This is a genomic window from Chitinophaga pinensis DSM 2588 (assembly GCF_000024005.1).
GTDB lineage: Bacteria > Bacteroidota > Bacteroidia > Chitinophagales > Chitinophagaceae > Chitinophaga > Chitinophaga pinensis.
In genome coordinates this window covers 7,207,849-7,265,519 of sequence record NC_013132.1, presented here as the reverse complement: position 1 = coordinate 7,265,519, position 57,671 = coordinate 7,207,849, and the positions used below count along the sequence as shown (strand labels likewise).

The following is a 57,671-nucleotide window of genomic DNA, read 5'->3' as shown; positions in this document are numbered from 1 at the left end:
CCCAACCAGGTAGTCACTATGTCCGGAGAAGAAAGCTGCCTCGATGGTTATATATTGTTGTTTCACGCCGACCTGATCCGGAATTACCCTTTAGGGAAGACGATCCAGCAGTATGGCTTCTTCACTTATGCAGTAAAGGAAGCCCTCTTCCTGTCTGATAAGGAAAAGAAAAAGATCGACGGCCTGTTTGCCAACATCGCCGACGAACTGGACAACAACACAGACGCCTTTAGCCAGGACGTACTGGTTTCTCAGATCGAACTACTGCTCAACTACAGCAATCGCTTTTACAACCGGCAGTTCCTGACGCGTAAAGCCATTCACCATGACCTGATCACCCAGATGAATACCTACCTGGAATCCCGCTTTGCGGATCAGTCAGGTGGTATACCTACCGTTCCGGAAGTAGCAGGCCATCTACAGGTGTCGCCCAGATACCTGACAGATATGCTCCGGTCATTAACCGGACAAAGCGCACAACAGCATATCCATGACCGGCTCATAGAAAGAGCGAAAATGATTTTAAGCACCACCCGGCTAACCATCGCCGAAGTCGCGTACCAACTGGGATTTGAACACCCCCAGTCTTTTAATAAGCTGTTTAAACGCCACACCAACCTGGCGCCAAATGTTTTCAGAAAATCCTTTAACTGACAACGGAAACACACTTTCCCCTCATTACTATATCGCAGATTTGACTGACTGGCTGCAACGCAATGGAAGGTTACTACACATAGTACCCTGCTGCGGAGCTATGCATTTACTACACTGAAATCATATTTAAAACACGATAAAACAGAACAAATGGAAAATAATGTAACCAAAAGCACTGGTACAATGAAGGCTGTCAGGATCCACGAATTCGGCGGACCAGCAGTATTACGCTATGAAGATGCACCGCTGCCGGTATTGAAGGCAGGAGAATTGCTCGTACGTGTGTACGCCGTAGGTATTAATCCGCCGGACTGGTACCTGCGCGAGGGATATAAATCGCTCCCGCCGGAATGGCGTCCATCGATGCCTATGCCTGTTATCCCAGGTACAGATATATCGGGTGTCGTTGAAGCCATTGCACCGGATGTAAAAGGCTTCTCCGTAGGAGATGAAGTATTTAGCATGGTCCGCTTTCCCAGCTTCGGAGACAGCGCCGCCTATGCGGAGTATGTCGCTGCGCCCGCACAGGATTTCGCACACAAACCGGCTGGCATAGATCACGTACAGGCAGCAGCTGCGCCGATGGCAGCCCTTACCGCATGGCAGTTCCTCATAGAACTGGGCCATGATGTACAGAACCCGCTTCAGCCGGAAACGCATCGTCCTGTACCGCTGGAGGGTAAAACCGTCCTCGTAAATGGCGCTGCTGGTGGTGTGGGGCACTTTGCCGTGCAACTCGCTAAATGGAAAGGCGCACACGTGATCGCAGTAGCCTCAGGTAAGCATGAAACATTCCTCCGTGCACTCGGTGCAGACGAATTCATCGACTATACACAACAGGCGCCGGAAGACGTTGCAAAGGATATCGATCTAGTTATTGATACACTGGGTGGTCCGACTACTGGTCGCTTCCTGCACACCCTCAAACGTGGCGGCGCATTGTTCCCGGTATTCTTAGGCTTCTCTGATGGAGAAGAGGCTGTGAAGAAAGGTATCACAGTCTCCATGACACAGGTACGCTCTAATGGTCCGCAACTGGAAACAATCGGACGTCTGCTGGATGACAAGACCATTCGCGTGGCTATCGATAGCACCTTCTCACTCGCCGATGCACAGAAAGCACATGAACGGGCAGCGCATGGTCACATCCAGGGCAAGATTGTTCTCACGGTTGATAAATAAATAGAAGAGACAGCACGTATGCGTGTTGTCTCTTTTTAACTGTAATCCCACAAAAATATAAACATGCACATACAGGAATTAGCTGATAGAATAGCGCTCAAAGAACTTGTTGATAAAGTCTCTATCCTGGCAGATAGGAAAGACGTACATGCACAGGTACAGCTGTTTACCGAAAATGGAATATCAGAAACCTTCGCCGGAGATACCGCCATTTTAAAACTGAAAGGCCGTAAAGCAATGGAAGAAGCGTTTGCCGATCTGTTGAAAGACTATGAAACCGTTTACCATTTTAATGGTCAGCAACAACTGACCATTGACGGAGATGAAGCTACCGGCATCTGTTATTGCCTCGTTACATTGATCGGTATAGAGAACGATAAAAGAATAAAGACCGATATCGGAGCTGTTTACCATGATCGTTTCATCCGCGAAAATAATAGCTGGCTGATTGCTCAACGGATAGGCTATTTCAACTGGCAGGACAAAAGTGAACTTCCCCTTCCGCATTCAGGAAAATGCTGATTTGAAATTCTTAATTATTTCTTTGAATTCCTTTACCTTGAAAGCCAATTTTCACGGACCTTTGCGATATAAAAGACATCCGATAAATTGAAAGCGGGACACGAAAGTTGTTAAACGGATTTAATGGTTACATCTTCGGATTATTACTTAAATAACTAGATCAGAAATATGAAAATTACAAAGGTCGGTTCGACTGCTTCGGTTAAAGGTCCGCAAGATTGGTTCACAGGAGATGTGAGGATAGATCCACTATTCGACGCCAATGAATCAAGAAGAGGCGCCGCTGCAAGTGTGACGTTTGAACCAGGGGCAAGAACCGCCTGGCATACGCATCCACTTGGTCAGACGTTAATTGTAACTGCTGGTTGTGGCTGGGCGCAACGGGAAGGCGGCCCGGTGGAAACAATACGTCCGGGCGACGTGGTTTGGTTTGAGCCAGACGAAAAACACTGGCATGGTGCTACCGCTACAACGGGAATGACACATATTGCCATCCAGGAGAACCTGAACGGGAAAGTGGTGGATTGGCTGGAAAAAGTAACAGAAGAAGCCTATAAAGGCTAATAAGGAATGAGGGCGTGTGCCTGTCGGCACCGCGCTTTCCGTTCCAAGTCCTCGTACCTGCGGGCTTTCCACTTCAATCGCTCACGCGGGCGGCAGTTGTATCTCCGGTCCGATATACTCCCACATCATGACCTGCTATATTGCTTCGGCTTCATACCCATATGCTCCTGGAAAACCCTTGAGAAGTGACTAAGATTCGTAAAGCCTAATTGATACCCCACATCCGAAACAGACAACTTTTCATCCTTCAATAAAATAGCCGCCTCCCGCATCCTGAATGCCTGGTAATACGAGAAAATGCTATCGCCGAATATCTGTTTAAATAAACGCTTCAGTTTCGTCGGACTCATTCCTGCACTAAGTGCCAGCTCCTTAATAACCGGCGGTGTATCCAGCTGCGCCAATAACTGTTCCTTCACTTTGTACATCATGGCTACATCACGGCCATTTAAAGCATACAACTGTTGTTCATCCCGTTTCTCTAACTCCATCAGTAGTCTGCAGATCAGTTCCTCTGCCTTTATCCGCAGGAAAAACAATTTAAAAGTATCCTCCACACCCGCAGCTAACATCTCGTCCACAATCTTCTGTAAAGAAGGTTGTACCATCTGCTCAAATAACAAGGGCTGTGTGTTCTGTAACAAACTTTGTAAAACAGGCGATTGCACCGAATTATCAAAAAGTCCCCTGAGATAATTAGGGTCTACTTCAATATTGATCGTCGCTTTATTACTATGAATAGGAACCGCTGTATCGGTATGCAGACTACTCGTCGTTATCAGCACAGAAGGCATTACCTGCTGCTTTTCTGCTGGCGATAACCCTATATCAGGAATAATGTGCTGAAATTTAAAAAGAAGCATGGGAACGGCATCCTTACCCTCATTGTCCACCACCACATTTTCATTCAGCTCATAATGAAAGACAAACATCCTGATATGCGCATTAAACACAAAACCACTACAATAACCACTGCCATATTCCGCAGGAATGTCCAGTCGGTTGTTTTTCACCTCCGTCCCTAATAAATGAGCCAGTTTCCTGAGAATAACCGGTTCAGATTGCTGTTGAATATCTCTCATTTGTGGTCCTTTACGACTATTTTTAGGTCTTTAGTAGCTATTTTATCTCTAAGGTACTTAACAATTTTGCATTGTAAACCAAACAAATGCAAAGCATGATACTGAAAGACAGAAAAGTGGCCATCATCGGTGCAGGTCCGGTTGGACTGACAATGGCCACACTACTACAGCAGCAGGGCGTCAATGTAACCGTCTATGAAAGGGATGAAGATCCCGCTGCAAGGATATGGGGTGGCACGCTGGATCTTCATGAAACCTCCGGACAACCAGCCCTGAGAAAGGCCGGATTGCTGGAGCAATATTTTGACATGGCCATACCCATGGGCAGAACCCTGGTAGATGAACAAGGCCAGGTATTATTATCAACAACTCCTCAGTATGACAGCCCTGAAATCAACAGGAACGATCTGCGAAAAATACTGCTGGAAAGCCTGATTGATAATATGGTCTTATGGGGCCACAAATTCACCGGACTAGAAGCCTCTAAGGGGCAATGGCATATACATTTCGAGCACAAAGAGAGCGCCGTAGCCGACCTGGTCATCGGAGCCAACGGAGGTATGTCCGCTGCAAGAAAATACCTGACAACTGCCGAAGCCTGCTATACCGGAACTTTTATCATACAAGGTGAAGTATACCAGCCGGAAACGACATGTCGGGAGTTCTACCGGTTGTGTAACAATAACATACTAATGAAAGCAGGAGAGGGGATCACATTCGTCGCAAACCCCAGGAATAACGGTGCATTGACCTATAACCTCTCGTTTAGAAGGCCGGAACAGTGGTTGCAGGAGAATGGATTGAATTTCCAGGATAAAGAAAGTATCAGCCATTTCCTTTCAGATAGCTGCGCACACTGGCAGGATATATACAAACAGCTATTCCGCGTAAGTACCTTCTTCAATGGACTACCCGTCAGAAAAGTTGCCCTGAACCATCCCTGGACAAACAATCGCCCGCTGCCATTAACATTAATCGGAGATGCCGCACATCTCATGCAACCTTTCGCCGGACAGGGCGTGAATACCGGACTAATGGACGCATTGATCTTATCCGATAATCTCACCAATGGCACGTTTGAGACGATAAAAGAGGCGATCAGCAATTACGAGCAACAAATGTTTGTCTATGCCGGAAAAGCCCAACAGGAGTCAGATGAAAATGAAATCGCCATGCACCAGCCCGGCTTTTCTTTTGCAAAGAGATTCGCCCGTTAAAGCAGGTGCACGTGTGCAGGGATATCAACCAGGTATGTCTGCGGACTTAAATAATCTTCATACGTTCTTCTTCCAGGTCAATCTGATATAATTGTTCGCGGATGATCTCTTCGTTGATCTGAGGGTCTTTATTCAGTTCCTGCAGGTATTTCCGCTGACTTTCCAGTAGTTCAATAAAAATTACTTTTGTCTGCGCATTCATCAGACTATCACTATTCGCCTTCGCCCGCTCCTCCCAGATGTGTAAAAGCTTTTCCATACCAGCATGACCATTCATCTCATTGTCATACTTGTTTTTTAAGAACTGATACACATGTTGCTTTAAACCCTGCTTCATCTGCAGACGGGTCTGATCATCCGATTCTTCTTTCTCAAGATCATCGAAAAGGCCCGAACGTTTTATAAGAAAGGGCAGCGTCAGTCCCTGGATCACAAGCGTAAGCAAAATAGCCACAAAGGTGATGAACAGAATGAGATTCCTCTGGGGAAACTGCTGACCATTATCCAGCATCACAGGAATAGACAGTGCAGCCGCCAGCGATACAACACCGCGCATCCCCGTCCAGCCCAGAAATAACGGCATCAGCAAGAGTCCGAATCTGCCGCGGATTTTAGGTCTTACTGCCGGCCGGAAGATGATCGTAGCCAGCATAGCGGCATACGAACTGATAATCCTGGCCGCGATCAGCACACCGGTCACCAGTACGCCATAACCAATAGCAGTGCGTAACGGCGTGCCATGCGCTCTTAAACCTTCCACAATTTCAGGAAGGTCCAGGCCTATGATAAGGAATACAATACCATTCAGAATGAACACCAGACTTTCCCATACACTATAACCGGAAATCCTGCTGGCGCTGTTCAGAAATACAAGTCTTTTGGTGGACATATACACGCCGCCACAAACGACCGCCAGTACACCGGAACAATGTAGCTGTTCTGCCAGCCAGTACATCAGATAAGGTTCGATAAGCAGTAAGGCAATATCTGAGGAGGCATCTGTCGGTAGACGCTTGTGCGCTTCTATAAAGAATCTTGCCAATAGCAGACCAACAGCCGCTCCACCGATCACCATCCATAAAAAGCTGGTGGCCGCCTCATGCCAGATAAACTGACCGGTACCGACCGTTATCATCGCAAAACGGAAAATGATCAATGAAGACGCATCATTCAACAGACTTTCACCCTCCAGAATAGCGGAAGTGGATTTAGGGATCTTTACAAACTTCGTAATAGCCGCCGTACTGATCGCATCCGGTGGAGAAACAATACCGCCCAATAAAAACCCGAGGGCAATGGTAAAGCCGGGCAAAAAATAATTGGCGAAAATTGCCACAGACAGCGCAGTAAAGAATACAACCAGGAAAGCAAAACTGCCAATGATACGCCACCACTTTTTCATTTCTTTAAAGGATACGCCCCAGGATGCTTCGAACAATAATGGCGGTAAGAAAATGAAGAAGATCAGGTCCGGATCAATTCTCAGTACAGGTAATCCAGGAATGAAACTGATAAGGAGTCCTGCAATGACCAGTAATATAGGATAAGCGATTTTTAGTTTGGTCGCCCACATTTCCAACAACACAACAGCGGCGATCATAGCAAGTAAAAAAGGCAGGACAGTATGCATGCAATTCAGTTTTAAGGCGTTGCCCGGGCAATATACTTAATATTTCCGGGCTTCGCCTACTTCGCAGGCTTGTCAGCGCTGGAAGAATTCCTTTTGAATTTTCAATGCTTCGTCCAGTGATTGCTGAATGTATGCAATGCCTGCAATAGCCTCCGGTGTGGATGCACGTTGTCCCACTTCTTCCGGTATCGTAAAATCAATTTCTTCTACACGCTCATTGATCCACCATAGATTACCAAAAGGATCTATAATCCTGCACACCTTTTCTCCGAACCAGAGTGTTGTAACGTCAGTAACAGATCTGGCGCCCAGTAGCAATGCCTGCTGGTAAGCCGTTGCTACATCTGCAACATACAAATTCAGATATGCCGGAGTAGGAGGCCAGTCCTTCCTTGCGTCAAACAGCATTACCAGTGCATCTCCGATTTTTACGACCACATGTATAATGATGCCGTCTTCATTCGTAATCCTGCTGTTAGGCACTTCTTCCGCCCCGAATGCCGCGCTTAGGAATCGGATCAGGTCTGCTGAAGAAGGAGAAATGATCCAGGGCGTTACGGATGTATACCCCTTAGGTACAACGCTGATCTGCTGTGATTTGTGATCGCTCATAATGCTTTGTTTTCTGATGATAAAGCAAAGCTATCAGTGCCTGGTGACAACCCTATGTCAGCAGCTGTCGCATTTATTTTATAATCCCGCCATTAGCGATTATTACTTCACCTGTACTGTTTTAAGCAGATCATGGGGGTAGCCCATACTAATTTCAGTAATCTTGTCTAAGCGGTCAATCTGCTCCGTACTCAATACTATCCCGAGCGCCGTCAGATTATCCTGCAGGTGTACTAATGTCCTGGCGCCGATCACCGGAAACCCTTTTTTCGTCAATGTCCACGCCAATGCCACCTGACCAGGCGTAGCATTCACCACTGCCGCAATCTCTTCCAATGCATCGATAACAGGTGTAACTGTTACCGCTTCCTGGTAGGCGTCATGAGTAGCAAGTGTAAGCCGTCCACCGGCGCCTTTTCTGTATTTGCCGGTTAGCAGTCCTCCTGCCAGCGGAGAATAAAACATCGTACCCATACCAAAGTAATCCGCCATCGGTGTCAGTTCCCGTTCAGCCGTCCGTTGCACTAAATTATACTCGATCTGTAATGCCGCTACGGGAATACTGCTGGCAATAGCCGCTGCTTTCCACGCCGGAAAATTAGCCAGACCGGTATACAGGATCTTCCCGGCTTTTACCAGGTCTTCCAGCCCCCTTACTATTTCCCCGATCGGCGTCAGACCATCATCATAATGCGGCATATAGATGTCAATATAATCCGTGTTCAGTCGCTTCAGACTGGCATCAACCGCCTGCCGCATCGCTTTACGATGGTTCCCTAAATTGACAGGCGTAGGTATCGCTTCACTGCTACGGGTATATTTTGTACAGATGATAAAATTATGGCGTTGACCATTAATAAATCTTCCGACATTTTCTTCCGCTTCTCCCAGCTGATATTGATCGGCTACGTCAATAAAATTTCCACCGGCATCTGCATAGGCTGCCAGGATCTTTGGTATATCATCTTCCGCCGCGCCATACCCCCTGCGACCGCCCAGGTTAGCTGCTCCCAATACAAGCCTGCTGGCCATTATACCTGTCTGTGTGCCAAATAATTCATGTTTCATGCACCAAAGTTCTTTTGCATACATTGTAAAGTCAAGTACGGCTAAATTCAGCCGTATGTAAAAAAGACAATAGGATGACCGATCTTTGTGATATGTATCAGAAGAAATTACCTGTAGAACTTGAATGCGGTCTTCATCTTTTCCTGGAAGTTATGAACGGAAAATGGAAGCTTAACCTGATCTGGTGTATCTATTCCGGCATTAAAAGACCCGGTGAATTGCAACGAAGGATACCAAAGGCATCCCGCCGTTTATTGGATACACAACTAAAGCAACTCACCGATCAGGGGATTATTACCAAAACAATCTTTGACCAGCGGCCCGCGAAAGTAGAGTATGCATTGACGGCATTGGGCGAATCACTGATCCCTGTGATTGAAGTGACTGCCCGGTGGGGGGAAGATAATCGTGAGGTATTGGAGCCACTGTTTCAATCTCCCGCTTCTTAGATAGTTATCTTCCGTCGATCCTACGTTTATGAACGAAGTATCAACGAACGATGACCTTCATATAAGCTTTATAAGACTATTATCACTCCTCCAAAATTATATAAACTCCCCCCATAATTATATAACCTGATCATCCAAAAATCCGCTACTTTTGTACCACAATGCAAAAAAGAATAGCAATATTATTCCTCACACTTATCTACGCCGTTTCCGCGTCCGGAATAGGCATCAATAAGTTTTATTGCTGTGGTAAACTGCAATCAGTGCACCTCAACCTTTTGCATGAAGAAAAACATTCCTGTTCTAAAGACAAAAACAAAAAAGGCTGTTGCGAAACAACCTACCACACCCTCAAGTTAAAGGAAACACACATTGCCAGTGAGCATACACATTTGGAAGCTACTTATTTTGTTGCTCTTCCGACAGTAATACCAGGCATTGAAATTAACTGTCAGTTACTGGAACAAAAGGGCTTTGCCAACGCCTCCAATGCACCGCCGCCTTTAAGCAATATATCGCTGTACATCCTGCATTGCACCTATCTTATCTGATAACTCCCTCCCCATACAGGTAACACTATATACCTGCAAATCTCCCACATCAATTTTTTACACCTGACACGGATATCTCCGTATCTTATATCAGCCCTTCATGACACTGTATAAATATATTATACTGGTTGTAATATTATTATCTGATATTACCACCTATGCACAAACAACCGGCACCAAAAACACCACTGCTACGTTTAATGTTGCCGGCGTCTGCGAACAATGTAAAGCCCGTATCGAAGATGCTGCCATCGGTAAAGGTGTTTTATCCGCCGAGTGGGATCTCGGCACGAAAGAAATCAAAGTCGTCTACGATAGTCTGAAAACCTCCCTGGAGAAAATACAAAAGCGAATCGTAGCTGCCGGCCATGACCTGCAGACAGCCCATGCACCGGATAACGTATACAATAAGTTACCAGCATGCTGCCATTACCGCGAATCTGAAGCGATGGTCCATGACTCAAAAATTGAAACAGCTTCAAAGGTGCAGTTAAAGGAGTTCAGCGTAACATCTAAACAAACAAGCACCTATATCTCCGCATTGAATACCGTACGTACAGAGACAATTACCAGTAAGGAACTCCTGAAAGCAGCCTGCTGTAACCTGAGTGAAAGTTTCGATACAAATCCCTCAGTAGACGTTTCTTACAACGACGCGGTGACCGGCTCAAAACAAATACAGCTGCTGGGATTAAGCGGAAACTATACCCAGCTGACAGTAGAAAACCTCCCCGGCCCAAGAGGGATTGCCACGCCGTTGGGATTGAATTCCATAGCAGGTCCATGGATAGAATCTATCCAGCTGGTAAAGGGAATGGGCTCGGTAGCAAACGGTTACGAAAGTATCGCCGGACAAATAAACGTCGAATTGAAAAAGCCGGAAAATAGCGAACAAATGCTCGCGAACGTATATGTAAACGACTTCGGTAAAACAGACCTCAATCTGAACCTGTCAAAGAAGATAAATGGCAAGTGGTCTACCGGATTACTGATCCATGATGACTTCCTGACGAACAAACAATTGGATAACAACAAAGACGGCTTCCGGGACTTACCAACCGGTAATCTCTTTAGTATCATCAACAGATGGAAATATGATAACGGAAAAGGATTCCTCGCGCAATTCGGTATCAAAACATTAAAGGACGATCGCACAGGTGGCCAGACGGCCTACAACCCATCCTCCGATAAATATACCACCAAGTACTACGGTATCGGTATTAATACACAACGATACGAAGCCTTTGGTAAAGTCGGTTATATTTTCCCTGCGCAGAAATATAAAAGTATCGGACTACAGCTATCGGCCATCAGTCATAAACAGGATTCCTATTTCGGATTAACCACCTACAATGCCACTCAACGGAATATCTATGGCAACCTGATCTATCAGTCTATCGTCAACAATACCATGCATACCTTTAGAACGGGCATCAGTTTCCTGTATGATAAGTATGATGAACAATTCAATGCCGCCTTCTACAAGAGAAACGAACTCGTCCCTGGTGCTTTTTTTGAATACACCTACATGCCATCAGAAAAGCTAAGCGTCGTTGCAGGTATACGCGCCGATCACAATAACCTGTTTGGCGTATTTATTACCCCAAGATTGAATGTTCGCTATGAACCAGTAAAAGGAACCAACATTCGCCTGGCAGCGGGTAGAGGACAAAGAACAGCAAATATCTTTGCTGAGAATGCCAGCGTATTTGTCAGTGCCAGGAGCGTGGAGATGTTATCAACAGAAAAGGGGAAAGCCTACGGATTTAACCCCGAAGTCGCATGGAATAAAGGCATCAGCGTGGACCAGCATTTCAATTTATTTAGGAGAGACGCCTCCGCAAGCATAGATTTCTACCGGAACGATTTTACCGACCAGGTAGTCGTTGACCTGGAAGATCCACGGACTGTTAAATTCTATAACTCAAAAGACAAGTCTTATGCTAATAGTCTGCAGGTAGGTCTGAAACTGGAACCACTGGATAAATTCAACGTCTCATTGGCATACCGTTATTTCGATGTGAAAACAACTTACGATGGTAAGCTTTTACAACGTCCGCTGATATCCAAACAAAGAGCGTTTGCCAATTTTGATTACGCATTCAGCGGCTGGAAGTTTGACTACACGTTTAACTATAACGGCAGTAAACGCCTCCCTTCTACGGCAGCCAATCCCGAAACAGACCGTCGGAATGCATACTCACCGGCATACATACTCATGAATGCACAGGTAACGAAGGCTATTGGCAAAAAACGTCCGATGGATTTCTATATCGGCGTGGAAAATATAGGAAATTATATCCAGCAGGATGCCATCATCGCCGCTAACGATCCCTTTGGCCGTTACTTTGACGCATCACTGGTATGGGCGCCGATAACAGGCAGAATGCTCTACGCTGGCTGGAGACTGAAAATTAAATAAGCTGCCATCAGCATAATCAACCTGCACAGGTACGCCTGTGCAGGTTTTTTATTGAACCAGTTCAGAAAGAACATTTATATTCGCTATCCTTAGACGTATCCATTACATCCTTTGTTAAAAGAATCAATACTCATGGCAAAAGTAACCCTGCAAGACCTGTCTACCCAATTGCTCAATGAATCGGACGGTAACAAATTCGCAAAACTTAAAAGTAAACTGATCAGTCAATACGGTGCGACAGATACGACACAGGTATTGGAGATACTCACCACTTATGCGCGGGAAGGAAAGCTGCTCCATTGGCGCAATTTCCTCATGACAGATATTATCGGTCTGATCCCGCAGGGCGACAGGCAATATGCCGCTTTCTTCGAATGGGCCATCACCATACCCAATCTTACTTATTGGGCAGTGGACGGTCTGCTGAAAACCAGCGGTCAGCAAGCCTACGATCAGCTAATCACCTTAGCCACTAATGACCAATTACCTGTAGATAACCGCGCAAAAGCTATTAAAAGCCTTGCCCTGCATAGCCAACAGCCATTCGACCGGCAACTACCCGCCGATCCCGGTTACTGGAAAATACCGGACCTGCGCCTGGAGGAATTATTAAACTGGCAAAAGAACGGTTATCAGACCGGTGCAGGATATACTCCTCCAGCTACACATGCCGCCTTAAAACAGCCTGTTACCGCTTTGGACAAGATAGCTGCCAGACTGGAAAAGAAGCTGCAGGAACGTCGTAATAGCCAGCAGGATCCTTCTAATCCGTCCGATTGGCTGATCATAGCCGCTGATAGCGATATCCAGGCAATTGACAGTAAATGGCAGCTGCCGGAAACCTATCGCACTTTTCTGCAAAACTTTTCGCCGCTAAGGGTGATGATCGATGAAGGGGACGCTTTTGCAGCTGGTCTGGATCTCTACGGCGCCGGAGAATTGATCGGCAGACAGGACGGCTATGCCTATAATAGTATGAAACAGGAAAAGATACTTGACTGGCCCGAAAACTACCTGGTGATCGCAGATGCCGGAGGGGATCCCTTCTGTATCGATCTGACCACAAAAGAAGGGGCTATATATACGAGTGCGCACGGAATGGGCACCTGGGAGTTTGAATTATACGCAGCATCCTTCCTGGAATTTCTCGACGAACTGGCACAAAACGCATAATCATCAGCCCTACAAATAGAAAACATCATTTACAGAGATATGTAGATAGTAAATAATCTGCCGGAAATAACTTGGAAGAATAGCAGGCTTATCTTATATTTAGATACTTATTGAAACTTCAGCGCCCCCCCATTATGGCCCCACCAACCATATGAAAAAGTTGAACCACCACCACCACCATTAATCACTGTGAACAGGGGCGTTGCTACCACGACTAATCTTTGAATAATAACTAATATCTTCTATGTTATGGCAGATCAGAAAAGTAGCTATCAACAGACAGCATTAGGCGACGTCGCCGCAAGACAGTTGGCCATCGCCACACGTACCGTTCCCCAGATGGTCACTATCAGCCCCCGTTGGCTGACCCGCCTCCTCAACTGGGTACCGGTGGAATCAGGGGTATATCGCTTAAATAAGGTGAAAGACGCAGGCGCCATCGAGGTAGATTGCTCGGCCAGAGATGAACGTACCCTGCCTCAGACTTTCGTGGATTACATCGAAAATCCAAGAGAATACAATCTGGCAGCCGTACAAACCATCGTGGATGTACATACCAGGGTATCCGATCTCTATAGCAAACCTTATAACCAGATCAGTGAACAGTTACGCCTGGCAATAGAAACCATCAAAGAACGGCAGGAGAGTGAATTGATCAATAACAAGGAATACGGTCTGTTACACAGCGTAGCTCCTTCTCAGCGTATCAAAACACGGACGGGCGCGCCTACCCCGGATGACCTGGACGAACTGATTGCCCTGGTATGGAAAGAACCAGGTTTTTTCTTATTACATCCGCAAGCCATCGCCGCTTTCGGTCGTGAATGTACCCGGAGAGGAGTACCACCACCCACTGTCAACCTTTTTGGCTCCCCGTTCATCACATGGCGTGGTATACCTTTAATTCCCTGCAATAAACTGCCGATTGAAAAAGGGAAATCAAAGATCATCCTCCTGCGTACCGGCGAAAGCCGTCAGGGAGTAGTAGGGCTCTTCCAGCCAGGTTTACAGGGCGAACAATCTCCCGGTCTGTCAGTACGCTTTATGGGCATCAATGACAAGGCCATCGCCTCTTATCTGGTATCATTATATTGTTCACTGGCAGTATTGGTAGATGATGCCATTGCCGTACTGGACGATGTTGAAATCGGCAATTACCATGAATACAAATATTAATAATACCGGTCTGCCGGATGAAGCAATTTTGGAACAACTGGCGAATGAACTCTTCCGTCAGACAGAAACAGGCAACAGCCTGCATGGCCTGCAAGCCGGAAGGCCGCAGGACGTAATACCGTATGTGCCTGACGACGGACAATCACCTGCCGGTATCTTCCATGGCAATAATATTGACTTCGAAGATCCGCAAACCAGTTTCCCGGATCAGAATCTCCAAAGCAATAGATCTTCTGTTCCCGGCGATAGCATCTTCGCGCCCTCCGTGCGACTAAAAGAATATCTGCCCTTTGAATTAGATGCCACTCATTTATTCAATATGCAGGCAATATTGTCGCATATTCCTGCGGAGCGTACGACCGCCTTCCAGCATCCATTCGCTCACACGCTCGAAGAAGCGCCAGCCTACTATTTCCTGGATAATAAACCGGGTGTTTTTTCAACCTGGGGCTTTGATGCTTACACCGTGAAAAAGGATTTTCCGATATTATCTGAGCAGGTCAATGGTAAACCACTGGTATGGCTGGATAATGCAGCTACCACCCAAAAACCGAAACCTGTTATCGATCGTATCAGCTATTTCTACCAGCACGAAAATTCCAATATTCACCGCGCTGCACACGATCTCGCCGCCAGAGCCACCGATGCCTATGAAGATGCCCGTAAAAAAGTACAGACCTTCATCAATGCAGGCTCTCCTAATGAAATTGTGTTTGTACGCGGTACTACGGAAGCCATTAACCTGGTGGCAAAAAGCTGGGGAGAACAATATCTCAATGCCGGTGATGAAATCGTACTGACGCATCTTGAACACCACGCCAACATTGTTCCCTGGCAACAACTAGCCGCAAAAAAGGGACTTAAACTACGTGTCGCCCCCGTAGATGACGACGGACAAGTATTGCTGGATGAATATGCAAAACTGCTGAACAGCAAAACCAAACTCGTCGCATTTACACAGGTATCCAATGCGCTCGGTACTATTACGCCTGCACATGCCGTCATAGAAATGGCACACAATGTTGGTGCAAAAGTACTGTTGGATGGCGCACAGTCCGTCTCTCATATGCGTACAGATGTACGTGCATTGAATGCAGACTGGTTTGTGTTTTCAGGACACAAGATGTTTGGTCCCACCGGTATAGGAGTATTGTATGGAAAAGAAGACCTGTTGAATCAGACAGAACCCTGGCAGGGTGGTGGTAACATGATTAAAAATGTGACCTTCGAACATACAGAATATCACGCCGCTCCTGGTCGCTTCGAAGCAGGAACCGGTAATATTGCAGATGCTGTAGGATTAGGCGCCGCTATCGATTATATCAACAAACTGGGTATCGATAACATCGCCTTATATGAACACTATCTGCTGGAATATGCCACCCGCTTAATGAAAACAGTACCTGGTCTTCGTCCCGTCGGTACGGCTAAGGAGAAAGCAAGCGTCTTGTCTTTCACACTCGAAGGCTATTCCAATGACCAGGTAGGACAGGCATTGAATAAAGAAGGTATTGCCGTCAGAACAGGACACCATTGTGCACAGCCTATATTACGCAGGTTCGGACTGGAAAGTACAGTAAGACCATCACTGGCTTTCTATAACACCTGCGCAGATGTGGATCTGCTCGTGAATACCTTATTACGTTTAAAAAATGCAAAAAGATAACTTTCCGAGATATTAGTTCGCAGCCATCTGGTGTCCGATAACCCTGCGACGCCAGATAGCTGCGATATTTTTAACCGCATATTTCTCGTCAGTATTGTTTGCCAGGAAATCATTACGGGCCGCTAAGGCATCTTCGTAGCGGGCGATTAATCCATGATCTTATTATCGCAAAAAAACAAATATACATGATCGAAAGCGATGTATTTACTGTCTGATAAAATTCCCAAATTCGTAAACCCCGCAGACAAGACTATACTAATTTAGCATCGCGCTTTTGACTACATGGCATGTGTATTCCCCAACCTGTTTGCTTACTAATCATAACAACACTCCATGTTGTGTGGTGACAGCTATTGCATTTCCATAAACCAGACATAATAATGAACCTTAACACTCCCAAAAGCATCCTGATTGCTTTTTCAATTCTCCTGAGCGGCTTTGCTTCGTTTGCACAAAATAGTGTCATACGTGGTGAAGTGAAGACCGCAGATGGTAAGCCAGCCGCCTTTGTAAACATTTTCCTTCAGCCCAGTGGTGCACACACAACTGTCGATCAGACGGGCCACTATGAGATTAATAATGTAAAACCAGGCAAACATATCGTGGTAGCCAGTTTTACCGGCCTGAAAATACAACAGCAGGAGGCAGATCTCCTGGCTGGTCAACCACTGATCATCAACTTCACCCTGCAGGAAGATAACCGCACCTTACAGGAAGTGAATGTCACTTCAGGCTATAATAAGTTCGCCAGAAAGGAAACGGAAAACGTAGCCCGTATGCCGCTCCTGAATCTGGAAAATCCACAGGTATACCATGTTGTACCAAAAGAACTCCTGCAGGATCAGGTGATCATCAGCTACAATGATGTACTGAAGAATGTAACCGGTGTCAGTCAGGCATTGGTAAATGGTTCTAACTCCTTTAACCTGCGTGGTTTCTTCACCACCAGCTACCTCCGCAATGGTCTCCAGGATAATAAGGCGAATAGCATTGAAGTCACTAATATCGAACGTATAGAAGTACTGAAAGGACCTTCTGCCACCTTGTTTGGTAGCTCCCTGGTATCCTTCGGTGGTTTACTGAACCGCGTCACTAAAAAACCTTTCGAAACTTTTAGTGGTGAAGTGACTTACACAACTGGCGGCTTTGGCCTGAACCGTGTGAGCGCTGACTTTAACACGCCGCTGAATAAGGAGAAAGGACTTCTCCTGCGTACCAACGTCGCTTATCATGACGAACGTAGTTACCAGGACGCCGGTTTTACCAAACGTTTCTTTTTCGCGCCCTCCTTACTATATAAAGTAAATGACCGCCTGACGGTATTACTCGACGCAGAGATCTACACACAGAAAGCCAATGATTTCAATCGCATGTTTCCGGAAGCCTCTTTTGCGAAGACCAATCCCCGCGACCTGAACTTTGACTGGCTTCGCTCATATAGCAGCAATGATCTGTATGAAACATCACCTTCCGTCAGCCTCTTTGGCGCTGTTAACTACCAGCTCTCTGATCACTGGAAATCGCAGACCAGCTTTTCCCGTACAAGTGCAGACGTAGAAGGCTACTGGAGCTGGAACAGCATAGTGGGAGACAGTTTAGTATCGCGTAATCCTGGCTATCAACAAACCAATTATGATTATACAGAAGTACAACAGAACTTCAATGGAGATTTCAGTATTGGTCGTCTGCGGAACAGAGTAGTGATCGGCCTTGACTATTTTACAAATACGACAACCAGTTCATCTGCCAGCATATATGGTTTTGATGAAGTCTATATCCATCAGGCAGATCCACGTTACAACGAACTGACAGTACCCGCGCTGCAACAGGCATTCTCTGCCATCCCTTATGCTAAAAGCCGGAGCAAACAAAGCGCATATAGCGCCTATTTCTCCGACGTACTGAATATCACAGATAACCTATTGGTAATGGCCAGTCTGCGTGTTGACCACTTTGTGAATGGAGGTACTTATAATATCAACCTTGATACGACCACCGGCAAATACAACCAGACGACCCTGTCGCCTAAACTGGGGTTAGTATACCAGCTGATCCCTAAACAGCTGGCCGTATTCGGTAACTACATGAACGGCTTCAGTAATAATGCCCCTGTAAGGCAACCTGACGGCACCTTTACATCCTTTAAACCAAGTCGCGCGAATCAGTGGGAGGGAGGTGTAAAACTGGAACTCTTTAACGGAAAAGTAAACAGTACCCTGAGCTATTATCATATCAAAGTGGATGACATGATCCATAATAGTTTTGATCCGGAAAAAGCAGGCTTCCAGGTACAGGACGGCGGACAATTAAGCAAAGGTTTTGAAGCTGAAGTGATCGCGAATCCGATACAAGGACTGAATATTATTGCCGGATATGCTTATAACGATATTTATACTATAAATACCGATCCTGATGCAGATGGTCTGCATCAATGGACTGGTCCTGCTCATATGGCGAATCTCTGGCTGAGCTACCACCTGTTCAATACCGCCCTGAAAGGTCTGGGTATTGGTGTTGGCGGTAACTACAACGGGAAAGCCTACATACAGCAATCCCGTTCACAGGGAGAGTTTTATCTGCCTTCTTATAAAGTACTGAATGCCGTATTGAGTTATGAACATTCAGTATACCGGATCAGTTGTAAACTGGACAACCTGACCAATGAAGTATATTGGGGTAGTTATGTCAGCAGAATGATGCCACGCAGATTCAGCGCAACAGTAACATTTAAATTCAGATAGGAAATAATATTTGTCTTTAAAAAAAGAAGCATGTAAAGCGTTTGCCTTACATGCTTCTTTTTCTCCCCTCGTACGGGTTATATGATCAATTGCAAAAGCGTTATCTTAAAGATTGAAAAGATGCACGCAGTTCTTCACTGAATAGCTTCGGTTGTTCCCATGCAGCAAAGTGTCCGCCTGCATTAGGTCTGTTATAATAGATCAGGTTTGAATAAGCTTGTTCCGCCCATTTCTTTGGCGCCTGATACAGTTCATCAGGGAATGCACTCACCGCAACCGGAATCTTCACACCCTTCGGACTAAAATAATCAAGGTTATTTTCCTTGTACAGACGTGCCGCAGAAACACCGGTATTTGTCAGCCAGTAAAGAGAGATATTGTCCAGTACATCATCCTTTGTCAGCCCTTCCTTCTTTCCTTCGAAAACACGGGAAATCAGCTCCAGACTACGCGCATCATGATCCAGGAGGAATGCTGCCAATCCGGTAGGAGAATCCGCTAAACCAGCCAGCGACTGCGGACGGGAATGCATGTAATACGCATAATAAACATGATTGTACAGGAATGTCAGCTGACCATAAGCTTTCTGTTCATCTGCCGAGAGTCCGGCCGGAGCAGGTGTACCAGCATGTGTTGCTTTATCAATATCCGCAGGAACAGCACCTGGCATATTCGTATGTATACCGATCAGAGCTTTTGGCGCCTGTAATGCCATCTGATCAGTGATAATCGCGCCCCAGTCTCCACCTTGCGCTACATATTTCTTGTAACCCAGACGATCCATTAAAGTGATCCAGGCACTTGCAATACGCTCAGGTCCCCAGCCAGTAGCAGTAGGTTTACCGGAGAAACCGTAACCCGGCATAGAAGGTATAATTACATCAAAAGCATCTGTTGGTTTTCCGCCATAAGCAGTCGGATTAGTCAGCGGATCTATTACTTTCAGAAACTCAAAGATAGAACCCGGCCATCCGTGTGTCAATATTATTGGTAATGCATTCTTCTCTTTCGAACGTACATGAATAAAATGAATGTCAACACCATCGATCGTCGTCATAAATTGTGGAAAGGCATTCAGTTTTGCTTCCGCCTTACGCCAGTCATAACCGTTACCCCAATACTTCGCCAGCGCCTGCAAGGTATTTAACGGCACCCCCTCTGAAATATCACCTACCGTTTCTTTATCCGGAAATTTCGTCGCCTTCACCCTCCGTATAAGATCATCTAATTCCTGTTGTTCAACATGTACTTTAAAAGGTCGGATACTCTCAGCAGATACCCTATTCGTTGTTGCTACAGTTTGTGCATGACTCGTTTTCGCTTCCATCGTAGCGACGCTTACCAGCATCGCAGCCACCATGATAATTTTACTCTTTTTCATCGTTTTAGTTTAAAAAAGTTGATGATGACACAAATGTAGATTGACCACAACTACAGCAGAAGCGCCATGCCGCCTGGTGGACGAATTAACTCCCGAAATGGACGTTTTGAAACCCGAATAACTCCCCCTGTCAAAACCTTTTATCTCTACCTTCCAAAACCCAATACCTGCACAATCTCCACCACCATCCCCCAAGTCAACTCAAAGCAACAAACAATCATGCATTAAATTACACACGTCTCTTACCTCCACCACCCCAAAAGCCCGAATAGATAACAGAATACAGCGCAGGCTTTCAGATGGTAAAGCGGACCTTAGCCCGTCCCCTGCATCCCGCTACCGCCCAATCTACCCCCAAGTCCCCAGGCCGGAACAACAGCACCATTCCTGACCTTAACGGGCCCTAGTCCGCGACATCATCTGAAACCGTAGCGTATCCCCCTGTCTATTATCATCACCACCCCAAAAGCCCGAATAGACAACAGAATACAGCGCAGGCTTTCAGATGGTAAAGCGGACCTTAGCCCGTCCCCTGCATCCCGCTAACGCCCAATCTACCCCCAGTCCCCAGGCCGGAACAACAGCACCATCCATGACCTTAACGGGCCCTAGTCCGCGACACCATCTGAAACCGCAGCGTATCCCCTGTCTAACACACAAAACAACAGCGGCCCCGGTAATCCCGAAGCCGCTGCCACATAAACAAAAACCGGTTAATCACTGCAATAACAGCGTTAGCGTCTTCCGCTCACCATCCCCAATTATATTTATAAAATACTGCCCTTTCGGCAACCCTGAAATATCAATCAACTGCTGCTGTTGCTGCGTCGTCCGCGTATACATAACCCGTCCCTGCATATCATACACCTGTATGATAACCCTCTTCTCCAAAGGTTTATCAAACCGTAGATTAAACTGCCCTAATGAAGGATTCGGGAACGCACTGACCTTACCGCTATCTGCTGACGGAATATTACCAGCCTTTAACCGCAACGCAGTACCGGAAATATAACCAAACGGCGCAGACAAAGAAGAACAACCGCTCTGGGTTTCAATCAACACGGTATACTGCCCGGATACCAGGTCGGTGATCCAGGGCTCTGGTCCTCCGATCGGCGTTCCATTCAGGTACCAGGTAAAGTAATACCCCGCTGGAGGGATACCCGTCGGGAAAGCTGCACCCCCTGCAACTGCCGCAACCAGTGTATCACCACTATTTACCCCGGGAATAATGCGTATCTCGGCAACAAAAGCTGTCTGCACAGTAACATCGACCGTCGCCGTACCTCTTAATACTGTACAACTATCATATACCTGCACCACATATCTGCCGGATCTGGTAACCGTAATACGATCCCGGTCAGGCAAACCATTCCACTCAAAGTATCGGGCTTGCGGTGAGGTGACCACCTGTAGTTCTACAGCATCTCCACAGGCATTCGGATGCTGAAGGATACTAACTTCCCACGGTGTCACTGGTGGTATCACAATCTCTTTACTGACAGTCCCCGTCTGTCCGGCGAGGGAAGTCACCGTCAGGGAAACAGTATAACTACCCGGGGCGAATCCATGTACAGGATTAGGTATCGAAACCTGGCTCTGATCACCAAAATTCCACAGGTAACTGACAATACTATCCGTCGTAGTAACAACCGGCGTAAATGCTAATTCCTGCTCACTGCAGGATGCCGTTTTATACGTGTAATCTACAGAGAGTGGTGCAGACACCCGGTAAGTCAGGGTATCCGAGACATCCCTGCAACCAGTAATGCCCGTTACCGCGACTTTATACATGCCGGCAAGCGGTGCTACATAACGTGGAGAAGATCCCTTTTTAACCAGCGTATCATTCCTGTACCATTGATATGTATACCTGGTGAGACGACCATTCTGAGGATAAGCAACCAGCGTATCAACGGTAGCACCGGAATGCAGTCTGATACTCGCTTCGAACGGTTTTTTCAGTAATAAATTGATCGTGTCCCTGGCACGTATAATGCCTTGATGATCTTTTAAGGTAACGATATACCGGCCGTTACGCCCTACCTGTATAACCGGCGACCGCTGTCCGGTACTCCAGCTGATCGTGTACCGTGGTTCCGGAGCAGTCACCCTGGCCGTCAGCAGGGCATTTTTTCCACAGTTGACGATAAGCGAACAGGCTTGTACCGACCAACGAACGGGTTTGTGTGTAGCGCTGGCATTAACAGTGAGACATAGTAATAGTGTGAGCAATAGTAAAGTTCTCATCATGACATGATAAAGGGTGATTAATGAAACAAGTGTCTTAGTGGATTCAGTAAGGTGTAAAAGGTTAATATCCGGGGCAACTACAGTTTTAAGATACTATGAGGCAACAAATTTTAAGCCATCTTACTTCGTAGTACTTACGAATGTTGCACCCAACACCTTTTTTTTCTACTTTTAAACGTGAAAAGGACAATTAACACCCTCCTTACAATGTTTCGTAAACGAATGATGGTCATCTGTCAGGTGATCCTGCTGCTGCTTGCCAGCTTCCCATTAAAGGCACAAGATCTGCGGCGGATGAAGGTGACAGATTTCTACCGGTTGGGTACAGCAGAATTGCTTCGTCTGCGTAATACGCAACCAGAGGATTCCGTAAAGGCGAGAGTACTGATCGCCCTGGGGCAACGTTGGGAAGACAAGGCAGGTAGCGTAAAAGGGGATATTGATACGGCAACGCAATTTTATAAAGAAGCGGAACTCATTATTTCCAGTCAGCAACTGAATAACCTGAGAAGCGATATCGCTTTGTCCTGGGGATATCTGTATTATAATACAGGACAACTGGACAAAGCACGGCAGCATCTCCGCAAAGCAATTGACTTTTGCCGGAAGGCAGGTTATAAGGAACAATTGGGAACCTTGTTACTGGAAATGGCCAAAAGCGATCCGGAAGATAGCATCTCACTGCCAGCCTTGAAAGAAGCATTAGCCGTCTACAGCAATTTACAGGACCGTCTGAAAGAAGCTGAGGTGCTGAAGGAATTTGCAGATTTCCATTTCGGCAAGGGAGAATACGAACTGGCGGAAAAAGAACTGTTACAGGTACTGCAAATGTATCAGGCGCTGCACTATGATAGAATCTATTACACGTATGACCTGCTTTCAGCAGTGTACCAATGGAAAGGTGATTTTGCCCGGGCACAGGAAAATGCCATGGCCGCCATTAGTAGTGCAGAAAAAGCAGGCGATGTTCAAATATTAGGACTTTTCTACTGGCGTCTTGCCGCCGCCTACCAGGGTGCGAAGAACTATGCAAAATACCAGGAATTTCTCAAGAAATCATTGCTCAACCAGCTGAATAATCCTTACTCGGCTTTAACCTATCATGTGTTGGGGGAACTCACCGAACAGCTGATCAAAGATAATAAGGTGAATGAGGCACTTGGCTATTTATTGCTGACCAACAAAAGACAACCACCTTTGGAAGAACATCAGAAAGTAGACCTGGCTTTTTCTATTGCAGACTGTTACCTGGCCCTGAAAGACTATACGAGGGCAGAGCAATATTACCTGAAATATGCTGACCTTATCGGAGAGGGAGATGATATAAATCGTGACCTGATGAAGATCAGTCAGTTTTATATCGAAACGCACCGACACAAAAAAGCGGAGATCTATCTGCAGCGTATATTGAAAAATCCTGTTAAGCATTGGGACTTGAAAACGAGCAGGAACCTTTCATTGCTGAGATTCAGAATAGATTCCGCTGCAGGGAATCTGTTATCCGCAGTAAAACATTTGCAGCAATACAATAAACTGACAGATTCCGCTTTCACCATAGAAAAGCTGAAACAGGCAGAAGAAATGCAGGCAAAGTTTGACCTGGGCGCCAAGGAAAGAGACAACCAGCTACTCAGAAAGCAGAGTAGTTTACAGCGGGAAATCATCAATAAAGAAACACTGGTCCGTAAGGTGATCATGGCCGGTTGTATCGTATTACTGCTCTTATTGCTTTTATTGTACAACAGATACAGGAACAAAATAAAAACCAACGCGATGCTGCAAAAGCAGCAGGAAGAAATCCGTCATGCCTATAGTTCTCTTGAGAAGATGATCGGCGAGAAAAGTAAACTCTTACGCGAAAAGGAATTTCTTATCAAAGAAATCCATCATCGGGTAAAGAATAACTTACAGCTCACCATGAGTTTACTGAATACCCAAAGCAAATACCTGCATAATGAAGCCGCTATCCGTGCTATCAACGACAGCCAGTACCGCCTGAAGTCGATCTCTATGATTCACCAGAAACTATATCAGGGAGAAGAAGAAGGACAGATCAATATCAAAGCTTATATCTGTGAAATGCTGGAATACCTGAAAGATAGTTTCAGTTCCGGTGAACGTATACGTTTTCACCTCGATGTAGATGCCGTATTACTGGATGCGGCTATTGCAGTACCTTTGGGATTGATTTTGAATGAAGCAATTACGAATATCTTCAAATATGCCTTCCCGGGTACACAACACGGACTGGTTGAGATTACTTTACACGTCGAAGATGAAATGATCTCTTTTGCAGTGAAAGATAATGGCGCCGGATTACCAGCCGGTTTTGATATCGCTACAGGCGGTTCTCTGGGCTTTGAACTGATCAAAGTACTGAGCGCACAGCTGGATGCGGTGCTGAACATCGATAGTAAAAACGGCGTACAGATCTACCTGCAGTTCCAGATTAACACCGTCTACGAATAACCAGCTTACGCTTTTACAAGCCTTTATATTTTCTTCGTATTATCTCCATATAATACCGTCATTACGCCGTCATTTGTCCGTTCACGAACGTAGCGGTAACGGCATAATGACGGTATAATGCCCTTCTAATGGGCGCTTCCCGTCGTTATGAACGGAGCGACTGTTCTATATAAGAAATTATCTGTATATTGGTAATGCAACATTAACAGTTTTTAGCCCACAACTTTCGGGAAATGAATAAATTAAAATTCATAAAAGACGAAGGCTCAGAATTCTACAAAGAATTGAATGAAAGAATAGAACAATATTTCGCTGAACAGGGGATGCATAGGACGGGTAATAACAAGATGATCTTTAAGATCATACTCTATTTCAGCCTCGATCTGTTGTTTTATGTGTTAATGATTACCAGTACGACGCCTGTTGGTTTTTATACATTTTATATGCTGATGGGACTCGCCGTCCTGATGACCGCCTTTAACGTATCCCACGATGCGGCACATGGTGTTGCTGTAAGAAGTAAACGTTGGAATAAGCTATTGTTCTCAGTCAGTTTCAACCTCCAGGGAAATAATGCATATGTCTGGGGAAAGAACCACAATGAATCACATCACCTTTATACCAATGTAGAAGGCAGTGATATTGACGTGCTGAATAATCCGCTTTTCAGAATGACGGAAAGCCAGGAACTGAAATGGTATCATCGCTACCAGTTTATTTATGCGCCGTTCCTCTACCTGCTTTACTCGCTGAACTGGTTCTTCTTTCGGGAAACACTCATGTTGCTGAATTATTCAAGTCGCACGATTAAGGTAGAAATTCCAAGGAATGAAGTAGTAAAACTGATCATTTATAAGCTCCTGTATATCGGTTATATGGTCGTACTGCCGGCTGTCTTATTACCTTTCGGACTGAAGACCGTACTGCTGGCTTTTTTACTGAATCACTTTATGGTCTCCGTGATCTTTGTAGGCGTATTAGGGGTATCTCATTTGTCTGATTTTGTATCGCACCCCGTACCGGACAGGAACAATAAACTCGATATGAGCTGGCCTAAATTGCAGATGTCCACTTCGGTTGATTACAATGCCAACAGCGTTTTTTTTAACTGGACATTAGGTGGTTTCAACGCACATGCACTGCATCATTTATTGCCCAATATCTGCCATGTACACTACCTGGATATTTTACCTGTTTTCCGTGAATTGGCGGAAAAACATGGTCTGACCTATATGGAGATGCCATACCATAAAGCCCTTGCCTCACACTTCCGCTTTTTAAAGGCAATGGGCGCCCATCAGACAATTAATCCGATACCTTTTGAGAGATAAACATTTACGTATCGCAAAGGACAGCGAATTGTTGCAATCCATTTACCGCCAGGTAGAGGAGCAGCTTGTTATCGATAAACGAAAGACTTTCTGGAAGATATTCACAAAGTTTATCTGTTATTGCTCGCTGTCTGTCTTCTTGTATAGTTTACTGTATACGGTGGAATCGCCGGCTGTGTTTATCACCTGCTTCATCTTATACGGCTTTCTCTCTTTACTCTTTGCCTTCAATTTTTCACACGACTTCTCGCACAACACCGTTTTCAACAATAAAAAGCTCAATCATCTTTGTTTCATCTTTATCTATGCCATCGTTGGTGCACATGCAGAAGCCTGGAAACAGCGGCATGTTAATTCCCATCACTATGCACCAAACGTGGAGGATTATGACTCAGATCTCAGGATCTCTAAGCTGATCCGTGTGATCCCTGACAGCAAACATTACTGGTTCCATCAGTATCAGCATATTTACGCCCCATTGGCCTATACGACCTATTCTCTTTTCTGGGTATTTATCAAAGACTTTGTGATCCTGTATTCGAAGGATGAATACGAAGCCCGTAAAGGATTCCGCTATCATTTGTCATTTTGGTTGCAGAAGATTTTCTATATATCTGTCATTCTTATCCTGCCCCTGCTATTTTCCCAGCAAAGGGGGTATGTTGTATTAGCAGGATTTCTGTTGATGCATCTGTCGCAGTCGCTGTTCCTGCTGTTTACCTTCTTCATGACACACCATGTAGAAGCAACCGCTTATCCGACTACCGATGAAAATGGCTACATTAATACAAGCTGGATCATGAACCAGATCAGAAGTTCCAATGATATGCACCCCTTCAGTGAAACGGCCAACTTTATCCTGGGTGGTTTTAATAACCATATCGCACATCATTTGTTTCCGCATATACACCACGTTCACTACCCTCAACTGAACAGGATTTTATATAATATCCTGCTGGTCAATCATATCACTCCTAATCAGACAAGTTACTGGGGAGGCATCCGCTCACACCTGCGGCTTTTAAAGCGAATGAGCTACCCGAACAATGCATAAACGCTCAAAAGTGGACAGTGTCAGTTTCAAATACGGACAGTAATGTAATTGTTACAATTCGTAGGTATATGAATTTCACATATTTATAGAATGGCTGTCTTTTTGAAGCAACTAAGCATCTGATAAATCCGCCCATGCTAAAGAACTATCTGAAAATCGCTTTTAGGAACATTACACGTCACAAAGCGTATAATGCCATCAATATATCCGGCCTCGCTGTAGGGATGGCCGCCAGTATTCTGATCCTTTTATGGGTACAGCATGAACGCAGTTATGACCGCTTCCATAAAAACGCCGGACAAATCTATCGTATCGTCGTAGATGCCAGTGGTTACAAAGCGGCCGTGAATTGTGCGGGTATGCCAGCCGGATTACAGGCCGAAATGCCCCAGGTGAAGAATTATGTGCGCCTGAGTCACCAGGATACACATCTCTTTGAAGCCGGTGACAATAAGTTTGAAGAAAAAAGGATTTTCTATGCAGATCCCGCTTTCCTGGAAGTATTTTCCTTCCCGCTATTAAAAGGAGATCCGAAAAGCGCCTTACAGCGTATCGACGGCGTGCTGCTCACAGAGAATATGGCAAAAAAGTATTTCGGTGAAAAGGAGGCCGTCGGACAAACCCTGAAACAAGACAATGGTAAGACCCTGACGGTTACCGGCGTACTGGCAAATGTGCCTGCCAATTCTCACCTGCAATTCGATTTTATCCTGCCGATCGCTGCCAATACCGGCAATGCGGAAGACCTGAAAACGAATACCTGGAGGAACTTCAATTTCTATAGCTACATACAACTGGATAAAAGCTTCGTGCCGACTGAAGCCGCATTGGCAAAGTTCAACAAGCAGATGAACGAAATCTTCCGTCAACATGCCGTAATGGGTATGAAAGCAGAATTTCGGCTGCAACCCATCACAGACATTCACCTGCATTCCAACTTCCAGGTTGACCTGCCTGGACACGGTAACATCCAGTACGTGCATATATTTTTCATCGTAGCCATCGTCATCCTGATTGTAGCCTGTATCAATTTTATGAACCTGGCTACCGCCAGATCTGCCCGCAGGGCAAAAGAAGTAGGATTAAGAAAAGCCATTGGCGCAGTCAGGGTACAACTGATCCGTCAGTTCATGGCAGAGTCGCTGCTGATCTCCTTCTTCTCTTTAATGGTGGCCATTGTGATGGTATGGTGTACCCTACCGCTATTCAATTTCCTGGCTGAAAAGAATTTATCATTACAACTCCTGGATATTAAACTGGTATTGACGCTGTTAGGAATCGCCCTTGCTACCGGGGTAGTATCAGGCAGTTATCCCGCATTGTTCCTGTCCGGTTTCCAGCCGGTAAAAGTGCTGAAAGGTAACCTGACTTCCTCCGGAGGGAATCTGTTCTTCCGCAACGGATTGGTAGTAACACAGTTTGTTGTTTCCATTGTACTGCTGATAGGGACTGTTGTCGTGTACCAGCAGCTGCAATACATCAAAAGCAGGAATATGGGTTTTGAGAAAGAAAACCTCTTATACATGCCTATGAATGGTGCTGTGGCCGGCAGATCGGAATTACTTGGTTCCGCATTAAAACAAAATGCACTTACAGCCGATTATACCATTACTTCGGAATTACCCATTAACCTTACGACCGGTTCCCTGAATGTACAATGGGAGGGAAGGGATCCGGAGTCGCAGGTCGTGATTCCTTCTATGGATGTAGACGAACACTTCTTTGACGTTTTTCATATGCAGATCCTGAACGGTAGAGGATTCTCGACTGCCTACCGGGCAGATTCCAGCAGCTTCGTGGTCAATGAGAAAGCAGTGCAGGTCATGGGTATGACGGTGGACAATGCAGTTGGAAAGTCCCTGTATTTTGATGGTGTGAAAGGAATGATCATCGGGGTAGTGAAGGACTTTAACTTTAAACCCATCCAGCAAAGTATTGAACCCCTGGTACTGTGCCCGAACAGATGGGGCGGTTTTGCCGTGATCAGGGCAAAGAGCGGTACTACAGAAGCAACGATAAAAGCATTGGAGAAGATCAGCCGTGAACTCAATCCTGCTTATCCCTTTACTTACAATTTCCTGGATCAGGACCTGGCGAATCTCTATCAGGGAGAACAGCAGATGGGAAATATCTTCAACTTATTTGCCGTACTGGCAGTATTTATCTCCTGTCTGGGACTGTATGGATTATCCGCTTTCCTGGCACAGCAACGGGCCCGGGAAATTGGTATCAGGAAAGTAATGGGTGCTTCTGCCTCCAACATCGTTTACCTGCTGTCAACCGGTTTCACCCGGCTGATACTGATCGCTATCGTGATTGCTATACCGCTTGCTTTACTGGCCATTGACCGCTGGCTGGAGAATTTTGCCTATCACATCGAGGTGAACTGGCTGATATTCATTTTAGGGCCATTAGCTGCGCTGATGATTGCCTGGCTGACTGTTAGCTATGAGTCTTTGAAAGCGGCGTTTACGAACCCTATAAAGAGCCTTAAAGCGGAATAAGATATTCACCTGACAGACATACTATTTTTAATCGCGGAAAAGCGGGCCTCACCACCGCTTATTTGGAAAAATAATCAGGGAGCCTGTATGAACCAACGCTGATTAGCGCCGTTCAGCCAATCCCATTGTTGTGCTCTGGCGCCGTTAGAGCCGATTACATTGGCGTCAACGTCCAGTACTTTTCCGCTGGCTTTGCTCACAATGGCAAAACTACCGCCGGTTTCAGGGCGTACGATCCATTGCTGGTTATTGCCGCTCAGCCAGTCCCATTGTTGCACGACAGCGCCGTTGTTACCGATCGTATTTGCGTCAACGTCCAGCACTTTTCCGCTGGCTACACTGGTGATACGGTAATATCCGCTGCCCAGATAATTAAATGCCCATTTCTGGTTATCGCCGTTCAGCCAATCCCATTGTTGAATGATAGCGCCATTGTTGGCAATAGAACCTGCTTCAACATCCAGTACTTTTCCGCTGGCAGCGCTGGTGATTTTGTAAATACCATCAGGAATCGGATTCGTACCGACATTGCCGCCATACAGATAGGTAAGTGCTACTACGTCATTTGCATTGAAAGGACGATTTACGCCCGTACCGATACAAGCCAGCATAAAGCTGTTAGGATCTGCTGCTGTGGGCGTACCAGGAATATGATCAGCTCCTACGCCGGCCTCGCCTTCATTACCACCAATACCGCAACTGTAAGCACGGTTGAAGTAGTCCGTGTGACGGAAACCGATCGTATGACCGATTTCATGCGCGATGATAGTCGCCATCCATCCCTGATTAGGGGTGCTGCCGATATAAGACGCATTCAGTTTGATAGGGCTTGGCGGATTACCAGCTGCATCAGGGAAACCGGCGGACTGTCCCAGTACGCCTGAACCCAGGTTTGCATTGATAATGTCGATTTCACCACCACTGGCTACACGCTGGAAAGAGATGCGCAGGCCCAGTGCGTTGTAACGCGCAATGGCTTCATCTGTAGCCGTTGTATACGCTGCAGGCAGATTGGTCACTGAAACAGTGATGACTCTGTGTCCGGAAGCAGCGATGATGTTCCAGGTTTTATACTGTTCTGATTTTGCAATGACAAGGTTTCTGCCATTGTTATTTGCTGTCAGCGATTTATCCGACAGGAAAATATCGCCTTCTACTACGTAACCGTTGTCTACGCGTCTTACGTCATTTGTACTAAAGCCCAGGGCTTTGATCTGTCCGATCACCTCATTGGTGATTCCGTTTTTTGATTGCTCACGTACCTGATCTTTCTGACAGGAGATAAGGAAAAAACCGCATACCAGTGAATATAGGAATGCCTTAAAGAGATGCTTCATGATGTAAATGTTCATTAGTGTTTGGGTTAAGATACATTTTGAGGGTGGGGTGAGGCCCGCCGCAGGGATAGATGATGTTTAGAATTAGGGTTGATAGTTTCCGGGGTGGAATTTAATAAAAGAGATGCATACCAGTTACTCCATTTTAGCTATTGATGACCTGGTATGCATTTTATTATTTATTTGTCGCAGCGGCTCTACGATACAAGTGTATTTAACAGCGTATCCACATGTTTCTTTACATGCTTCTGAAAGGCTTCCGGTGTTTGTCCGGTATGTACTTTGAAAAACCTGCTGAAATAAGGTCTGTCCCGGAAACCGAGCAACCACGCCACTTCCTTGATACTGTTTTCACTGTGTATGATCTGTCGCTTCGCTTCCAGTATCAGCCTGTCATGCAACAACTGAATACCCGTCTGATTCAGGACTTCCTTTAATACCTGGTTAAGACGTTTCGGACTGATACCCAGCTGGTTTGCATAAAACTGAATATTTCTTTCATGGATATAATGATCTTCCAGTAGCAGCAGAAACTCATAGGCCCTTTTCTGATTAATATCCAGGGTCGTGAATTCTTCCTTTTTCATCTTGGTCAGATGTAACAGAAATACCTTCAGCAAAGATTTGATCATCGGCAGATTACTGGAGTCTTCCTTATATTCCGCTTCCAGCAACTCGTATACCTTGTTCAGCCGTTCGATCATATCGGGAGAAAGTAACATCGTGGTAAATTCTCCGCTGATATTAAATATCCTGAATACGTCCAGGGCAAACTCCTTGTCTTCTTCTTCCAGCAATTCCCTTTTGAAAGAAAACAGGATACCTTTTTTGCCCGCTTTATTTAACTGATGCACGCGATAGGGAGGCATGAGGTATATCCAATGTCCCCTGACCGCCCGATCTTCCGGCACCTGGTGTAAGGGAAGTTCGTCCTGTAGCCATAATACTTCGAAAAAATCCTTCCTGGCAGGATCGTACAGATAGCTCGGCGGACAACTATCCAGGTTCCTGATATATAATAATGTTTGGTCTAATTGTAAACTGTTATCCTTTTCCAACATACGCAGCTCATTTTCATTCAGTAAGTAAAGTTACGAAGTCTGCATGGTACAATTTGCCCATTAGCTTGGATAATGAGGATAGACGGCCGGTCCCGTGTCCTGATTGTCCCATTGATTGGGCAGATAGTGTAAAAGGAACAGGCTGCCGGCAGACTAACTTTGTGTCAGAAAAAGAGCAGACATGTTTTCATTTGATCAACACACATTATCCGAAGCACTAAGCGCAGACCTGCCGATGATCCTGGAGGAGCATCAGCAATTGTTGCAGAAGGTTTCGGTGAAAGAGATAGCGGCATTGGCATTGCTGATGCAGGAGGCGAAACGCATATTCATAACAGGCGCAGGCAGAACAGGATTAATGATGAAAGCAGCCGCCATGCGGTTCATGCATATGGGATTCACAGTACATGTGGTAGGAGAGACGACAACACCCGCTATCCTGAAAGGCGATCTCTTACTGGCAGCTTCCGGTTCCGGTACCACCAGTTCGATTGTCAAAGCAGCAGAAAAAGCACATGCCGCCGGCGCGGCTGTTGCTGCATTATCAACCACTACACAATCTCCGCTGGCCGCGCTGGCACAATTCGTATTGCTGATACCAGCAGCACAAAAGCAGGATTTCAACGGAACAATATCCAGGCAATACGCAGGTAGTCTTTTCGAACAAAGCATCCTGCTGATCGCAGACGCCTTGTTTCAGACAATATGGAAACTAAGCGATGCCGCACCGGAAGAGGTCTGGAAGCGACATGCGAATATGGAATAAGTAACTATTTAAAACAACATATATGGCAAAATTACAGGTAGCAATTGATTTGCTGACTACAGAAGAAGCATTGGCACTGGCGGGTAAAGTAGCTCCTTATGTCGATATTATTGAATTAGGTACACCACTGATCAAGAACATGGGTGTAAGCGTTATCACAGCTATGAAGAGCGCACATCCGGATAAAATTGTATTTGCGGATCTGAAAACAGCGGATGCCGGAGAACTGGAAGCTGATATCGCTTTTAAAGCAGGTGCTGACCTGGTAACCGTATTAGGCGTTGCAGGTAATGCGACCATCGTAGGGGCGGTAAAAGCAGCAAAAGCACATGGTAAAGGCGTGGTAGTAGATACCATCGGTGCACCAGACAGAGTAGCGCGTGCAAAAGAAGTAGCGGCACTGGGTGTTGAATTTGTAGAACTGCACGCAGGACTGGACGAACAGTGGACGCCAGGTTACTCCATCCAGGTACTGATCGACGAAGCAGCAACCGCAGAAACACCGGTTTCAATAGCAGGGGGCGTGAATCTGCAGAACGTACAGGCAGTAATAAAAGCAGGTGCAAAGGTAGCAGTAGCCGGAGCGGCTATTTATGCAGCGCAGGATCCAGCTGCAGCAGCAAAAGCATTGCGTGAGGCAATAGATGCAGCCAATTAAGAATTAGGAATTAAGAATTAAGAATTAAGAATTAAGAATTAAGAATTAAGAATTAAGAATTAAGAATTAAGAATTAAGAATTAAGAATTAAGAATTAAGAATTAAGAATTAAGAATTAAGAATTAAGAATTAAGAATTAAGAATTAAGAATTAAGAATTAAGAATTAAGAATTAAGAATTAAGAATTTTATTGTCGGTCAGGTATATTATATAACTACGCAGTCAAATGTCAGACATAACATCTCGTAAGGCTAACTAATTCTTAATTCTTAATTCATAATTCTTAATTAATTAAAAAGGGCCGACGTATTGAAACGTCAGCCCTTTCTTATAAATGAAGTTCCTTTAGCTTTGTAAGACTATTTCTTCGCCGCTTTCAGCGTGAAACCAATTTCTACATCTTTGCTGATCGCCCAGTTTTCAGGACTACCTTCAGTTTTGTAGTTGATACCCCATGCAGTTCTGTCTATCACGAATTTCGCGTTAGCAGTAACGTCATTTTCGCCTACAACGATCTGTGCAGGGAAAGTGATGTTCAGGGTGCTGTCTTTCAGGGTCAGGTTACCGCTGATCAGGTTAGTCGCGCCAGGCAGCAGGCTTTTTTCTTTGGTGCTGTCGTACGCAGTAACACTGGTGATAACGAATTTAGCCATCGGATGGTTAGCTGCATCGAAGAAATCCGGGCTCTTCAGATGGCCATCCAGGTCAGTTGACTTTTTGTCTTTCTCTGTAACAGACGCAGGGTCAGTTGTCAGGGAGTTCAGGTTTACGTCGAAATTACCACTGCTGATAGTGCCGTTTTCTACGTTCAGGGTACCGTCAACAACTTTAATAGTGCCAAAGCGTGGTGCAAATCCACCTTTGTGAGTAGCGCGCCATTGAACAGAAGTTGCTGTTGTGTCAATCGCATAAGCTACGCCGGTGGTCGCAGCTGCTTCTTTCTTTTCCTCGGTTTTTGCCTGATCGCTGGAGGCTCCACCACAAGCTGCCAGTGTCAGCAGCAGGATAAAAGCAGGTACTGTTTGCTTCATACTTTTTTAATTTAAATTTTAATTTATGTGTTACAACAACGAAAATATAGAATTGCATTTAATCGGCAATGCCGGATCCGGAAAAAGATATAAAAACCGATAAAGCAGGCAAGTAATCGCTTGGTTTATACCACCTGCTGCTTTCTCAGATGATAGCCTTCCGAAGGCTTTGCAGGGCTATACAGCAAGCAATGTTGCCAAGCGTCTTATTGGTTAAAACCGGTAAATGCCGATAAAACAGGCAGATAATAGCCATGTTTACACCAATATGCCGCTTTTTCCAGGGTTTCACTCCGGCCGCGCTTTGCAATGCTATCGAGAGCGGGGAATCTAATCCGGCGTCTTATTAGTTAAAATTCAAACTACCAATAATGACAGACAAATAATAACCGTGTTTACACTAATATCCTGCTTTTATCCGGTTCTTTACCCCGGCTGAGCTTTGCAATGTTATCCAGGGTCGTGGCCGCAATCTCGTCCAGTGCCTCATTGGTAAAAAATGCCTGATGACCGGTGACCAGCACATTGGGAAAACTCATCAGCCGTTGTATCGTATCATCTTCAATAATACTGCCCGAAAGGTCCTTGAAAAACAGCTTTTCCTCCTGCTCATATACATCAATACCCAGATAGGCGATATGGCCTGTTTTAAGGGCATTAATAGCATCATTCGTATTGATCAGGGCTCCCCGGCTGGTATTGATGATGGTTACACCTGATTTCATGCCCTGTAAGCTTTGCTCATTGATCAGATAGCGGCTTTCCGGCGTCAGCGGACAATGCAGCGACAGAATATCCGCATGGCGTAATAATGTCTCAAAGTCGCTATATACCACACCCGCCGCTTCCAGGGTTTCATCCCGCACGATGTCGTAAGCCAGTACCTTACATCCGAATCCCAGCATGATCTTACAGAATGCCTTACCAATCTTGCCCGTACCAATCACACTGACAGTTTTGCCATGAAGATTGAATCCTAACAATCCATTTAGTGAAAAGTTCTGTTCCCTTACCCGATTATAGGCTTTATGCGTTTTACGGTTGAGCGTCAGCAACATGGCAACCGCATGTTCGGCAACAGCTTCCGGTGAATAGGCCGGTACCCGGCATACCCTGATACCATGTGCCCGTGCCGCTTCCAGATCCACATTATTAAATCCTGCACAGCGGAGCGCAATCACTTTGACTCCTTTGCCGGCCAATACCCTGATCACTTCTTCGGTAAGACGGTCATTGACAAATACGCATACGGCAAAAGTGCCTTCGTCTACCGCATTGACGATATGTGGTCCCAGATGTGTCTCCAGGAATTCAAGTTGTAGCTGGTGGCTGCTGTTATGGGTATTGAAGAAAGTTTTATCATAAGGTTTGGTGGAAAAGAATATAGTCTTCATGGTATCTTAAAGATACATGATACCTGCAAAAAAGGGCCCGCCGCAGGTTAAAATTTGGTCATATTATTGGGGAAGGGCTACTACTTGTTCCAATAGTGTTTCCGGCAGATGGCCGGCGCCCCAGTTCTCCATCGCATTGATGACAGGCATCAGGGATTCACCCTTCTCTGTAAGATAGTATTCCACTTTGGGTGGTACTTCGGCATATACGACACGCCTGATGATCCCATGCTCTTCCAGTTCCTTCAACTGTTGCGTAAGCACCCGCCGGGTAGCAGCAGGATTATACCGTTGCAGTTCTCCGGGTCTTCTGATCCCCCTGGATATGTTAAAGATCAGACAAGGTTTCCATTTGCCGCCAATGATCTCCATAATGACAGCCATCCCACAATTCAGGTCTAAAGGAATTTTTCGCTCGTACATCTTCACAGCATTTGCTTGCAAAATTACAGCTTGTTACTTAAATGTACATATGTGATAAAATTATCCCTATATGATAATACAGTACGTACTTGTCCTGTTGTGTAGTTCTGCTCAATTTTGTCATCGAAATCAATCCTGATTCATGCCGGCAATAATAGAAGATGGATGAACAAAAGAACAATTAAAAGTGATAAAGATGAAGAAATTAGGATCGTTATTGTATGCCTGCCTGTTACTGAGCATCCCTTTTTCCGGGGTGACGGCGCAGGACAAGGCCAGCCATAAATTAGCACAACCAGGGTATTACCGGATGAAACTCGGCGACCTGGAGATCACCGCCCTTTCAGACGGTACCGTTCCCCTGGCAGCAGATCAGTTACTGATGAATACCAGGCCCGGACAGATCGACTCCCTCTTACAATACAATTTTCAGGCGCTTCCCCTGGAAGCATCTGTCAATGCTTATATCATCAATACAGGAAAGGAACTGATCATGGTAGACGCGGGTACGGCTGAGTTATACGGACCTACACTGGGACATCTGCCGGAAAGTATCCGGGCAGCAGGATATAAACCCGAGGATATCCGTAAGATCCTGATCACCCATATCCATACTGATCATACAGGTGGTTTGATGGAAGGAAATAGGATGGTATTCCCTAATGCAACCGTTTATATCAGTCGCCCGGAAGTGGACTTCTGGTTCAGCGATGAACAGATGCAGAAAGCGCCCGCTGATAAAAAGAAATATTTTATCGAAGGACGTACAAAAGTCGGCCCCTATCTGAAGGCCGGTAAAGTGAAAATGTTTGACTATGGCGGCGAACTATTACCCGGCATCACCCCGGTTGCTACACCAGGACATACGCCAGGACATACTTTTTATGCCGTGGAAAGCAAAGGAGAGAAAATCCTTTTCTGGGGAGATATCATGCACGTCGCACCGGTACAGTTTGCAGACCCTGCTGTCACCATCCGCTTTGACATCGATCCGGCAGCAGCTGCGGCTGCCAGGATAAAAGCCTTCAAAGAAGCGGCACAAGGCAAATACTGGATCGCGGTCGATCATATTTCTTTCCCTGGTATCGGACACCTGAGACAGAAAGAAACCGGTTTTGAATGGATCCCCGTAAACTACAGCACTTATGGCAGCGGACAATAAACAGATCGCTCAGGTCAGCAAGAACGGTATTATCAGCCTCCTTTTATTGCTCCTGGGATATGGGGTAATGGCACAATCTGCCCCTACCGATGATTCTATGCTGCTCCGCAGGATCTACGACGAATCTTTGCTGCATAGCGAAGCATATCATAACCTGCAGGAGCTGACCACCACAATAGGTGAGCGACTGACGGGCACACCCCAGGCTACACAGACGATAGAATGGGGGAGGACCCTGTTAAAGAAAGCGGGTGCCGATAGCGTATACCTCCAAAAGGTATGGGTACCCCGCTGGAACAGGGGAAAGATCGCTTCAGCGTCCGTCCCCTATAAGGACAATACGATGCAACTGAACATCTGCGCATTGGGAGGTTCCATTGGTACCAACGGCCGCCTCACAGCGCCCGTCATTGAGATCAGGTCCTGGCGGCAACTTGACTCATTACCTGCGAAGGATGTCAGGGGAAAGATCGTCTTCTTTAACCGGCCCATGGATCCTCGTATTATAGAACCTTTTACGGCCTACCTGGAAGCTGTCGACCAACGGAACACCGGGGCCGTTGCTGCCGCCAGAAAAGGGGCGATTGCCACGATTGTACGCTCATTGACACTGTCAAAGGATGATCTGCCACATACAGGGGCTGTCTCCTATGATAGTAGTGTAGCCATGATACCCGCGGCAGCGGTAAGTACCAATGGTGCTGACTGGCTGAGTAAAGCCCTGATACAGAAGCCGGAACTCCGGCTCTCCCTGGAACTGGACTGTCAACGTTTAACAGACGTGGCATCCGCCAATGTCATCGCAGAAATAAAAGGTACCGTAGCGCCTAATGAGGTTGTTACGATCGGCGCACATATTGACTCCTGGGATCTGTCGGAGAGTGCCAGTGACGATGGCGCCGGACTGGTACAGGTCATAGACGCCTTACGCATCCTAAGAACAGTGTTACCACATCCGGCAAGAACGATCAGGATCATCCTGTATATCAACGAAGAAAATGGGAATCGCGGTGGATTGCAATATGCCGCATGGGCAAGACAATCCCGTGAACAACACCTGGCCGTATTTGAAACAGATGCTGGCGGATTCTTTCCCCATGGCTTTCGGATCGATGCAGCTCCTGAGATCATGGCTATATTCAAAAACCGGAGTACGTTATTCAGACCCTATAAAGCAGACGGCCTGACCCCGCAACATCGTGGGGTAGACATAGGTCCGATGAAGGGAATTGCAAAAGCAGTCATTAGTCTGGATTGTGATGATCAGCGTTTATTTGATATTCATCATTCTGCTGCAGATACCTTCGATAAGGTCAGTAAACGTGAACTGGAGCTGGGTGCCGCTGCTTTAGCTGGTATGGCCGCTCTGACGAGCGAGCACGGATTAGATGTACCAGCGCCTTTCAGCAATATACGGTCCGCCAGGCAGACATTTTTTGTTGCAGGACAGATAGGAATCAATGAAGGGAGAGGAAAAAAGACAAGCTTCAAAGAGGAAACAACACAGGCATTGACCAATGTACAACAGGCATTAGCATCCGCAGGATTGACATTAGGTGACGTAGTAAACGTGACAGTTTACCTCAGGGAAATTAAACAGCTGAATGATTTTAATGAAGTTTACCGCACATTCTTTTCTGCTCCCTATCCTGCCCGTACCCTGGTACAGGTAGATAAACTGGTGAAGGATGCCGCTGTAGAGATTTCAGTGGTGGCTGGGAACTAACAGATATTTCAGATAACAGTATTGACAACTTCGTAACTGATTGCGCTGCTATGAATCGCAAAATCAGAGTGCTCATATTCCCTTTCTCCGTTCTCCTGTTGAATACCTCGCCTCAAGTAATTTGGTTATGTATGTCCTTGATTCGGTTATCTGTGAATAATAACGAAGCTGGAATTTTGAGCTATCATTCTTTAATCGTTATTCACATGGAAAATAAGATAGAAAAGTCAACGAACGAACAGCTTGTGGCCCTTGTTACCGGGGCCAACCAGGGAGTAGGTTTCCAGATTGCCAAAGAATTGTCAGCGAATGGCTATTATGTATACCTCGGGTCGCGTAACCTGAGCAACGGAGAAAAGGCAGCTGCTGAAATTGGCGGCGCTACCTATGCTATCGAGTTGGACGTTACGAAGCAGGCGACCATTAATGCGGCAGTAGAACGTATCATGAAAGAACAGGGGCGCCTGGATCTGCTGGTGAACAATGCAGGTATCGCACATGCCGGAACAACTGCGCGTACGCCGGAAGAAATGGTAGCGAAAAGCCGGCCCAGCACAGTGTCAATTGACGAGGTGCGAACCGTCTGGGATACCAATGTATTCGCCGTTATTGCCGTTACCCAGGCAGCCATACCCTTACTGCGGAAATCAAAGGCCGGCCGTATCGTGAATGTATCCAGCGGATTAGGTTCCCTCACCTGGATCTCAGATCCTACATGTTGGGCCAGAGAGCATTTTGGTATCGTCTATGCGGCTTCCAAAACAGCCCTCAATGCGGTTACCCTTGCCTTTGCCATGGAGCTTGAAAAAGAGAATATCAAGGTGAATGCAACAAGTCCGGGTTATACAGCGACCGCTTTGAATAATTTCCAGGGTACCGATAGTCTGGAAGTAGGCTCCCGGGAACCAGTGCGTGTAGCATTGGAGACGGATGGCCCAACCGGAGGTTTTACCGGTCCGGACGGCCCCTTACCCTGGTAACTAAACATTGAAACCAATTATCTGTTTTATGACCGGTGATAGACAGAGTCACCGGTCATACTTATTATCTTTAGATATGAAAAGTGAAACACCGAAGACGCAAGGATTAGACTCCATACCGGAAATACACCGGGTATTAGGCCTTCCGGGACCTATTCATCCGCTGATTACCATATTGGACCTGACAGACGGCCAACTCGATTTATGCAAGCTGCCCCAGAGTCGTGTGCTGCATTTCTACAAGATCTCTTTTGTGACCAAACTGGGCGGAAAGGTGAAGTATGGTCAGGGCTACTACGACTTTAATGAAGGCAGTTTATTGTTCGCCTCACCTAACCAGGTCATAGGCGGTATAGAAGCGGATGAAGACATTATGGGTTATTCATTGCTCATTCATCCGGATTTCCTGCAAGGTTATTCATTGGCCAATAAGATCAAAAAATATAATTTCTTTTCTTATTCTTCCAATGAGGCATTGCATCTGTCAGAGCAGGAGAGAGCCACTATGCTCGCCATTTATACGATCATTCGTGAAGAACTGAATAGCAGGATCGATGACTTCAGTCATGAAGTAATCATTGCACAAATCGAACTGCTGCTGAGTTATGCAAAGCGTTTTTACAAACGTCAGTTCCTGACCCGGCAGTCGGCTACTAGTGATCTGCTGCAACAATTCGAACAACTGTTGAATAATTACTTCGAAGAAGAAAAACCGGTCAGCCTCGGTGTGCCCACCGTTCAATATCTCGCAGATCAGTTGAACTATACTGCTAATTATTTAAGTGACATGTTACGTTCACTTACCGGCCTCAATGCGCAACAGCATATCCATCAGAATCTCATAGAGCGGTCAAAAGAGATGTTGTCTACGACGAATATGAACGTCAGTGAAGTAGCGTATCTGTTAGGCTTTGAGCATCCGCAGTCTTTCAGCCGCCTGTTCAAGAGCAAAACAAATGTCTCTCCTGCGGAATTCAGGTCGGCGTTTAATTAATGCGCATATTCTCGATAAAAGTTCTCCTGGAAAGACTAAAATCCTCAACAATAAAAGGTAGGGGAGAATACCTTTTATATCCCAATGCTATCCAATATTTGCTTATCTCTACAAAGTTTTCCTGGCAGAATTTGAACCCGCACACCATCAAAGCAAGGTGGCTTTAAATCCCTTTTGTATACCAATTTCATCGCAGGAGAATAAAGTAAAGCGTACCGGATACAACTTTAGAACCGGTTTATTAATTATCTATCTATCTGTGATTCAGCGCTTATTGGTGATAGTAAGTCATCAGGTTCTGAACAGCTAGCTATTTTTGATCTATTAAGGTCACGTAGAAGGTTTATCAGCATACGCATAGACAGCTAAGGACAGTTGAACAGTATTTTATGATTACTTTTTGAGTGATAAATAAAATTTCAGTTATGAACGGCGATGACCGTTAGTTCACGTTTAACCATTAACCCCTTAAAAATCAATAACCTATGAAGTACGCGACAATGATCATATCATTGCTAATCTGTATGTTGTCCACCAATGCCCAGGTGACACTCTACAGTGACATTAATTATGGAGGCGCCGCTGTCTCATTCCCCGTTGGAAACTATCGTCTCGCAGATATGAATGCGGCAGGATTCCCGGATGATGCCGTTTCCTCTTTTTCAATACCCGCAGGGTATCAGATTACCTTTTTTGCAGATGATAATTTTACCGGTAAAAGCTTTAGTGTTACAACTTCTTCAACATGGATCGGTGCAGAATGGAATGACCAGGTGACCTCTTTTATTGTCAGCATCATTCCTCCCGGCCAGGGAACCGCTAACTGGATCTGGACTCCCAATGCAGGTCCGGCAAACACCTGGGTAGCCTTCCGAAAAAAAATTACACTGTCTTCCAGACCTGCTACGGCACTCACTAAGATTGCTGCGGAGAATAAGTACTGGCTGTATATGAATAATCAGCTGGTGGTAAAAGATGGAGGACTCTCTTTGCGCCCTGATCTGGTGAATACCTATTATGATGAAGTAGATATTGCCCCCTATCTGCAAGCGGGTGAAAATACGATTGCCATACTGGTGTGGTATAAAGGTGGACAGAATGGTTATTCAGAGAGGGCTGTCGGCAATGGCGGTTTATTATTCGATGCTGGTTCCGTGGTAGTGTCAGATGATACCTGGAAGTGCACTGTTCACCCTTCTTTTGCCGCTACAACCCAGTTAATTCTGAACGGACAAGATTACAAATGGATCGCATTCCCGGTTTCCTACAATGCTGCAAATGAACCTGCCGGCTGGAACAGCGTAGGTTTTAACGATGCATCCTGGTCAGCGGCAGTAAAGAAAGGCGTTCCGCCAATTGGTCCGTGGAATTCGCTCGTACCGCGGGGTATTCCATTCTGGAAAGAAGCTGGCTTAAGCAATTATCAGAATACAATACCTACATCTATTACAGCAAATACGACCATCACTGGAACTGTTGGTACCAACATTCAATTACGTCCTTATTTGCGCGTCAATGCGCCCGCAGGCGTGAAGGTTAAGATCATTGTAAACAGGCATTACTGGCAGGAGTATATTACCAAAGCCGGTGAGCAGGAATTTGAGTGTCTGGCCTGGCAAAATTCGAGTAATCATACCGTCACCTATGAGTTTACCAATGTAACTGGTACGATACAGATACTGGATCTGAAATACCGGGAGACCAGTTACAATGCAGACATCATTGGCCAGTTTAATTCTTCTGATGTAGCGTTGAACACTTTATGGACAAAATCTAAAAACACCTCGAGGGTATGTATGAGGGATCAGTACTATGATTGTCCCGACCGCGAACGTGGCCAGTGGTGGGGAGATGTATCTGAACAGATTCTTTACTCATGCTACTTATACGATACCAGTGTAAATAAACTGACGCGTAAAGCTTTCCGGGAACTGATGAGTACACAAAAGGCAAATGGCTCCCTTTACACGACAGCACCAGGTACCAGCTTTCATCTGCCTGATCAGAACCTTGCGGCAGTGGCTATGATCTGGAAATACTATATGTATAGCGGAGACAGGGCGTTGTTACAGGAAATCTATCCACAGTTAAAGAAATACATTCAGTTTTGTGTCAACTGTTCTAATGCAGATGGTATGCTCCTTTTACAAAGTGATGCATGGAACTGGATCGACTGGGGTACTAATATAGGGGCTTTACCAGTGGGTAGTGCCAACACTGTATTCAACGCACTTTATATTTCCGTTCTGGAGACTGCCATTAATACGGCAGGTCTTTTAGGTCAGACTACTGATGTAACGTATTATCAGAGTTTGCAGACAAAAGTGAAGAATAACTTTAATAATTATTTCTGGAAAGATGCATTACGTGCCTATGTATCCGGTAATGTGTCTTCCGCTGTAGTAGACGACAGAAGTAATGCCTGGGCTTTATTGACCGGTCTAGCCAATGATCAGCAGAAAGCAGGTGCATTAAGTGTCTTAAGAAGCAGAAATGATGCAGGTCCTTACCAGGAGATGTATATCGAAGAAGCACTTTTCAGGTATGATCCAACTGCTGCAATTACACGTATGAAGAATCGTTTTACGCCGATGATTAACAGCTGGTCATCTACCCTGTGGGAAGATTTTACAGAGGCCAATAGTAATGCAGGATATTCCAGCAATAATCATGCATGGTCAGCGGGGCCGTTGTACGTAATGAGTGCTTATATGTTGGGCATTCGTCCAACACAGCCCGCTTATGCGGAGTTTATATTTGCACCACAGCCCGGAGGTGTTACACAGTATTCCGGCCTGATACCAAGTGTTAAAGGGAATATCTCCGCCAGCTTTTCTCTCGGTAGCAACAGCTTCACACAAAGCCTGATTGCACCTTCAGGTACGACTGCCATCGTTAGTGTGCCAAAGGATATCTTCTCTACGCTTGTTGCTGAGATTCAGGTTGGTGGTGTTACTGTATGGAAAAATGGTACTTTTTCAGGTGGTGTGAATGGTGTTACATTCTTCCGGCAGGATGACAAATCGGTGCAATTTAAAGTGACACCAGGAAGCTGGCAATTCACTGCGCGGCCATTCACAAGTACAGACCCGGTGATCACTTATATGGATTGCAATTATAGCGGAAATGCTGTTAGTCTGCCTGTTGGTAACTATACACTGGCACAGATGCAGGCAAGAGGTATCACTGATGACGCTGTTTCTTCATTGGTAGTAGCGGAAGGTTATAAGGTAATACTATATGCGGATGATAATTTTACAGGTCAGACGGAAACGCTGACTGCTAATAATAACTGTATTACCTGGTCAGCGCTACATGATAGAACGACATCTATACGGGTATTGACGAACGGTGTAACCAACCTGTCGGGTACGTATTTTATACGTAACAGAGCCAGTGGATTACAGATGGATGTAAATGGTGCTTCTACTGCCGATGGCGCCAGTGTTATTCATTCTGAATACAATGGTAACGCTAACCAACAATTTGTATTTACGCATCTTGGTGATGGGAATTACAAGATCCTTGCAAAACACAGCGGTAAATCGCTGGACGTAAATACCGCTTCTCTTTTGAATGGTACTAATGTAATTCAATATCCCTACCATGATCCGGTGGAGCCTCAACAGAACTTTATCATCGTCGCGACCGATGATGGATACTATAAAATCATTGCCAGACATAGTGGGAAAGTATTGCAGGTGAATGGTGTTTCAGGTGGAGGACAGGTGCATCAATGGTCAAATACAGGACAAGTGAATGGACAGTGGACTTTTACTGCGGGGACGGCGTCAGCCAGTACAGAAAATACCTCCGCTCTTGCATTAGATCCTAACCCTGTCGCAAACATGATAACAGTGAAAGTGACCAGTAAAAAAGAAGAGAAACTTTATATGCGTATTTATAATGCAACTGGTATGCTGGTAAGTCCTGCACAGAAAATTTATAGTGGTCAGCAGTTCAACTTGTCTGCGCTGCCTGCCGGTGTCTATATTGTAAGTGTTACTATCGGAAATAAAGTTGTCAGTAAGACGATAGTGAAGCAATAGCTATTCTGATAAAACTTATTCTCCGTTCCACAACAAAAACGCCTTCAGACGCAAATCTGAAGGCGTTTTTTCATTGTTCTGTCAACTCCGTAGGAGTCATCCCATATTGTTTCTTAAATGCAAAAGAAAAATGAGATAGATTCTCAAATCCCACTTCAAGATATATATCTGAAGGACGTTGTTTCTTTTTTAAAATAAGATAATGAGCTTGTTCCAAACGTTTTTTCTGCAACCATTTTTCAGGAGTTGTATCGAATATCTTTGTAAAATCTCTTTTAAAAGTAGAGAGACTCCGCCCGGTAAGTTTACCAAAGGATAGCAGCGGGATATTATACTTATAATTATGACTCATATACGTCTCCAGATCTATCTTATGCGGTTCCTGAAAATCAAACAGGAAATGCTGGAATATATCTCCTGTTTGTAACAATAGCTCAATTGCTTCCTGCGTTTTAGGCGCCGCTATCTTTTCGGTAATTTTTTCGGTTCATTAAGATATGGCAATAATGAGTCAAAGAACCCCTTTAAAAATACATTCCCCGTCAGGTCTATTAAAGCTTTATCTTTATACAAACCTTGTTTGGGTATATTATTTTCTGCTGCATATTTGTGTAAAGTATTTTGGTCTATGAATATGCATATTAATGAAGGTGCTTCTCCATTTTGATCAGCTTTTTGAATAACTGATTTCTGCGCATCAGACATATGGCATCTTTATTCATCACAAATGTCCCCTCATTGGTGAAATAATACGATTCCCCTGAAAGCATGATCCCTAAAGCATGTTCGGGAAAGTAATGTTCGCTGCTTTGTACCTTTTGATATCCACATGCATACAGAAGATTATGTTGAAGAATATTATTATCCATGTTTTCTTATTTTATCTGGCTCAACAAGGGTTGGGTTTATTTGTACAACCAATCTAAAGTGGAAAAGCCTTCAGAGTATATCTGAATGCTTTCATTCCCTGTGGGGAACGTGGTTAAAATAATTTGAATGGATAGTGTATGATTATTTACAATAAGACATGGCGAAAATGGCAACCTTAGTGATTATATTTTCGTTCATTTTATGCTTCTTTTTCAGTGATTCATAAAATTGAGTATCTAATTGTTTGATCATAGCCATATGCTTATCCCCATAATCAGGATATTTTGCATCAGCTTTATGAATGTTGTCAAGCTCGACCTTTTTTAGTGTATCAGCAAACGTACATAATTCTAAACCTCTTTCCTGAAGATATGATTTAAGTTTCTCTAGTTCGATTTCATCGTTAGTTTTCGAACTATCATTCTGACCATTTAGTGCAGTTATCTTGAAATCATTAAAACTAATCCTGGGTTCTGAATCATATGGTCCTTTAGTTAACATGGCTATCCATTCAGCCCTATCTTTAAATGCGTTTTGGGATGTGTATAAATAGACGCCAATAACAGTTGGAGCGTCATGTTGTTTGAAAATATTTTTATCCCGATTAAGGTTATAGATTTCTAAGACGATCTTTTCCAAGGCGACTTTTGTATAGATACTATCTTTATAAACCGCATATTCCAAAAGTTGAGCCTTGCCACTTGTCTCATATTTTTCTTCACTCAAAATATCGTAGTTGTTGCTGGTAGGTGACTTCGTCTTTTCGTCTGTTGGGGCGTTAGGACTTGAACAACTAAAGATAACCAGCGTTAATAATGTGAGTCCGATAATGTAAGATAATCTGTTGAACATTCAATAGCATTTAGATGGTGGGGTAAGATGCAAAAGCGCGTAAAATTATGACTTTACTCTGCGCAAACTTTAAAACTTTAGAGTTTTTCTAGTTCTACATTTGTAAGGACTTTTATAAAGTATATTTCGACATTTTGCGGACGCCATTCGTAAGATTTTATTTATCTGATTCACATGGTGTTAGGATTTTGCGTTTTTTTGTATGTTTTCAGGCATCTTCAAAATTCGATTAAAATTCTCAAATGAACCATGATTGCGAAAGTCGAATCCTAGTCAAAGAATTTTATTTAATAACTGCTTGAATGATTTCATGTAGTTTTATAAGACTGTTTGAATTGTTGGTGATAAGGACATCCACGGGATATCCGTCAAGGTCGCATTCACTTGAATGCATTTCGTTTTGTGTAGAAAAGAGTTGACCCCTTGACCTAAGTCGATCATATCGCGAATTTTGTTCGCATTCGATCCTCCAGATAGAGAAACCATTCCGCTTTGCATATTCGTAGTCTTCGATATATCTTAGGCTGTCAATAACAATATGACTCGTGTTATTGTCAATCTCTCTTAACGCAGCTTTTAACCATACTCCTCTCTCGATATTGTTAAATGAATCATCGATTTTTTGGAGTATATCTTTTGATTCTGATGCAAAATATTGAATTGCCAATTTTCTAACAAGAGCGCCCGTATGGCAAATGCGCAGATTGTAGTTTTTTGCTAGGAATTTGGCTATTTCAGTTTTACCCGACCCAGACTTACCTGACAATGCAATTTTTATTTGATCACTATTCATGCAGAAGATGTTTTAATATTTGAATATCCACATTTCTATAGGAACTTACACTTTCTATCAACCTTCGTGAAAGTTCCCTGTAGTAAGGTTCTAATTCAGGGAAATATTGTTTGAATTGCCCGGAGTATCTTAGGGTAAAATGTATGTGGGCGTCTTCCATAGCTCCGTTTTTCTTCTGAATGACATAGATCAACGGATGAATTTTATCAAGTGCCTTCAAAAAAAGAGCCTCGGACGTACTCAGGTCTAAGATCTGCCTGAATAGTAATTCGTGATAAGATCTTTCAGGAATGCTCAACATCGATAGATATTCTAGCAAGGCATTTTCTTCTGCATTGGCCTTTTGTTGCCTCTTTATTGGATCAAAAGCATGAGTATCTAAGCCATCTCCATAGCGTCCTAACGGGTCAAAATCCCCTGTTATAATTTCTAGTTTGTCATGAAGAATTGCCAATGTTACACAGAGCTGCAAATCCAGTTTTGGATATTTCGGAGCTAAGATCAGACAAATATCCGCCAAATGCCAGGAATGTTCGCTGACGCTTTCAGTTCGCCTACACGTAGTTCCCACTGAATTTAGGCCGTCTATGGCTATCGATTTTTCATGATTTTCTGTTTCCCTTTCCCAAAAACGTTGTTTGGTGAATCTATATATATTAGATAGGTTCGAAGACCAGAAGATATTATCTATATCGTTTTTTATAGAATTCTTTGGATTTTCCATACAAATTATTTCTATTAATTAAACATCAATAAAAAAGGTTTTTGATCAAGGCGAAAGAAAAACCATTTTTCTCCAGCTGTTTTAGGCGAGAGGCGAGATCGTAAAAGAGGTCTACAGATTCTAACTCCTTTGCATGGAGTACTATCCCTATCAAATCCTTAGTACTTTTATTGATGTCGTTTATTATATCTTGGGGGGGGCGTTGAAGCCTGAAGCCATCAATCTTTCTGCTCGTATCAATGTCAAATAATATCGTACGGACTTCTGGGCTATAACCCAATAATGAAAGTGACATTGGGGATGCTAACAGGATATTTATGCCTACCAACTTTAATGCCTGCAAGGTAGTTTGGCTTTGAGCTTCCCAGGGTGCTGTGAATGCCATAGTCAAATAATCCCCAAAGTATTTTCTTAATATCAGATTGCCCGAAAGAATATCATTATATTCTTCGGCTAAAGACCTGGAAAAACCGAACTCAAATTTCTTTTGTTGGCCAGTTCTGTGATAGCTGACATGCTTATATCCGTGCTGTACGATTTCAGCATATTCGGGATATTCAGAAACCATTTTTTTTATATGTTCAGCCCTCTCATACGTTAACCAATCTGGTACAACTTGATATGAAACTGGGATTTTTAAGGTTAAGAAACTATTCATAACCATATATGATTGCCAATCATTGCCGCCAACGTCATCCAGCCTAATAATTATTTTTTTCATAAAACCTGAGAGTCCCTTTATTTATAAAATTGATTAGTCCCTTGATTAAATGTTCATACCACGTTAATTTTATCGTTTCGGTATTGGTGAGGGAAAATTTTGTCAGATCGGGGTATCGTTTTTGCAATAGGATTTGGTATTTAGGAGTCTTTACGCTTAGAATAGCTAACCTCTTAAATGAATTGTCGTGATCGTGGGAGATAATCATATTGGGATTATAAATGATAGCATGGCCACGTTTCAACATTCGGAATGCAAGTTCTTTATCGTATTGGATTATATAATTGATGTCAAATCCGCCTAGATTTTCAAATAGTTCTCTGCTCATAGCGCAGTTGCCGGCTGAAAGATGTGTAGACAAATGTTTTACATTTCCCAAGTTTCCTAAATGAAAAAAGTTGTTGATCTCTTTTGAATACTCATCCGATGTAAAAATTTTATGGCGGTGGTCATATGTTTTTTGTCTCATAAGGGGCAGTACCGAAGAAAATAGAGACTGACTTCTCAGAGAATTTAGTTTCCCGCACCATATAATCTTACCAACCTGTGCCAAAGTCGTTGAATTGTTATCAAATTCGTTAAGCAGACAATCAATCCAAGAGGAATCAATATAACTATCGTCATCAAGAAAAGCGATATAGTCATCAGTTATATGGCTGGCTCCATAATTCCTTTTGTAGATAGAACTCTTCCCATCAACTTTCAGAAAATTTAATTTGTTGGAAAATGTCTGACTGAAGTGTGCCATTGGAACATCTGTAGAATAGTTATAGACAACAATAACTTTTGTCAATCTGACAGTATCTTGTTCCGCGATACATCTTAGACATTTTTCCAGAAAATTTCTTCTATTTAATGTGGGAATAACTATTGAGATTGTCGTTGTAGTCACGATTGAAGCTTTTTTTCAAATATAATTTTCAGCTCATCCAATCCGTCACGGTCATGATAAAGTAGGGAAGATCCTTTTATATTTTCGCGGTATACCTCGATATTCTCCAAAAATAGGCGTACAGATTCGCTGTTGATGTCAGTGGCTTTTATGCCAAAACCGTTTTTGTCTATAACATTTGCGCAACATTGTTGGTCATAGGTATCAAACGGAATGATATAGCAAGGGATATTCAGGTACATTAATTCAGAAATCAATGTATGTCCAGCATTGCAGATAGCTGCTGATGCAATTGACAGCGCTTGTTCGAAATTGCTCGCATTGTATTTTGAAAAAGAAACATTTGAAGACTTTCTTTCTTCTAGTTTATTGTTGAAGATTAAAAATTGAAACTGGCTAAATTCCGACAAAACCGACGCAATGTGGCTCAAGTCGAATTTATCAGACTCATAGGGAGAGAAGTATCCAACAATTAGATTTTCATAAATTTTTTGCAGCACTCTTATGGATGGTCTTATTATAGGAGGTATTATTTTTACACTAAAATCGGGGTCGACGGTTTTGTCAATCTTATAAAATGACGTAGCTATGCGCAGTTGGGCCTTTGGGACAAAAAAACGTAGCCTTTTTTTTTCTTCACTTGCGGAAAATCCATCGATATCTTCAAAATTATAGCCGAGAAACTTACTTTGTTGATCGAGGGTTATTAATTCGCAGTTATAGTAATAGGAGAATTGTACTGAAGCAAATTCGAAGTCGCTTATTACCAGATCTGGCCCTCCGCTAAATAGTTCCTGTACCCGACCATAGGCATCAAATCTTTTTTTTAGGTTATCCCAAGTATTTCTTTCTGCCCGCGATGACTTTAGAAAGTCTATTCCGTCGGGACCACCCTCAGTCCATATAACGGAAACATCGAAAACCTCAATGCCATTGAATCGATCTTTGTAAAACTTCAGACTTTGGTCAAAACAAAATAGAATGATCTCACAACCTTTTTCTATAAAATATTCAATAATTGGGAGTTGACGTAGAGAATGTCCTAATCCTGCGCCGCAAATCCCGATAAGGATTTTTTTATTTTCTTTCATACGAGCGACATGTCAATTTCTTTTATAATATAGGTGTTTATCTTTTTGAATTCTTTTCCAGTGAAGTAGACTTCATCAAACTGTATCAGAAGCTTTTCGATACCTTCTTGGTTCTCATACTTTGGATAATCGCTCCAATAGTACCATTGTCCACCGGGGAAAGCGAGTCTATTAACGAACTTTACAAATAGGTTTTCTTTTCTTTTCGAAAGTTTACCAACATATTTCATTATAAACACGTCATGGACTTGCTCCGCCTGGCGATTCCGCATATACTTTCCGTGTTTCAGTTTAATTTCTGCCACTAGCTTTGAATTACCTTTTGTTTCTAATATATCTGACTTAACCTGTTCCTCAAATATCTCACCTAAATGATAGTATGGAATATTTTCATCAGTTAAAAAGTAGCCATAGACACGTCCGAATAACCTTTCGTAAGCATCAAAACAATCATTGTGTAATTCGTATATTTTCCCTGACCTTCCTTTCACTAACCAATGAATACGGCCAGCTAAGGGAGCGTTCCACCAACTTAATTTATAAGGCTGCCAACACAATCCGTTGACCGGGAAGATTAGGATTAATAAAGAAATAAAAAAGCTTTTTATACCGAAATAGGAGTCGTCCAGTTGGGGAATTATTGTAAGCAAAGTAAACAAAACCAGAATATTCTCAAAAAAGAATATTCCGGAAAAAACGAATACTGATAGTTGGAATAACAATACCGAAAGGGTGATATAAATTGCCAAATGTCCATCCAACATAATAAACAGCGTACTACATTCAACCATAACTGCAGCTGTCTTCAGGTAAATAGTATATCCATCTAATCGACTTATAAAATTTATGACCTTTTTTTCAGGAAGAAACCTGCACCATCCCCAGATGTAGGCTGATGAAAGAAGATACTGTAATTGATCATTCTTAATCCATGAATACCATTTTTTTCCTATGCGTACTTTTCCTATACCCGGAATTAAATAATGTGAAAAGACTATTGAAAATAAAAGGATTACGTAGCTATTTGAACATAAAATGTTTATCGAATATTCTGGAAGGACCAGATTTGATAAACTAAATGATATCATAAAAGATATCTGACACATCATAATTCGCGAAACTAATTGTGAGTGATGTAGCCATCCATTGAAGAAAAAAATATGCTGAAACAAAACTAATGGTAATAAAAATGGATGTGAAATTGATAAGGCGACCGTAACAAGTAAAAATGCTTTCCATTTGATAAGTGTCTTTTTCCTTATAATTAGGTTTTTATAACTTACTGCCTTCCAACATACGATTATAAAAAGCATATGGTTTATTTTCGCCACAATAAAGGGGTAATCTCTGCTAGGGCCGAAGGTTGTTAGTAGGAAGATTGAAATGGAAATAGTCGAAGGTAAAAGAAGAGTATTCCCAAACCTTTTTCCGAGGACTCTTTCCAACTTTAGTCTTCGGTTAAAAAACACATCATTTTCATTAAACACCGAATCCAGCTTACTGTTTGGTATTCCAAAAATTAATCTGCCAATTGCAGCTATGAATATCAGGCATATGATAATAAATAATATTTGTGCTAATGCTTTCAATGATTACTGATCTTATATTTTCCTCAAATTTTAAGTAAGCGATTAAAAGGGAAGACACATTATAAGTAATTTTATATCCATTACCCCGGAATGATGGAGTTAATGTTTATTACTTTAGCACTCACTTTCATCTTATGAATGATTCCTGTAAATCACATACAGGAAAAGTTTAAAAATTCCTATTGCCCATACAATCCAATGAAAAAAAACTATGGAAAACAAAAGTGCAGCAATTACATATGCACCGTTGGGCGAAAATAACTGGTCGAGAATATGGGATCGAATCTGAATAGGGATGAACGAATAAAGCAGGTGTATAAGATAGCGGTAATTAAACTTAGCTCGTTATTAAGCGAGCTTTTACTAATTGGCCTGGTACTTGTAGTACGGCTTGCGATTCTTTTTGGGACAAATTGCATAAGGAGTATTTAACCTGAACCGGATTAAGAATATATTCATCGAATAAATATAGCCGTAATGAGTATATGAAAAGATCCTCCATCAATAGAAAAATATGGGTATATATTAGAGAGCCCGCTGGTTTTTGGGGTGATCAACATGAGTTGAATTTAAGATCAATTTTTTATTATACCAATTTTTTGTTTAAATTGATACAGTTGCGCTTTATATTTCTCACGCTGTTAGCGATGGCTTTTGTAGATTGTATGTTTATTATTGTGATGGTGTTCCAGCAAGACTCTCTGAATATTTTATTTATGGCATAGAAGCATTTTGTTTCTTTGCTTACATTAATTTAATTTTCCCAGCACTAACTGCTAGTTTCTATTCGTTGGTTCAATAATTGATATCATTTGCATTATTTTATTGCTTCCCGCTATTTTGTATTTGTTGACATTTATGATGTTCTCCAGACATCGGATGTATACATTATTAAAGATTCTGCAGACATAAACAGATTTTATGTAACAGTATTTTATACTTCACATCAGCGCTCATTTGTTATTTAATGCGCAAAATATGCTGCTGGTTTAAAATGGCCCGCCACTGGTGAAAAGAAAATAGTCGAGATGTTTTAAAGCTATATTATATCCATAATGGGTTGAAATGGAGGTAGAAGGTAAAGGAACAAACCACTATCTGCCTATCCTCCATAAAAGTTCTCCTGGCGGGACTCGAACCCGCACACCATAAAGGCAAGGGATTTTGAATCCCTTTTGTATACCAATTCCATCACAGGAGAATAAAACAAAGCGGAGGACAAGGGAATCGAACCCTCACCGGTATCACCGGAACATCTTAGCAGGATGCCGCAACAAACCAACATTTGCCTATCCTCCAAACAGTCCTCCCAGCGAGACTCGAACTCGCACGCCGATAACGGCAAGGGGTTTTAAATCCCTCTTGTATACCAATTTCATCATGGGAGGAAATATGTTTAATTAACTATAACATAGATGAATACACGTAGTTTTTAACATGAGAAATCCTTTTACGGAATATGCATTTCGTATTATTTTATAAAACCTTTATCAGTCCCGGAAGCAGCCCTTGTGAGAGTGGTTAACGATACACAGGGGCAAAAGAAAAACGCCTCCTGGATTGATCCAGGAGGCGTTTAAATAGCTTTGTATTTAAAACATTATAAGCCCTCCCGGTTACTCCATGAGTAACTGGATAACGAACGGCTATATAATGTACTTGTTTTCATGACAGCAAAGCTAGGAAGTATTTTATGAAACAACAAAATATTTCATAAGAAAATTTTTAAATCAGTTATTTGAAATTTGCAAATGATGGATTGATACACGCAAACAGCGCACCTCCTTCCTGTGCTAATTTTGTGATAACAAAACAAAAAGAATCAGCGATGAGCACATTAAAAATTGCAATAGTAACCGGCGGTAGCCGTGGTATCGGAAGAAATACAGTACTCAGCCTTTCAAGACAGGGTGTTCAGTCAATTTTTACTTATAATGGCAGCAAGGACAAAGCAGAAGAGGTCGTAAAAGAAGCAGCGGAAGCAGGTGTAAAAGCAATTGCCTTACACCTGGATACCGGAAAGATCGGCACATTTGATCAGTTTGTGAAAGAGGTACAGGAGGCACTGAAAACATTAGGTGCAGAGCGGTTTGATTACCTGGTCAATAATGCAGGTACTTCACATCATAACACTATTGAAAAAACAACAGAAGAAGAACTGGATACATTGTATAATGTACACTTTAAAGGCGTCTTCTTTCTTACACAGAAATTATTGCCGGTTATAAATGATGGCGGCAGGATCATTAACATTTCTTCTGGTCTTACGCGTGTCAGTGTACCGCAGAGCGGTCCTTACGCGGCTATGAAAGGCGCGGTTGAAGTACTGACCCGTTATATGGCGAAAGAGTTTGGTCCACGGAAGATTACGGTGAATACGGTTGCTCCGGGAGCTGTTCAGACTGACTTCAGCGGGGGCGTAGTAAGAGATAATCCGGAAGTGAACAAAATGGTATCCAGTATGACTGCGCTGGGTCGTCCTGGTGTACCGGATGATCTTGGTCCGATGATCGCATCTTTGTTATCGGATAACAATCGGTGGGTAAACGGACAGCGGATTGAAGTAGCAGGTGGTATGGTATTGTAACGATATATGGCCCTTCCTCAGCGGAGGGCTTTCTTTTTATGCTGTTAAAGACAGTGCGCTGTTTAAAGCTTCGCTATCGGGTGAATATTTACCTATTTCCCAGGACCAAAATGAGCGTTATATAAGGGTTAAAATGTACTCATCCTACGTTAATGCTCCGTTTTTTTGGTAGCATTAGCGTAGGATGAGTATAGTCAGACTATTATGTAAAAGCGTTACTGAAAGATACTGAAAAGAAGGCAATATCAAGCAATCTGTAAAGACTATATATCCTCTTCCTCGTCATCTTCTGAAGCCTCATACGGCGCATATTCCCAATCATCTTCCCTGCTTTCCCGCCATGCTTTGTACCCTCTCGGAAGACCAAAGACACGATTGATACTCGGGTCCAGTTTGGTCATCCTTTCCAACGCTACCAGTATGACATCTTCTATCTGGTAATCATCGTGTGTATGAAATTCCCAGTCTCCGTCATGGCCATGATAGATTTTTAGTACCGGCATTCCTTCAAATGCCTGTTTCATTACAAATACGGCCAGGTTTTTCTTTTCAGGAAATTTAAAATCCATGTTCCTGTCCAGTAAGGGTTGCAGGAATTGCCAGTCTGGATTGAAGCTTTCTTCCCAGGGAAAATGATGTTGCTTGTCGGGCCATACAAACTGTAACAAGGGAAAATCAAAATTACCATTGAACCAACCCGCATAACCTACATAATCACGATAACTGGCTTTGTTGACTTCCAGGAACTGAATGTAATAATCAACCAGGAATGTTGCATACAATTTGCCAGTAACGAATGAACCGCCTTCCCTGATAATATCTGCTGCATCATTGAGTAGCCCTGCCATCGTTTTTACCGGCAGGCCAAAACAGATGATCTCCGGTTGTCCGAAAGTCTTATACAAGCCTATGGTATAGGCGAAGGAAGGCAGGTGGTCTTCCGCTTCCAGCATGGCGATGTGACAACCATACTTTTCTACGTCGTGCAGGATTTTCTCTTCTGCTTCCCGGTCATGTTGCGCGTGATCTGTCGTCATATGTATTATTCAACTGTTTGGAGCATCACATTATCCTGACTAATATACGGCGAAAAATGCAGCATATTATCGCTGTCTATACCTTTACTACGGCGATCAGGGCTGCCAGTATCACAAGACCGAAGACAGTTTTGTACACCTTCTCCGGCATCGTCCTTCCGCTGTAGATGCCTATCAGCAGGGAACAGATCAGAAAGCAGCTCAGCTTGGGCAATATCTTGTAATAATTTAATGCAGGATACTTTAATGCTACCAGCAAACCGCTCGTGACTAATAACACGATGCCAATTATTCTTGTCAGGTTATTGGTTCGTTTTTCTGGCTGCGGATAGAGGAGTAGCAGTTGTCCGGCAAAGGTCAGAAATGCCAGGAAGTGTATGAGCAGCACAATATTAAATAGCATGACTGTTGCGTTTTGGAGCATTGAAGAAATAGTATATACCCAGTAATATAACAATGATCACTGCAATGATATGAGGAATCAGCTTTGCATACTCGGGTGCAGGTTGCTGATAGACGATCATAAAATCGGTCAGCGGTACGATCACTACTGACAGCAGCGTCAGCCCTAATGCCCGGTATTCTTTAGTCAGCAGGAGCAGTAGTACAATGACACCGGAGAAAATATCCCTGATACCTTTAATATAATGGAAGGCATGATTGTCAGCATCGACATGTATGCCAAAGGCGTGTTCTGCACTGACAGGCACAAAGAAAAAGCGTGCGCCGATAAAGATAATGCCGATACCGGTGAGTGCTGCCAGCCAGCCGGCCATGTGTTTAATCGTTGTATGCAATGTGTTTGAATTTTTATGACACAAAGCTCCGGCGATTAAAAGACGATTTCGTGCACCTGGGTTAATTAATTGCCGGCAAGACGTTTTCTGATACGGCTGAGTGATTGTGGTTTGATACCTACGAAGGAGGCAATATGATACTGTGAGATCTGCTGTAAGAGGTCTTTATGTTCGTTGACAAACTTTTCGTACCTGCTTTCCGGTGAATCTGTATAAAATGAATTCCTGTCTTTCAGCGTCTGAATAAATACCTGTTCTATGACCAGTCTGCCGAGACGATCGCCATAACGCACCTGTTCATAAAGCAGCAAAAGATCATCATAGGAAATCGTTAGTAATACACAATCCTCAAGTGCCTGTATGATCTGTGCAGAAGGCTTTTGCGGTACGAAGCTTTCATAGTTACAGGCAAAATTGTAGGGCTTTGCAAAGCTAT

The 57,671-nt window shown here is 43.9% G+C and carries 48 protein-coding genes and 3 tRNA genes (2 of these 51 only partly in view); 24 read left to right on the top strand and 27 right to left on the bottom strand.

Annotation, left to right across the window (positions count from 1 at the left end):
* The 4 genes from CPIN_RS28195 to CPIN_RS28180 form a co-directional block, all read left to right on the top strand.
* Window positions 1–654 carry the 3' portion of a helix-turn-helix domain-containing protein gene (locus CPIN_RS28195; protein WP_012793286.1) on the top strand. Its footprint begins 252 nt before the window's first position, so 654 of the gene's 906 nt are visible here — the last part of the coding sequence; the start codon falls outside the window, past its left edge; its stop codon occupies window positions 652–654.
* A 150-nt stretch (window positions 655–804) separates the two neighbouring features.
* Window positions 805–1,836 (top strand): NADP-dependent oxidoreductase, encoded by a 1,032-nt coding sequence (locus CPIN_RS28190; RefSeq protein WP_012793285.1) that lies wholly within the window; start codon window positions 805–807, stop codon window positions 1,834–1,836.
* Between the two features lie 63 nt (window positions 1,837–1,899).
* Window positions 1,900–2,358 carry a nuclear transport factor 2 family protein gene (locus tag CPIN_RS28185; RefSeq protein WP_012793284.1) on the top strand — a complete coding sequence of 153 codons (459 nt, stop codon included), beginning with the start codon at window positions 1,900–1,902 and terminating at the stop codon, window positions 2,356–2,358.
* Between the two features lie 168 nt (window positions 2,359–2,526).
* Complete coding sequence (locus CPIN_RS28180; protein WP_012793283.1) at window positions 2,527–2,922, top strand: (R)-mandelonitrile lyase; 396 nt, start codon at window positions 2,527–2,529, stop codon at window positions 2,920–2,922.
* Window positions 2,923–3,047: 125 nt separating this feature from the next.
* On the opposite strand, the gene CPIN_RS28175 is transcribed toward CPIN_RS28180, so the two are convergent.
* The gene (locus tag CPIN_RS28175; protein ID WP_012793282.1) at window positions 3,048–4,004 is read right to left on the bottom strand and encodes a helix-turn-helix domain-containing protein; all 957 of its coding nucleotides are present in this window, start codon (window positions 4,002–4,004) and stop codon (window positions 3,048–3,050) included.
* A gap of 86 nt (window positions 4,005–4,090) precedes the next feature.
* On the opposite strand from CPIN_RS28175, the gene CPIN_RS28170 reads away from it, so the two are divergent.
* A complete protein-coding gene (locus tag CPIN_RS28170; RefSeq protein ID WP_012793281.1) occupies window positions 4,091–5,221 on the top strand; it encodes an FAD-dependent oxidoreductase in 1,131 nt (376 codons plus the stop codon).
* Window positions 5,222–5,267: 46 nt separating this feature from the next.
* Here CPIN_RS28170 and CPIN_RS28165 read toward each other — a convergent pair whose 3' ends face one another.
* The 3 genes from CPIN_RS28165 to CPIN_RS28155 all read right to left on the bottom strand — a co-directional run bounded on the left by CPIN_RS28165 (window position 5,268) and on the right by CPIN_RS28155 (window position 8,531).
* Window positions 5,268–6,851, bottom strand: coding sequence for a Na+/H+ antiporter (locus CPIN_RS28165; RefSeq protein WP_012793280.1), 1,584 nt, complete (start codon window positions 6,849–6,851; stop codon window positions 5,268–5,270).
* Between the two features lie 72 nt (window positions 6,852–6,923).
* Window positions 6,924–7,463, bottom strand: coding sequence for a VOC family protein (locus CPIN_RS28160; protein WP_012793279.1), 540 nt, complete (start codon window positions 7,461–7,463; stop codon window positions 6,924–6,926).
* Between the two features lie 102 nt (window positions 7,464–7,565).
* Window positions 7,566–8,531, bottom strand: a complete 966-nt coding sequence (locus CPIN_RS28155) for an aldo/keto reductase (RefSeq protein WP_012793278.1) — start codon at window positions 8,529–8,531, stop codon at window positions 7,566–7,568.
* A 74-nt stretch (window positions 8,532–8,605) separates the two neighbouring features.
* Between CPIN_RS28155 and CPIN_RS28150 the strand changes: the two genes are divergently transcribed.
* The 7 genes from CPIN_RS28150 (at window position 8,606) to CPIN_RS28120 (ending at window position 18,709) form a co-directional block, all read left to right on the top strand.
* Entirely contained in the window at window positions 8,606–8,980 is a 375-nt protein-coding gene (locus tag CPIN_RS28150) for a winged helix-turn-helix transcriptional regulator (RefSeq protein ID WP_012793277.1), read from the top strand.
* Between the two features lie 161 nt (window positions 8,981–9,141).
* Entirely contained in the window at window positions 9,142–9,531 is a 390-nt protein-coding gene (locus tag CPIN_RS28145; protein ID WP_012793276.1) for an HYC_CC_PP family protein, read from the top strand.
* Between the two features lie 100 nt (window positions 9,532–9,631).
* Window positions 9,632–11,953: a cation transporter gene (locus tag CPIN_RS28140; protein WP_012793275.1), complete on the top strand. Its 2,322-nt coding sequence runs from the start codon at window positions 9,632–9,634 to the stop codon at window positions 11,951–11,953.
* Window positions 11,954–12,085: 132 nt separating this feature from the next.
* Complete coding sequence (locus tag CPIN_RS37150) at window positions 12,086–13,126, top strand: SMI1/KNR4 family protein (protein ID WP_012793274.1); 1,041 nt, start codon at window positions 12,086–12,088, stop codon at window positions 13,124–13,126.
* Window positions 13,127–13,375: 249 nt separating this feature from the next.
* Entirely contained in the window at window positions 13,376–14,302 is a 927-nt protein-coding gene (locus CPIN_RS28130; RefSeq protein WP_012793273.1) for a family 2A encapsulin nanocompartment shell protein, read from the top strand.
* A complete protein-coding gene (locus CPIN_RS28125; protein ID WP_012793272.1) occupies window positions 14,286–15,968 on the top strand; it encodes a family 2A encapsulin nanocompartment cargo protein cysteine desulfurase in 1,683 nt (560 codons plus the stop codon). Before CPIN_RS28130 ends, CPIN_RS28125 begins: the two co-directional genes overlap by 17 nt.
* A 380-nt stretch (window positions 15,969–16,348) precedes the next feature.
* Window positions 16,349–18,709, top strand: a complete 2,361-nt coding sequence (locus CPIN_RS28120) for a TonB-dependent receptor (protein WP_012793271.1) — start codon at window positions 16,349–16,351, stop codon at window positions 18,707–18,709.
* A 100-nt stretch (window positions 18,710–18,809) separates the two neighbouring features.
* Here the strand turns inward: CPIN_RS28120 and CPIN_RS28115 are convergent, their stop codons facing one another.
* Window positions 18,810–20,090: an epoxide hydrolase family protein gene (locus CPIN_RS28115; RefSeq protein ID WP_012793270.1), complete on the bottom strand. Its 1,281-nt coding sequence runs from the start codon at window positions 20,088–20,090 to the stop codon at window positions 18,810–18,812.
* A 717-nt stretch (window positions 20,091–20,807) separates the two neighbouring features.
* Window positions 20,808–22,343, bottom strand: coding sequence for a T9SS type A sorting domain-containing protein (locus tag CPIN_RS28110; RefSeq protein ID WP_012793269.1), 1,536 nt, complete (start codon window positions 22,341–22,343; stop codon window positions 20,808–20,810).
* A 207-nt stretch (window positions 22,344–22,550) separates the two neighbouring features.
* Between CPIN_RS28110 and CPIN_RS28105 the strand changes: the two genes are divergently transcribed.
* The 4 genes from CPIN_RS28105 to CPIN_RS28090 all read left to right on the top strand — a co-directional run bounded on the left by CPIN_RS28105 (window position 22,551) and on the right by CPIN_RS28090 (window position 29,701).
* A complete protein-coding gene (locus CPIN_RS28105) occupies window positions 22,551–24,812 on the top strand; it encodes a tetratricopeptide repeat-containing sensor histidine kinase (protein ID WP_083781162.1) in 2,262 nt (753 codons plus the stop codon).
* Window positions 24,813–25,045: 233 nt separating this feature from the next.
* Window positions 25,046–26,143, top strand: a complete 1,098-nt coding sequence (locus CPIN_RS28100; RefSeq protein ID WP_012793267.1) for a fatty acid desaturase family protein — start codon at window positions 25,046–25,048, stop codon at window positions 26,141–26,143.
* On the top strand, window positions 26,133–27,197 hold the full coding sequence (locus tag CPIN_RS28095; RefSeq protein ID WP_012793266.1) for a fatty acid desaturase family protein: 1,065 nt from the start codon (window positions 26,133–26,135) through the stop codon (window positions 27,195–27,197). The genes CPIN_RS28100 and CPIN_RS28095 overlap by 11 nt, the downstream gene beginning before the upstream one ends.
* Before the next feature lie 134 nt (window positions 27,198–27,331).
* On the top strand, window positions 27,332–29,701 hold the full coding sequence (locus CPIN_RS28090; RefSeq protein ID WP_012793265.1) for an ABC transporter permease: 2,370 nt from the start codon (window positions 27,332–27,334) through the stop codon (window positions 29,699–29,701).
* A gap of 74 nt (window positions 29,702–29,775) precedes the next feature.
* On the opposite strand, the gene CPIN_RS39085 is transcribed toward CPIN_RS28090, so the two are convergent.
* Window positions 29,776–31,053, bottom strand: a complete 1,278-nt coding sequence (locus tag CPIN_RS39085) for a M57 family metalloprotease (RefSeq protein ID WP_012793264.1) — start codon at window positions 31,051–31,053, stop codon at window positions 29,776–29,778.
* A gap of 182 nt (window positions 31,054–31,235) precedes the next feature.
* A complete protein-coding gene (locus tag CPIN_RS28080) occupies window positions 31,236–32,099 on the bottom strand; it encodes a helix-turn-helix domain-containing protein (protein WP_012793263.1) in 864 nt (287 codons plus the stop codon).
* A gap of 181 nt (window positions 32,100–32,280) precedes the next feature.
* Between CPIN_RS28080 and hxlB the strand changes: the two genes are divergently transcribed.
* A complete protein-coding gene (gene hxlB / locus CPIN_RS28075) occupies window positions 32,281–32,865 on the top strand; it encodes a 6-phospho-3-hexuloisomerase (protein WP_012793262.1) in 585 nt (194 codons plus the stop codon).
* A gap of 22 nt (window positions 32,866–32,887) precedes the next feature.
* Window positions 32,888–33,523, top strand: coding sequence for a 3-hexulose-6-phosphate synthase (gene hxlA / locus CPIN_RS28070; protein ID WP_012793261.1), 636 nt, complete (start codon window positions 32,888–32,890; stop codon window positions 33,521–33,523).
* A 359-nt stretch (window positions 33,524–33,882) separates the two neighbouring features.
* Here hxlA and CPIN_RS28065 read toward each other — a convergent pair whose 3' ends face one another.
* The 3 genes from CPIN_RS28065 to CPIN_RS28055 all read right to left on the bottom strand — a co-directional run bounded on the left by CPIN_RS28065 (window position 33,883) and on the right by CPIN_RS28055 (window position 36,371).
* Window positions 33,883–34,554: a YceI family protein gene (locus tag CPIN_RS28065; protein WP_012793260.1), complete on the bottom strand. Its 672-nt coding sequence runs from the start codon at window positions 34,552–34,554 to the stop codon at window positions 33,883–33,885.
* A 395-nt stretch (window positions 34,555–34,949) separates the two neighbouring features.
* A complete protein-coding gene (locus CPIN_RS28060) occupies window positions 34,950–35,948 on the bottom strand; it encodes a 2-hydroxyacid dehydrogenase (protein WP_012793259.1) in 999 nt (332 codons plus the stop codon).
* 63 nt (window positions 35,949–36,011) lie between these two features.
* Window positions 36,012–36,371 carry a winged helix-turn-helix transcriptional regulator gene (locus CPIN_RS28055; protein WP_012793258.1) on the bottom strand — a complete coding sequence of 120 codons (360 nt, stop codon included), beginning with the start codon at window positions 36,369–36,371 and terminating at the stop codon, window positions 36,012–36,014.
* A 196-nt stretch (window positions 36,372–36,567) separates the two neighbouring features.
* Between CPIN_RS28055 and CPIN_RS28050 the strand changes: the two genes are divergently transcribed.
* The 5 genes from CPIN_RS28050 to CPIN_RS28030 all read left to right on the top strand — a co-directional run bounded on the left by CPIN_RS28050 (window position 36,568) and on the right by CPIN_RS28030 (window position 45,282).
* Window positions 36,568–37,533, top strand: a complete 966-nt coding sequence (locus CPIN_RS28050; RefSeq protein WP_012793257.1) for an MBL fold metallo-hydrolase — start codon at window positions 36,568–36,570, stop codon at window positions 37,531–37,533.
* Window positions 37,517–39,259 (top strand): Rid family hydrolase, encoded by a 1,743-nt coding sequence (locus CPIN_RS28045; RefSeq protein ID WP_012793256.1) that lies wholly within the window; start codon window positions 37,517–37,519, stop codon window positions 39,257–39,259. Before CPIN_RS28050 ends, CPIN_RS28045 begins: the two co-directional genes overlap by 17 nt.
* 206 nt (window positions 39,260–39,465) lie before the next feature.
* Window positions 39,466–40,239: an SDR family NAD(P)-dependent oxidoreductase gene (locus CPIN_RS28040; RefSeq protein WP_012793255.1), complete on the top strand. Its 774-nt coding sequence runs from the start codon at window positions 39,466–39,468 to the stop codon at window positions 40,237–40,239.
* 76 nt (window positions 40,240–40,315) lie between these two features.
* Window positions 40,316–41,233: a helix-turn-helix domain-containing protein gene (locus CPIN_RS28035; RefSeq protein WP_012793254.1), complete on the top strand. Its 918-nt coding sequence runs from the start codon at window positions 40,316–40,318 to the stop codon at window positions 41,231–41,233.
* Window positions 41,234–41,718: 485 nt separating this feature from the next.
* Complete coding sequence (locus CPIN_RS28030) at window positions 41,719–45,282, top strand: alpha-L-rhamnosidase-related protein (RefSeq protein ID WP_012793253.1); 3,564 nt, start codon at window positions 41,719–41,721, stop codon at window positions 45,280–45,282.
* Window positions 45,283–45,352: 70 nt separating this feature from the next.
* Here the strand turns inward: CPIN_RS28030 and CPIN_RS38470 are convergent, their stop codons facing one another.
* From CPIN_RS38470 to CPIN_RS38775, 12 genes are all read right to left on the bottom strand, one after another.
* On the bottom strand, window positions 45,353–45,634 hold the full coding sequence (locus tag CPIN_RS38470) for a helix-turn-helix domain-containing protein (protein WP_148230661.1): 282 nt from the start codon (window positions 45,632–45,634) through the stop codon (window positions 45,353–45,355).
* Window positions 45,635–45,744: 110 nt separating this feature from the next.
* Window positions 45,745–45,987, bottom strand: a complete 243-nt coding sequence (locus tag CPIN_RS39080) for a hypothetical protein (protein WP_052306891.1) — start codon at window positions 45,985–45,987, stop codon at window positions 45,745–45,747.
* Between the two features lie 306 nt (window positions 45,988–46,293).
* The gene (locus CPIN_RS28020; protein ID WP_012793252.1) at window positions 46,294–47,004 is read right to left on the bottom strand and encodes a hypothetical protein; all 711 of its coding nucleotides are present in this window, start codon (window positions 47,002–47,004) and stop codon (window positions 46,294–46,296) included.
* A 283-nt stretch (window positions 47,005–47,287) separates the two neighbouring features.
* Window positions 47,288–47,797 (bottom strand): ATP-binding protein, encoded by a 510-nt coding sequence (locus tag CPIN_RS28015; RefSeq protein WP_012793251.1) that lies wholly within the window; start codon window positions 47,795–47,797, stop codon window positions 47,288–47,290.
* The gene (locus CPIN_RS28010) at window positions 47,790–48,521 is read right to left on the bottom strand and encodes an HD domain-containing protein (protein WP_012793250.1); all 732 of its coding nucleotides are present in this window, start codon (window positions 48,519–48,521) and stop codon (window positions 47,790–47,792) included. Before CPIN_RS28010 ends, CPIN_RS28015 begins: the two co-directional genes overlap by 8 nt.
* Before the next feature lie 25 nt (window positions 48,522–48,546).
* Window positions 48,547–49,242, bottom strand: a complete 696-nt coding sequence (locus CPIN_RS28005) for a DUF2334 domain-containing protein (RefSeq protein ID WP_044219875.1) — start codon at window positions 49,240–49,242, stop codon at window positions 48,547–48,549.
* Window positions 49,223–50,134 carry a glycosyltransferase family 2 protein gene (locus tag CPIN_RS28000; RefSeq protein ID WP_012793248.1) on the bottom strand — a complete coding sequence of 304 codons (912 nt, stop codon included), beginning with the start codon at window positions 50,132–50,134 and terminating at the stop codon, window positions 49,223–49,225. Before CPIN_RS28000 ends, CPIN_RS28005 begins: the two co-directional genes overlap by 20 nt.
* Window positions 50,131–51,225 carry a glycosyltransferase family protein gene (locus CPIN_RS27995; RefSeq protein ID WP_012793247.1) on the bottom strand — a complete coding sequence of 365 codons (1,095 nt, stop codon included), beginning with the start codon at window positions 51,223–51,225 and terminating at the stop codon, window positions 50,131–50,133. Before CPIN_RS27995 ends, CPIN_RS28000 begins: the two co-directional genes overlap by 4 nt.
* The gene (locus tag CPIN_RS27990; protein WP_012793246.1) at window positions 51,222–52,814 is read right to left on the bottom strand and encodes a hypothetical protein; all 1,593 of its coding nucleotides are present in this window, start codon (window positions 52,812–52,814) and stop codon (window positions 51,222–51,224) included. The genes CPIN_RS27995 and CPIN_RS27990 overlap by 4 nt, the downstream gene beginning before the upstream one ends.
* Before the next feature lie 1,118 nt (window positions 52,815–53,932).
* A tRNA-Leu gene (locus CPIN_RS27980) sits at window positions 53,933–54,015 on the bottom strand.
* Window positions 54,016–54,026: 11 nt separating this feature from the next.
* Window positions 54,027–54,112 (bottom strand) — tRNA-Ser (locus CPIN_RS38780).
* A gap of 6 nt (window positions 54,113–54,118) precedes the next feature.
* Window positions 54,119–54,202, bottom strand: a tRNA-Leu gene (locus CPIN_RS38775).
* 440 nt (window positions 54,203–54,642) lie between these two features.
* On the opposite strand from CPIN_RS38775, the gene CPIN_RS27975 reads away from it, so the two are divergent.
* Window positions 54,643–55,401, top strand: coding sequence for an SDR family NAD(P)-dependent oxidoreductase (locus tag CPIN_RS27975; RefSeq protein WP_012793244.1), 759 nt, complete (start codon window positions 54,643–54,645; stop codon window positions 55,399–55,401).
* A gap of 263 nt (window positions 55,402–55,664) precedes the next feature.
* Here CPIN_RS27975 and CPIN_RS27970 read toward each other — a convergent pair whose 3' ends face one another.
* The 4 genes from CPIN_RS27970 to CPIN_RS27955 all read right to left on the bottom strand — a co-directional run.
* On the bottom strand, window positions 55,665–56,438 hold the full coding sequence (locus CPIN_RS27970; RefSeq protein WP_012793243.1) for a DUF4262 domain-containing protein: 774 nt from the start codon (window positions 56,436–56,438) through the stop codon (window positions 55,665–55,667).
* Window positions 56,439–56,514: 76 nt separating this feature from the next.
* Window positions 56,515–56,841 (bottom strand): hypothetical protein, encoded by a 327-nt coding sequence (locus CPIN_RS27965; protein WP_012793242.1) that lies wholly within the window; start codon window positions 56,839–56,841, stop codon window positions 56,515–56,517.
* Entirely contained in the window at window positions 56,831–57,235 is a 405-nt protein-coding gene (locus tag CPIN_RS27960) for a DUF4267 domain-containing protein (RefSeq protein WP_012793241.1), read from the bottom strand. Before CPIN_RS27960 ends, CPIN_RS27965 begins: the two co-directional genes overlap by 11 nt.
* Before the next feature lie 65 nt (window positions 57,236–57,300).
* On the bottom strand, window positions 57,301–57,671 hold the 3' portion of the coding sequence (locus CPIN_RS27955) for a Crp/Fnr family transcriptional regulator (RefSeq protein ID WP_012793240.1). It continues 244 nt past the right edge of the window; 371 of the gene's 615 nt are visible here — the last part of the coding sequence; the start codon falls outside the window, past its right edge; it ends in the stop codon at window positions 57,301–57,303.

Coding starts and splice junctions, on each gene's coding strand:
- CPIN_RS28190 (WP_012793285.1), top strand. CDS start 805: ATGGAAAATAATGTAACCAAAAGCACTGGTACAATGAAGGCTGTCAGG.
- CPIN_RS28185 (WP_012793284.1), top strand. CDS start 1,900: ATGCACATACAGGAATTAGCTGATAGAATAGCGCTCAAAGAACTTGTT.
- CPIN_RS28180 (WP_012793283.1), top strand. CDS start 2,527: ATGAAAATTACAAAGGTCGGTTCGACTGCTTCGGTTAAAGGTCCGCAA.
- CPIN_RS28175 (WP_012793282.1), bottom strand. CDS start 4,004: ATGAGAGATATTCAACAGCAATCTGAACCGGTTATTCTCAGGAAACTG.
- CPIN_RS28170 (WP_012793281.1), top strand. CDS start 4,091: ATGCAAAGCATGATACTGAAAGACAGAAAAGTGGCCATCATCGGTGCA.
- CPIN_RS28165 (WP_012793280.1), bottom strand. CDS start 6,851: ATGCATACTGTCCTGCCTTTTTTACTTGCTATGATCGCCGCTGTTGTG.
- CPIN_RS28160 (WP_012793279.1), bottom strand. CDS start 7,463: ATGAGCGATCACAAATCACAGCAGATCAGCGTTGTACCTAAGGGGTAT.
- CPIN_RS28155 (WP_012793278.1), bottom strand. CDS start 8,531: ATGAAACATGAATTATTTGGCACACAGACAGGTATAATGGCCAGCAGG.
- CPIN_RS28150 (WP_012793277.1), top strand. CDS start 8,606: ATGACCGATCTTTGTGATATGTATCAGAAGAAATTACCTGTAGAACTT.
- CPIN_RS28145 (WP_012793276.1), top strand. CDS start 9,142: ATGCAAAAAAGAATAGCAATATTATTCCTCACACTTATCTACGCCGTT.
- CPIN_RS28140 (WP_012793275.1), top strand. CDS start 9,632: ATGACACTGTATAAATATATTATACTGGTTGTAATATTATTATCTGAT.
- CPIN_RS37150 (WP_012793274.1), top strand. CDS start 12,086: ATGGCAAAAGTAACCCTGCAAGACCTGTCTACCCAATTGCTCAATGAA.
- CPIN_RS28130 (WP_012793273.1), top strand. CDS start 13,376: ATGGCAGATCAGAAAAGTAGCTATCAACAGACAGCATTAGGCGACGTC.
- CPIN_RS28125 (WP_012793272.1), top strand. CDS start 14,286: ATGAATACAAATATTAATAATACCGGTCTGCCGGATGAAGCAATTTTG.
- CPIN_RS28120 (WP_012793271.1), top strand. CDS start 16,349: ATGAACCTTAACACTCCCAAAAGCATCCTGATTGCTTTTTCAATTCTC.
- CPIN_RS28115 (WP_012793270.1), bottom strand. CDS start 20,090: ATGAAAAAGAGTAAAATTATCATGGTGGCTGCGATGCTGGTAAGCGTC.
- CPIN_RS28110 (WP_012793269.1), bottom strand. CDS start 22,343: ATGATGAGAACTTTACTATTGCTCACACTATTACTATGTCTCACTGTT.
- CPIN_RS28105 (WP_083781162.1), top strand. CDS start 22,551: ATGTTTCGTAAACGAATGATGGTCATCTGTCAGGTGATCCTGCTGCTG.
- CPIN_RS28100 (WP_012793267.1), top strand. CDS start 25,046: ATGAATAAATTAAAATTCATAAAAGACGAAGGCTCAGAATTCTACAAA.
- CPIN_RS28090 (WP_012793265.1), top strand. CDS start 27,332: ATGCTAAAGAACTATCTGAAAATCGCTTTTAGGAACATTACACGTCAC.
- CPIN_RS39085 (WP_012793264.1), bottom strand. CDS start 31,053: ATGAACATTTACATCATGAAGCATCTCTTTAAGGCATTCCTATATTCA.
- CPIN_RS28080 (WP_012793263.1), bottom strand. CDS start 32,099: ATGTTGGAAAAGGATAACAGTTTACAATTAGACCAAACATTATTATAT.
- hxlB (WP_012793262.1), top strand. CDS start 32,281: ATGTTTTCATTTGATCAACACACATTATCCGAAGCACTAAGCGCAGAC.
- hxlA (WP_012793261.1), top strand. CDS start 32,888: ATGGCAAAATTACAGGTAGCAATTGATTTGCTGACTACAGAAGAAGCA.
- CPIN_RS28065 (WP_012793260.1), bottom strand. CDS start 34,554: ATGAAGCAAACAGTACCTGCTTTTATCCTGCTGCTGACACTGGCAGCT.
- CPIN_RS28060 (WP_012793259.1), bottom strand. CDS start 35,948: ATGAAGACTATATTCTTTTCCACCAAACCTTATGATAAAACTTTCTTC.
- CPIN_RS28055 (WP_012793258.1), bottom strand. CDS start 36,371: ATGTACGAGCGAAAAATTCCTTTAGACCTGAATTGTGGGATGGCTGTC.
- CPIN_RS28050 (WP_012793257.1), top strand. CDS start 36,568: ATGAAGAAATTAGGATCGTTATTGTATGCCTGCCTGTTACTGAGCATC.
- CPIN_RS28045 (WP_012793256.1), top strand. CDS start 37,517: ATGGCAGCGGACAATAAACAGATCGCTCAGGTCAGCAAGAACGGTATT.
- CPIN_RS28040 (WP_012793255.1), top strand. CDS start 39,466: ATGGAAAATAAGATAGAAAAGTCAACGAACGAACAGCTTGTGGCCCTT.
- CPIN_RS28035 (WP_012793254.1), top strand. CDS start 40,316: ATGAAAAGTGAAACACCGAAGACGCAAGGATTAGACTCCATACCGGAA.
- CPIN_RS28030 (WP_012793253.1), top strand. CDS start 41,719: ATGAAGTACGCGACAATGATCATATCATTGCTAATCTGTATGTTGTCC.
- CPIN_RS38470 (WP_148230661.1), bottom strand. CDS start 45,634: ATGAGTCATAATTATAAGTATAATATCCCGCTGCTATCCTTTGGTAAA.
- CPIN_RS39080 (WP_052306891.1), bottom strand. CDS start 45,987: ATGTCTGATGCGCAGAAATCAGTTATTCAAAAAGCTGATCAAAATGGA.
- CPIN_RS28020 (WP_012793252.1), bottom strand. CDS start 47,004: ATGTTCAACAGATTATCTTACATTATCGGACTCACATTATTAACGCTG.
- CPIN_RS28015 (WP_012793251.1), bottom strand. CDS start 47,797: ATGAATAGTGATCAAATAAAAATTGCATTGTCAGGTAAGTCTGGGTCG.
- CPIN_RS28010 (WP_012793250.1), bottom strand. CDS start 48,521: ATGGAAAATCCAAAGAATTCTATAAAAAACGATATAGATAATATCTTC.
- CPIN_RS28005 (WP_044219875.1), bottom strand. CDS start 49,242: ATGAAAAAAATAATTATTAGGCTGGATGACGTTGGCGGCAATGATTGG.
- CPIN_RS27995 (WP_012793247.1), bottom strand. CDS start 51,225: ATGAAAGAAAATAAAAAAATCCTTATCGGGATTTGCGGCGCAGGATTA.
- CPIN_RS27975 (WP_012793244.1), top strand. CDS start 54,643: ATGAGCACATTAAAAATTGCAATAGTAACCGGCGGTAGCCGTGGTATC.
- CPIN_RS27970 (WP_012793243.1), bottom strand. CDS start 56,438: ATGACGACAGATCACGCGCAACATGACCGGGAAGCAGAAGAGAAAATC.
- CPIN_RS27965 (WP_012793242.1), bottom strand. CDS start 56,841: ATGCTATTTAATATTGTGCTGCTCATACACTTCCTGGCATTTCTGACC.